The sequence below is a fragment of the Candidatus Thiothrix phosphatis genome (assembly GCF_035668035.1).
Classification (GTDB): domain Bacteria; phylum Pseudomonadota; class Gammaproteobacteria; order Thiotrichales; family Thiotrichaceae; genus Thiothrix; species Thiothrix phosphatis.
In genome coordinates this window covers 1-41,669 of sequence record NZ_JAYMYJ010000146.1, presented here as the reverse complement: position 1 = coordinate 41,669, position 41,669 = coordinate 1, and the positions used below count along the sequence as shown (strand labels likewise).

The 41,669-nt window shown below is 56.5% G+C and carries 38 protein-coding genes; 19 read left to right on the top strand and 19 right to left on the bottom strand.

Annotated elements, in window-relative coordinates; translation table 11 throughout:
* Both VSS37_RS18725 and VSS37_RS18720 read left to right on the top strand, forming a co-directional pair.
* On the top strand, positions 1-957 hold a 957-nt coding region (locus tag VSS37_RS18725), incomplete at its 5' end, for a zonular occludens toxin domain-containing protein (protein ID WP_324697666.1).
* Positions 958-1,918: 961 nt separating this feature from the next.
* Positions 1,919-2,131 (top strand): hypothetical protein, encoded by a 213-nt coding sequence (locus tag VSS37_RS18720; RefSeq protein ID WP_324697665.1) that lies wholly within the window; start codon positions 1,919-1,921, stop codon positions 2,129-2,131.
* A 425-nt stretch (positions 2,132-2,556) separates the two neighbouring features.
* On the opposite strand, the gene VSS37_RS18715 is transcribed toward VSS37_RS18720, so the two are convergent.
* On the bottom strand, positions 2,557-2,817 hold the full coding sequence (locus tag VSS37_RS18715) for a hypothetical protein (RefSeq protein WP_324697663.1): 261 nt from the start codon (positions 2,815-2,817) through the stop codon (positions 2,557-2,559).
* A 160-nt stretch (positions 2,818-2,977) separates the two neighbouring features.
* On the opposite strand from VSS37_RS18715, the gene VSS37_RS18710 reads away from it, so the two are divergent.
* Complete coding sequence (locus tag VSS37_RS18710) at positions 2,978-3,364, top strand: hypothetical protein (protein WP_324697661.1); 387 nt, start codon at positions 2,978-2,980, stop codon at positions 3,362-3,364.
* 587 nt (positions 3,365-3,951) lie between these two features.
* On the opposite strand, the gene VSS37_RS18705 is transcribed toward VSS37_RS18710, so the two are convergent.
* On the bottom strand, positions 3,952-4,386 hold the full coding sequence (locus tag VSS37_RS18705) for a hypothetical protein (protein WP_324697660.1): 435 nt from the start codon (positions 4,384-4,386) through the stop codon (positions 3,952-3,954).
* 13 nt (positions 4,387-4,399) lie between these two features.
* On the bottom strand, positions 4,400-5,239 hold the full coding sequence (locus VSS37_RS18700; protein ID WP_324697659.1) for an SDR family NAD(P)-dependent oxidoreductase: 840 nt from the start codon (positions 5,237-5,239) through the stop codon (positions 4,400-4,402).
* A 111-nt stretch (positions 5,240-5,350) separates the two neighbouring features.
* Here VSS37_RS18700 and VSS37_RS18695 point away from each other — a divergent pair, with 111 nt between their 5' ends.
* The 4 genes from VSS37_RS18695 (at position 5,351) to aspS (ending at position 8,929) form a co-directional block, all read left to right on the top strand.
* Positions 5,351-5,614, top strand: coding sequence for an FmdB family zinc ribbon protein (locus VSS37_RS18695; RefSeq protein ID WP_324697658.1), 264 nt, complete (start codon positions 5,351-5,353; stop codon positions 5,612-5,614).
* A gap of 146 nt (positions 5,615-5,760) precedes the next feature.
* Positions 5,761-6,423 carry an outer membrane beta-barrel protein gene (locus tag VSS37_RS18690; RefSeq protein WP_324697656.1) on the top strand — a complete coding sequence of 221 codons (663 nt, stop codon included), beginning with the start codon at positions 5,761-5,763 and terminating at the stop codon, positions 6,421-6,423.
* 68 nt (positions 6,424-6,491) lie between these two features.
* Positions 6,492-7,055 carry a porin family protein gene (locus VSS37_RS18685; protein WP_324697654.1) on the top strand — a complete coding sequence of 188 codons (564 nt, stop codon included), beginning with the start codon at positions 6,492-6,494 and terminating at the stop codon, positions 7,053-7,055.
* Positions 7,056-7,159: 104 nt separating this feature from the next.
* A complete protein-coding gene (gene aspS, locus VSS37_RS18680; RefSeq protein WP_324697652.1) occupies positions 7,160-8,929 on the top strand; it encodes an aspartate--tRNA ligase in 1,770 nt (589 codons plus the stop codon).
* Between the two features lie 51 nt (positions 8,930-8,980).
* On the opposite strand, the gene VSS37_RS18675 is transcribed toward aspS, so the two are convergent.
* The 4 genes from VSS37_RS18675 to VSS37_RS18660 all read right to left on the bottom strand — a co-directional run bounded on the left by VSS37_RS18675 (position 8,981) and on the right by VSS37_RS18660 (position 13,268).
* Complete coding sequence (locus VSS37_RS18675; RefSeq protein ID WP_324697651.1) at positions 8,981-9,610, bottom strand: Lcl domain-containing protein; 630 nt, start codon at positions 9,608-9,610, stop codon at positions 8,981-8,983.
* Positions 9,607-9,852, bottom strand: a complete 246-nt coding sequence (locus VSS37_RS18670; RefSeq protein ID WP_324697650.1) for a hypothetical protein — start codon at positions 9,850-9,852, stop codon at positions 9,607-9,609. The genes VSS37_RS18675 and VSS37_RS18670 overlap by 4 nt, the downstream gene beginning before the upstream one ends.
* A 71-nt stretch (positions 9,853-9,923) precedes the next feature.
* Entirely contained in the window at positions 9,924-12,068 is a 2,145-nt protein-coding gene (gene rlmKL / locus VSS37_RS18665) for a bifunctional 23S rRNA (guanine(2069)-N(7))-methyltransferase RlmK/23S rRNA (guanine(2445)-N(2))-methyltransferase RlmL (RefSeq protein ID WP_324697648.1), read from the bottom strand.
* Positions 12,069-12,140: 72 nt separating this feature from the next.
* On the bottom strand, positions 12,141-13,268 hold the full coding sequence (locus tag VSS37_RS18660) for an acyltransferase family protein (protein WP_324697646.1): 1,128 nt from the start codon (positions 13,266-13,268) through the stop codon (positions 12,141-12,143).
* A 64-nt stretch (positions 13,269-13,332) separates the two neighbouring features.
* On the opposite strand from VSS37_RS18660, the gene VSS37_RS18655 reads away from it, so the two are divergent.
* Positions 13,333-14,034 carry an amidohydrolase family protein gene (locus VSS37_RS18655; protein WP_324697643.1) on the top strand — a complete coding sequence of 234 codons (702 nt, stop codon included), beginning with the start codon at positions 13,333-13,335 and terminating at the stop codon, positions 14,032-14,034.
* Positions 14,035-14,087: 53 nt separating this feature from the next.
* Here the strand turns inward: VSS37_RS18655 and VSS37_RS18650 are convergent, their stop codons facing one another.
* On the bottom strand, positions 14,088-15,038 hold the full coding sequence (locus VSS37_RS18650) for an AEC family transporter (protein ID WP_324697642.1): 951 nt from the start codon (positions 15,036-15,038) through the stop codon (positions 14,088-14,090).
* Between the two features lie 119 nt (positions 15,039-15,157).
* Positions 15,158-16,084, bottom strand: coding sequence for a phosphoribulokinase (locus tag VSS37_RS18645; RefSeq protein ID WP_324697641.1), 927 nt, complete (start codon positions 16,082-16,084; stop codon positions 15,158-15,160).
* 140 nt (positions 16,085-16,224) lie between these two features.
* Here VSS37_RS18645 and metH point away from each other — a divergent pair, with 140 nt between their 5' ends.
* Entirely contained in the window at positions 16,225-20,082 is a 3,858-nt protein-coding gene (gene metH / locus VSS37_RS18640) for a methionine synthase (protein WP_324697639.1), read from the top strand.
* Positions 20,083-20,160: 78 nt separating this feature from the next.
* Here the strand turns inward: metH and VSS37_RS18635 are convergent, their stop codons facing one another.
* Positions 20,161-21,129 carry an MBL fold metallo-hydrolase gene (locus VSS37_RS18635; RefSeq protein WP_324697637.1) on the bottom strand — a complete coding sequence of 323 codons (969 nt, stop codon included), beginning with the start codon at positions 21,127-21,129 and terminating at the stop codon, positions 20,161-20,163.
* A 133-nt stretch (positions 21,130-21,262) separates the two neighbouring features.
* Here VSS37_RS18635 and rfbA point away from each other — a divergent pair, with 133 nt between their 5' ends.
* From rfbA to VSS37_RS18590, 9 genes are all read left to right on the top strand, one after another.
* Complete coding sequence (gene rfbA, locus VSS37_RS18630; protein WP_324697635.1) at positions 21,263-22,147, top strand: glucose-1-phosphate thymidylyltransferase RfbA; 885 nt, start codon at positions 21,263-21,265, stop codon at positions 22,145-22,147.
* Complete coding sequence (gene rfbC / locus VSS37_RS18625; RefSeq protein ID WP_324697633.1) at positions 22,144-22,692, top strand: dTDP-4-dehydrorhamnose 3,5-epimerase; 549 nt, start codon at positions 22,144-22,146, stop codon at positions 22,690-22,692. Before rfbA ends, rfbC begins: the two co-directional genes overlap by 4 nt.
* Positions 22,689-23,552: a dTDP-4-dehydrorhamnose reductase gene (gene rfbD / locus VSS37_RS18620; RefSeq protein ID WP_324697631.1), complete on the top strand. Its 864-nt coding sequence runs from the start codon at positions 22,689-22,691 to the stop codon at positions 23,550-23,552. Before rfbC ends, rfbD begins: the two co-directional genes overlap by 4 nt.
* A 189-nt stretch (positions 23,553-23,741) precedes the next feature.
* Positions 23,742-26,138: a glycoside hydrolase family 15 protein gene (locus VSS37_RS18615; RefSeq protein WP_324697629.1), complete on the top strand. Its 2,397-nt coding sequence runs from the start codon at positions 23,742-23,744 to the stop codon at positions 26,136-26,138.
* A gap of 229 nt (positions 26,139-26,367) precedes the next feature.
* Positions 26,368-27,435: a phosphate ABC transporter substrate-binding protein PstS gene (pstS, locus tag VSS37_RS18610; protein WP_324697627.1), complete on the top strand. Its 1,068-nt coding sequence runs from the start codon at positions 26,368-26,370 to the stop codon at positions 27,433-27,435.
* Between the two features lie 90 nt (positions 27,436-27,525).
* Positions 27,526-28,503, top strand: a complete 978-nt coding sequence (gene pstC / locus VSS37_RS18605) for a phosphate ABC transporter permease subunit PstC (protein ID WP_324697626.1) — start codon at positions 27,526-27,528, stop codon at positions 28,501-28,503.
* Entirely contained in the window at positions 28,500-29,396 is an 897-nt protein-coding gene (pstA, locus tag VSS37_RS18600; RefSeq protein WP_324697624.1) for a phosphate ABC transporter permease PstA, read from the top strand. The genes pstC and pstA overlap by 4 nt, the downstream gene beginning before the upstream one ends.
* Positions 29,397-29,415: 19 nt before the next feature.
* On the top strand, positions 29,416-30,243 hold the full coding sequence (gene pstB, locus VSS37_RS18595) for a phosphate ABC transporter ATP-binding protein PstB (protein ID WP_324697622.1): 828 nt from the start codon (positions 29,416-29,418) through the stop codon (positions 30,241-30,243).
* A 48-nt stretch (positions 30,244-30,291) separates the two neighbouring features.
* On the top strand, positions 30,292-30,996 hold the full coding sequence (locus VSS37_RS18590) for a hypothetical protein (protein WP_324697620.1): 705 nt from the start codon (positions 30,292-30,294) through the stop codon (positions 30,994-30,996).
* On the opposite strand, the gene VSS37_RS18585 is transcribed toward VSS37_RS18590, so the two are convergent.
* From VSS37_RS18585 to VSS37_RS18565, 5 genes are all read right to left on the bottom strand, one after another.
* Positions 30,993-31,262 (bottom strand): hypothetical protein, encoded by a 270-nt coding sequence (locus VSS37_RS18585; protein WP_324697618.1) that lies wholly within the window; start codon positions 31,260-31,262, stop codon positions 30,993-30,995. The genes VSS37_RS18590 and VSS37_RS18585 overlap by 4 nt on opposite strands.
* Positions 31,263-31,395: 133 nt before the next feature.
* Positions 31,396-32,910 carry a glucose-6-phosphate dehydrogenase gene (gene zwf / locus VSS37_RS18580; RefSeq protein ID WP_324697616.1) on the bottom strand — a complete coding sequence of 505 codons (1,515 nt, stop codon included), beginning with the start codon at positions 32,908-32,910 and terminating at the stop codon, positions 31,396-31,398.
* Positions 32,907-33,986 (bottom strand): transaldolase, encoded by a 1,080-nt coding sequence (gene tal, locus VSS37_RS18575; RefSeq protein ID WP_324697614.1) that lies wholly within the window; start codon positions 33,984-33,986, stop codon positions 32,907-32,909. Before tal ends, zwf begins: the two co-directional genes overlap by 4 nt.
* Complete coding sequence (gene gnd, locus VSS37_RS18570) at positions 33,986-35,008, bottom strand: phosphogluconate dehydrogenase (NAD(+)-dependent, decarboxylating) (protein WP_324697612.1); 1,023 nt, start codon at positions 35,006-35,008, stop codon at positions 33,986-33,988. The genes tal and gnd overlap by 1 nt, the downstream gene beginning before the upstream one ends.
* Positions 35,009-35,303: 295 nt before the next feature.
* On the bottom strand, positions 35,304-36,275 hold the full coding sequence (locus tag VSS37_RS18565) for a bifunctional methionine sulfoxide reductase B/A protein (protein ID WP_324697611.1): 972 nt from the start codon (positions 36,273-36,275) through the stop codon (positions 35,304-35,306).
* A gap of 104 nt (positions 36,276-36,379) precedes the next feature.
* On the opposite strand from VSS37_RS18565, the gene VSS37_RS18560 reads away from it, so the two are divergent.
* The gene (locus tag VSS37_RS18560) at positions 36,380-37,411 is read left to right on the top strand and encodes an NAD(P)-dependent oxidoreductase (protein WP_324697609.1); all 1,032 of its coding nucleotides are present in this window, start codon (positions 36,380-36,382) and stop codon (positions 37,409-37,411) included.
* Here VSS37_RS18560 and VSS37_RS18555 read toward each other — a convergent pair.
* From VSS37_RS18555 to VSS37_RS18540, 4 genes are all read right to left on the bottom strand, one after another.
* A complete protein-coding gene (locus VSS37_RS18555) occupies positions 37,401-37,898 on the bottom strand; it encodes an LPS-assembly lipoprotein LptE (protein WP_324697607.1) in 498 nt (165 codons plus the stop codon). The two genes, VSS37_RS18560 and VSS37_RS18555, sit on opposite strands and share 11 nt — an antisense overlap.
* Positions 37,898-40,492, bottom strand: coding sequence for a leucine--tRNA ligase (leuS, locus tag VSS37_RS18550; protein WP_324697668.1), 2,595 nt, complete (start codon positions 40,490-40,492; stop codon positions 37,898-37,900). Before leuS ends, VSS37_RS18555 begins: the two co-directional genes overlap by 1 nt.
* Before the next feature lie 134 nt (positions 40,493-40,626).
* Positions 40,627-41,340: an NADH-quinone oxidoreductase subunit E gene (locus VSS37_RS18545; protein ID WP_324697605.1), complete on the bottom strand. Its 714-nt coding sequence runs from the start codon at positions 41,338-41,340 to the stop codon at positions 40,627-40,629.
* A gap of 107 nt (positions 41,341-41,447) precedes the next feature.
* On the bottom strand, positions 41,448-41,669 hold a 222-nt coding region (locus tag VSS37_RS18540; RefSeq protein WP_324697602.1), incomplete at its 5' end, for a hypothetical protein.

Below are 41,669 nucleotides of genomic sequence, written 5' to 3'. Positions count from 1 at the left end.
AACTATGCACGTCTCCCCGGCAAAGCCGGGGGATTTCCCAATAGATTAAAAAAATTGGATTATCCCGAAGGGCAAGATCAGGCCAACTTTGACGGGCGCTTTCTGACAATTGCCTTGGCATTTGAAAAGCACCGGCACAAGAATTGGGATTTTGTCGTCACATCCCCCAACATTTCCAAAGTCCATCCGGTAGTCCGTTCTTGTTCTGAATCGGCTTACAAGCATAAAAACTTGGCCACCCTTGGCCGTTTCTTCAAAGGCCGTTACGTTGAGGGCTATCACTCTGCCGACACTAACGGCAAGCCATCCGATTTCTATTCCATCCTGCGCAAAAGGATTCCGGCTTATGTTTTCGATCTTTACCAGTCAACTGCTACCGGCCAGCATTCAGACACGATTGCGGGCCAGTCGCTATTTAAGGACCCTAAAATATTGGGGCTGCTTGTTTTCCTGGTACTTGTCATTATTGCTGCCATCAGTATGGGCACTCCTAAAATCGTCGATAAGACTTTGCACAACACACATACTGAAACCGTCCCTGCATCTGGTGCTGTGGATTCTAAAAAGGCTGGGTCTGCTCCTGGTGCGTCTCCTGGTTTTCGTCCTGCTGTTGTGGGGTCTGGCGCTGTCCCTGCGCTTCCTCCTCGTCTCCGCTTCTTGACGGCCTCTCAGAAAATCCTCATCACTGGCACTTACTCAGTGGGTAGCCGCAAGCATTTCTTCTTGCGTGTGTTCCTCAATGGTGGCCAGTATTTCGAACTGTCCGACTCCCAAGCTGCTGGGCTTGGCCTCTCCGTCTCCCAATTGACGCCCTGTTACTTTATCTTGTCAGCGGGGGGCGTAACCTCCTATGCGTTCTGTGAAGAAGAACTGCCGCCCGATAGCAAGGCAGATGCCTCGCCAGCGAATTCAACGCAAGTTGCATCCAGTCAGCCAGAGGGGGCTGCCCCGCCCTAGCGGGCGCAGCCTGCGAAGCCCGCGCCGGGCGGGGCAGCCCTGATTGTGTTGTTGATCTGTGTGGGTTTGCGAGGAGGGGGCAGGGGGGCAACTGGTGGGTTTTAGGTGTTCTGGATCCCAGTGTGGGTTATGGGCTTTCTGGTCTTTTCCAGCTTTCCACCACCACCTGTATAAAAAATATTCTAATTTCTCAATCTCAATTCTGATTAACAACTGTTCAGGTCAATAACGCAATAAACATGCCATCGATGAACGGTATATTTTCATGCTGGGGTTTACCCTAATTCCGCCTAAATTGAGATGCACAAATAAGGTGCACTCATGAAATATGACTGGTTTTGTGGGTATTGGATGCGGTTCTCGTTTGAATGCTTGAGCTGGGGACTTTCCTTTTTGCCTTAGCCTGCGGCGGCGGGCGATGGCTGGCATGTGGCCAAGTGTGTTGGCATTCTTGAAAGTAGCGGCGGGGAGTATCTGAAATGTGTAACAGTTTCCAACCCGCGTAATCCGGCGTAGCCGCTTCGGCATCGCCAGAATCTGGCACTACCGCGCTCCGTAAGCCTTCGTAGTTAATCCTTTGTCCGTGGCTTGCCGTTTGTTGTCCAGGGAATCCCTGCCAGCCCGCCACCCTGAAAGCCTCTTGCGCTGGTAAGCGCATCTTTTTGGGTGTTTCCTGGTCGCGGTTTTTACCGGTCGAATAGACACAGGCAAGTCGATCTTGTGTTCTTCCTGGTCCGGTCGCTTTTGGGGCGGTGGCTGCCCCTGTTGTTTGCCCCTGGCCGCCCGCTTGCGGGCGGCCTCTCTTCGACGGCGGCCAGCGGCCGCCGTCTCTTCTTCGGTGGTTGTTCGGAGTTGGGTTGGGGCGGGGCAGGCCGCCAGCATAACCACGTTGTGGGGAGGGTGTCCCGGATCGCTGGCGATGCCTGCGAGTGCCAGCCTTGTCCTGCGTGCAGGGCAAAATATGGATTGGCACCGATGGCAGCGCAAGCGTGGACGGTGCAACAGTGGCACAACGCGCGTGGGCTTGTGGGCGCTTGTGGTTCTGCTGGTGGCTTGGCCTCCCGGTTTTCCTGGCTGTGGGGTGCGGGGAAACCCCGCCCGGCTGGAAGCCGGAAGGGCAAGGGATGTGCAGGGCTTGGCCGCCATGGCGGCTGGAGCGCAGCGCAACCCGTAGCAGCCCGGTTGCGCAGCAATGCCCCCTCTTTGAATTGCCTTTTCAGCAGCACAGGAAAAAAAATGTGTTTGTGCCGGTGTCTTGTAACACCGGCACTTTGTCCCATGAGTGGGAAAACATGGGAAAAACGGGCATTTTCTGTTAGATTTTTATACTCAAATTAGGGTTAACCCTAGGTTTTTCGTTAAGTGTGCGTTCATATTTCTATATAATATTTGATCACTGCACCAAATAAGTGCAAAAACTAGCTTAAAAACTGAACATTTTGGGTGTATTTTTGGGACAAACAGGCCATTGCGGGCTTGAAAACAAGCCCGCAATGGCATTGTCCACGAAGTTTTTTTGTTCAAAGTGGGGTGGGGAGTTTGGAAGCTGGAATTTCAGTATCCGCATCCTATCCCGTGAACACCAGTTCAAGGCAAAGCCTATTTCCTAGGCTTGCAGTTGAATGCCTTGTCCTTGAAGTATTTCCGTTTCTCCTCCAGTTGGTCATATTCACTGGCGGCATATCCGGCGCGCATCCTGCTTTCATAATAATCTGCTTGCCTTGTGTAGCATTGGCAACGTGTTTCATTCCTGTTGTCGTTTTCGTCACTCAGATATTGGCACTGGTCGTTAATGTTTGCATAGCCATTGCCTGCGCTGAAGGCAACCATGACGGCAACGAATGGGATGCATTTTTTCATGGGGGGTTTACTTGTCTTTTATTGGTTGTGGGGCAGGCTGATTATCCGTTTCAGTTCCTGGCAAGGTAAATCCGTAGGCAATACCGTCCGCCTATTGGCAATTTTCCATCTTGGCTTTGTTGGTATGATGAACCTGACATGAACAATTACAAGCAACCGTATGGAAAGCAAACCTCAAACTTCTGATCCTGATTACCAGCGCCGCCTTGCTTATGGTTATTGTGGGGGCGTTCCCATGTCGCATGATTTGCGTAATGATGAATGCGAACAAAAACCGAAAGAGGGCAAGGGCAGGGAAGAGGTTGAAATCCTCCTGGATGAAAGCCAATTGCAGGAATTGCCCAAAGTTTCGGTGATGTCTTGGGAAGTTAAGTTTTTAGCTTCCACCCTGGTGGTGAAACTCTGGTTTCTTGACCCGCCCAACGGATTACAATCTCAGGTGGTGGTGTTGCCAGCCGCCGCTGCAACTCAGCCTTTAGTGAAAATACTTGAAGTGGTGAGCCGGAAAGTTGGTGTGCAAGTTCCATTGCCCAAGGTGAGCACTTGATCATGTCCTGGCTGTAACGTGTTCCATCCGGGTCGACCAGGTACAATTCATCGTACCAAGCCCAACCTTTCCAAGGTGTGATAAGCCTTCTTGTGTCCATTAGAAATTCCCCTGATCAAAAGGGATGGCATAGTCCATTGCCGCAGTGTTTTGGAATGGAAATTTCCACTCTGGGTGACAAGCAGTAAGCTTGCTACAAAGATAATCGCCAATTTCGCATAATGTGTATTATGTTAAATAAACATAATATGTATGTTATGAACTAAGATGAAATGATCTTGTCTAAATAGTTTACATGGGGCGTTCACGTTGACATGGTCTATACTGTAAAGGGTCTAGTCAAAGCTAAGTGGTGTTGCCCCAATGAATGGAGAAACTTTCAATATGGAATTGTCAGGTTGTTTCGTTACATATCAGCATCAGGCGCACCATCAAAGCAAACCGTTTCATAAACATGACACCCTATCCTGCCCGGTCTGTTCGAGCGCCACTGCTTTGGTCAAAAGCCGTCTTCCCCGCTTCCGCAAACTATTTACCCACAAGAAGCTTTATTTTTGCCGACAATGTAAAACCCAATTCTGGGCAAACTAGGTTTTGCAAAAGCGTTCGCAGATCGGTGAATCGTCGGGGTTTTCCACACTCCGCACGATTGTGTCCACAAACGCGTTAAGCTCGTCCATGCTGATGACGCTGAGGATACGGTTCATCACATCAGGGCTTACCTGTGCGAGGGTTTGTTTCCCTCCGGATAATTGCAGGTAAATACCTGCGGCGCTTTTGGAGCTTTCATCTTCAAGCCCTGCTTCCAACACAGCCTGATCCTCTGTGCTCAACTCATCGTAGAGTGCGTCCAATTCATCCCAAAGCCCATCATCAATAACGCCTTCGGAAATTTTCAGGATTATGGCTTTCTGCACAGGCTCAATGTCTTGTTCGTAGTCAAGATTGTGCTCACGCAATACCTGGATAAATTTGTCAGCGACCTTAGAAGTAAAAAAAAGATATTCCAACACATCATTCATATAATGTCATAACCTATTGATTTTCACTGTTTGCAACCTGTAGCAATATTTTATCCATCCACCGCTCAGGCAAAAACCGCCGCAATGCCCAAAATAAATGCGCAGGCATGGTTACCGGGTAACGCGCTTTAGGATTTGGGCTTTCCAATGCGCAAATGACCTTTTTCAACACGGCTTCCGGCGGTAAGGTGAATGGCGCTGCCGGCCCCTCTTTTTCCAAACGGCGAATGGCACCCTGATACTTGAGGCGGTGTACGCTCTGGTCGATATTGACGTGTTCTTTCAGGGACTGCAAGGCATTGATGCGGAAAGAACTTTCGATAGGCCCCGGTTCAATCAGGCAAACCTTGATGTCGGTGTCCGCCAATTCCAGCCGCAAAGTATCCGCTATGCCTTCAATCGCATATTTGCTGGCGTTGTAGGCACCACGGAACGGCAACGCGATATAGCCAAGAATAGAGCTATTGTAAATGATGCGCCCTTCGTTACGCTGGCGCAGGATTGGCATCAGCATGTTCGTCAACTGGTGCCAACCAAACACATTGACGGCAAACTGCCTTTCCAAGGCTTCGCGGGAAATGTCTTCCAGCGCGCCAGCCTGGCCGTAAGCCCCATTATGGAATACAGCATACAGTTCGCTGTTGGTGCGCAACATCAGCTCATAAACCGCATCCTGCACGCTTTCCGGATCAGCAAGATCCAACTGTAGGGTTTTAAAACCCTCCCCTTCCAAACGCTCGACATCTTTTTCCTGGCGGGCAGAGGCAAAAACCTGGTAACCGCGCTCGCGCAAGCCTTTCGCCACACAGTAGCCGATGCCGCTGGAACAGCCGGTAATCAGTACGTTACGCATGTTTCCTTTAATCCTTGCTTATGAAGGGAGGAATGTAGCGTGATTCATTGAATTCAAGCAATGCCACCTCTATTATTACCATGTTCTAATATACAGTAATGGGATAAAAATATGCCTATCTATGCTTATCAATGCAACTCATGTGGCCACGAATTGGAAGCCCTGCAGAAAATGTCGGATGCCCCCCTAACTGATTGCCCATCCTGCAATACGGCATCACTGACAAAAAAAGTGACCGCGGCTGCGTTTCGTTTGGGTGGGGGCGGCTGGTATGAAACAGACTTTAAAAGCGGAGGCAAAAAAAATCTTGCCACCAATGATGCGCCATCGGCAGCTTGTGGGACAGGGGCCTGCCCCGCCTGCAAGGCCGACTAACCCTGCCTGTTTTGCCGGGTTTTTACCCGGCACTCCGCTTTCCGGCCACTCATCGGAAAAAATAAGGCGCTGATTGCGTCTTTCATATCGACCAGAATAAAATAATGGGGGTTGCTTAATTACAACAATAAAAGGTCACAAGCATTATGAAAAAATCCATTCTGTTCGCAGCCATGTTGGCTGCCTTCACAAGTTCTTCCGTGTTTGCTGGTGGTGGTTCACTGTTTGGGGGTTCTAGCGAAGAAGGTGCAGGCACTATGTATGGTGGTGCCAGTATTGGCAAAACCAGCGACGGCACCTGTAATTCCGTAAAAGACGAAGCGGGTGCGTTATTAGGTAATATTGATTGCCCTACCCCTAGCGGCTGGAAGGTTTTTGGTGGTTACAAAGTTACACCAAACTTGGCCGTGGAAGGCGCTTATGTCGATTTTGGCGATGGCGGCTCAAGCGGAATCATCCCTGTCATTGCTGGCGTCAATAATGTCGCCAATGGGGCTTCCATTTCCACGCAAGCAACGGGTTTTAACGTATCTGGCGTCGCCAGCACTGCCGCCACTGATGAAATCAGCCTGTTCGGCAAAGCGGGTTTAATGGCATGGAATAAGGACACGACTGCCACAGTCCAGCAGGTTGGCGTCAAAAATGCGACAGTTACCCAAGAATCCAGCACTGATGGCGTTGATCTTTCTCTCGGGGCAGGCGCTGAATATAAAATCAATGATAACTGGGGTGTTCGTGGTGAAGTTGAGCACTTCGATGGCCTGAACGCCAACCTGTACTCTGTTGGCGCAACTTTCTCAACTTTCTAAACCCTGGAATCCCGCATCCACCCCCCTTTCCATCTGGTCAAGGGGGGGCATAAAAGAGGATACCCCCAATGAAACGATCACTCTTGTTAGGCTTGTTTAGCCTAGCGATGGCTCCCCATATTGTGCTGGCTGAGGATTTGTTTGCTTCCGACCAAGAAGAACCCGGACAATTTTATGCGGGCTATAGCCTGCTTAAATCCGAAGCTGGATGTAACTTCCAAGGCGTGGAGTGCGACAGCAGCGGCTGGAAATTGCTGGGCGGCTACAAGTTCAATGACAACATTGCCGTCGAAGGTGGTTATTACAACATCTTTAACAATGATGGGACGGATGCAACCACAGGAAAAGAAGCCGTGGTGAAAGGAACTGGCATTGCAATGTCGACAATAGGTTCTTATTCCATTAACGATACCACCTCCCTGACCGGCAAAGTCGGCCTGATGGCTTGGCGGGCGGAAGCTGACCTCGCAGGCACGAGGACTTCTGCCATGGATGGGACTGATGTCCTTTCCGGCGTAGGGGTAGGATACAAACTGAATGACAACTGGCAAGTACGCGGCGAATACGAACATGTCGGCGGTGATTTGGACGCCAATATGTATTCCGCTGGCGCAACACTTTCGACTTTGTGACCTTAAGCACACCCTCCTGAATCCGGCTTGCGTATAATGCTGTCAGGGCTTAACATCTCCGCCTTTACAGAATAAGCAACCGGATTTTCAGGAACTAATCAACAATGCGTAGCCATTATTGCGGGCAGGTGGACGAAGCCCTGCTGGATCAGCAAGTTACTTTGTGTGGATGGGTAAACCGCCGCCGTGACCACGGTGGTGTCATTTTCATTGACCTGCGTGACCGTGAAGGTTTGGTGCAGGTAGTTTTCGACCCTGACCGCGCCGATGTTTTCAGTACCGCAGAACGCGTCCGCAATGAATACGTGTTGCAAGTTGTCGGCAAGGTGCGCCGCCGTCCTACCGGCACTGAAAACGCCAATTTGCGTAGCGGGCAGGTGGAAATCCTCGGCTTGGAACTGAATGTCCTCAATGCCGCCGAAACCCCACCATTCCAGCTGGACGAAGAAGGCGTCAACGAAGAAACCCGCCTGACCTACCGTTACATTGACTTGCGCCGCCCGGAAATGCAAAAGCGCATGCAGACCCGCGCCAAAGTGACCGGCTTCCTGCGCCGTTTCCTCGAAGACCATGGTTTTCTCGACATTGAAACGCCGATGCTGACCAAGGCGACGCCAGAAGGTGCCCGCGATTATTTGGTGCCTAGCCGTACCTATCCGGGTTCCTTTTTCGCATTGCCACAATCGCCGCAGCTCTTCAAACAGTTGCTGATGATGTCCGGTATGGACCGTTACTACCAGTTTGCCCGCTGCTTCCGTGATGAGGACTTACGCGCTGACCGCCAGCCAGAATTTACCCAGTTGGATATTGAGACATCCTTTATGGATGACAACGCCATCATGAACCTGATGGAAGCCATGATGCGCGCCACTTTCAAGGAAACGCTCGGGGTTGAATTGCCTGATCCGCTCCCACGCATGCCCTACTCCGAAGCCATGCGCCGTTTTGGTTCTGACAAACCGGATTTGCGCATCCCACTGGAGTTCATCGAAGTTTCCGACTTGATGCAGGATGTCGAATTCAAGGTTTTCTCCGGCCCGGCCAAAGACCCGCAAGGCCGCGTGGTGGCCATGCGCCTACCTAACGGCAGTGAGCTGTCCCGTAAGGAAATTGATGATTACACCACATTTGTCGGTCGCTACGGTGCGAAAGGCCTGGCCTATATCAAGGTCAATGACGCCACCGCAGGCCGCGAAGGCCTGCAATCCCCGATCCTGAAATTCCTGCCGGATGAAACCGTCACGGGCATTATGGAGCGCACCGGCGCACAAACTGGCGACCTGATTTTCTTTGGTGCTGACAAGGCGCGCATCGTCAACGACGCGATCGGCGCGCTGCGTGTCAAACTGGGTCAGGATCGCGGCCTGATGCAGGGCGAATGGGCCGCACTGTGGGTGGTCGACTTCCCGATGTTCGAGTGGGATGAAAAGGAAAATCGTTGGGTTGCCCTGCACCACCCGTTCACCTCTCCCAAAGGCTCGGCGGAAGCATTGCTGGCCAATCCAGGCGAAGCGCTTTCCATCGCCTATGATATGGTGCTGAACGGTACGGAAGTCGGGGGCGGCTCTGTGCGTATCCACAATATGGAAATGCAGAAAACCGTCTTCAAGCTGTTAGGCATCTCCGATGAGGAAGCGCAAGAAAAATTCGGCTTCCTGCTGAATGCGCTGAAATACGGCTGCCCTCCGCACGGCGGCTTGGCCTTTGGCCTCGACCGTTTGATCATGTTGATGACCGGCAGCCAATCCATCAGGGACGTCATGGCCTTCCCCAAAACCCAGACAGCGGCTTGCCCATTGACCAATGCGCCTGCGGAAGTCAGCCCCAAACAATTGCGCGAACTCAGCATCCGGGTTCAATTGGCGCAAAAGTAAGACATTACCGCGATTCAATTAAAAGGGCGGCTTGAATATAGCCGCCCTTTTTTATTGGGGACTGCTGACCAGACGGGTATAACAAATCCAATTGGCATTAGGGTAAACAGGTTTGCCATCCTGGACTTCACCGTAATAGCGTAAAGCCACCATGCTGTCGCCACGGGGATTATCCGCCCGGATGGCCAAGCCATAATCGACACCCTGGTAATTGCATTCCGTGCGGGCGTTGGGGTCGACGCCATCCGGAATCACATACCCTTCCCCGCAGGTGCTGTAGGTATTCATGTTTTCGGAACAATAAGCCGCCTTGCCAGGAAGGTTGGCGGTTTCCGGAAAATAGCTCAGGTCAATATTCGGGCGTTGTTCATTGGCATTGATCTGCACCAGCCCCAGCAGTTCCTCCATCAAAGGCAACCGCCAGTTGTTTCTGCCGCAGGGTGCCGCGCCTTTCAATGCATTCACGTAGGTGTAGGCGTCACAGGATGAGGAGCCTAGGTTTTGGCACAGGACATTGCCATTGTAATCCACGGAAGAAGCGTAACCACCGTAGTTGTGGAAATGCCGGTAACGCCAATCCTTGTCACGCAAGCCACCGTCATCGGTTTTTTCCTCCCATACCAACCCTGTGTCTTTATCCTTGACACAATCCCATGAAGTGGCGGTGGCGGGCAAATTCATTCCCCTGTGCATCCAGCTTGGCATAACGTGCCGACGGCGTTGGGGCTGGGGTTGAAGGGGTTGCCGGTGTATCCGTGGTGGATGGGGAAGTGGTCGTTGTGGTCGTGGTTGTGCCGTTGTTCGTGCTGTTGGATGTCGACGCAGTAGTTGAAGAGCCCCCGGTTGTCGTACCAACCGAAGCCGTGCTGCTTGAACTGGAGCCACCGCCACAAGCGTTGAGCGCCAATGATAACGCTGTGCACACGGCGGCTATTCCGAGTTTGTTTTTCATTTCCATAAGAGCTATTTCCCCTGCTGATTGTTTGAAAAGCCTTCACTTGTGCCGAATCAGCCAGCAGCCGTGAATTTTCGGGTCACGCTGAAAATCCTCCGGCAATGACTGCAACCGATAATCCTGCACCCGATAATTGGCCTCAAGTGACAGATCAAGCCTAAATTTGCGGAAGTTGTTGGAAAACACCAAGGTTCCGTCCTGTTCCAAAATGCGCATGGCGTAACGGATCAAGCGGACATGATCACGCTGCACATCAAACACATCCTCCATCCGCTTGGAATTGCTGAAAGTTGGCGGGTCCAGAAAAATCAGGTCGTAACGGTTCCGGCAGCGCTCCAGCCATTCCACGGCATCAGCCTGGATGAAACGGTATTTGTAGGGTTCCGCCCGTAAGCCATTCAAGGCAAAGTTGTCTTCCGCCCATTTGAGGTAAGTGGCCGACATATCCACGCTATCGACCTGTTTGGCTCCACCGACCGCCGCATGGGCGCTGACAGCACCAGTATAGCAAAACAGATTAAGCACGCTTTTTCTGAGGGAATGCTGCTGCATCCAGTGACGCATTGGCCGATGGTCCAGGAACAGGCCGGTGTCAAGATAATCGGTCAGGTTCACCTTGAGCCTGACGCCATGTTCCGTGACAACCAGGGATTGCTCCACCCTGCCCTGTTTTTCATATTGGCTGTGGCCTTTCTGCTGTTTGCGCTGTTTGAGGACAATGTGTCCGGGAGGCGTCCCCAACACCTCCGGCAAGGTCATCAACGCCTGCTCCAGGCGCTGTTTCGCCACCTTTTCCTCAATGGTTTTGGGCGGGGCATATTCCTGCACATGCAGCCAATCGGCGTAACGGTCGACAGCGATGGCGTATTCGGGGATGTCGGCGTCGTAAACCCGGTAAGCGTTGCTGTCGGCGCGCTTGATAAAGGGCTTTAACTTGCGCAGGTTCTTTTTGATCCGATTGGCCAAATCTTCGGAGAAATAATGGGTTGTACGTTCTTTTTGTAACAGGTTATCAAATGTATAGACTTTGCATTCCGTTTCGCCGTTAAGCAGACGGTATTCCTTGCTGTAGAACAAATTGGTCAGGGCTATTGGCGATTTGGCGTCCGTAAAGACTGCCCCGCGAAAACCTGCTGGCAAACTGGCGAAACGTTCCCCCAAATTGGCATACACCGGTTGCAAGGCCACGGCGGGGCTGGTTTCATCATAAGGCAGGTGGGTAATTACCAAGCCGTTGGCAAGATCCTCCTCTCCATTTCCCGACCCTGTGTTCTCAGGAGGAAAAGTGTTCAGTAGCTGCATCGGCAAATCCGCTGCCTGCCAGTCAGTGCGGAGATTCAGGATGGCGGCGGGGTTGCCGGTGGCACTGAAAGCGTAGCGGCTGGCGCGGCTGATCCCCTCCGCCTGACGCTGCCGGGCGGCTGTGCGCAGGGTTTCCCACAAAGCGGCGTCATGACCCACCCAGCGGCTAGCGACAGTCCTGCCACGCAACAGGCCGGGGGCGATGTCAAACGCCATCAGCGCGCCTTCGATCAGGATGGCGTTGGCGCTGCAAAGCGGGTCAAACAGCTTGATAGGTTCAGCGCCACCCGCCAGCAGGACAGGCCATCCGGCGCGGATCAGGATGGCGGCGGCAAGGTTTTCGCGCAGGGCTTGATGCGTGTCCGGATCAAGGTAACCATGCTGGCTCAGGCTTTGCTGGTTGAGTTCAATGCCGACGCTGGCATTGCCCTTGTGTAAGTTGACCACGATGACAATGTCGGGATTGTCGCTGACACTGGGGCGTTCGCCATGATTGCGGCGGAACTGGTCAACAATCTGGTCTTTGACCCATTGTGAACCGAACTGGGTATTGCGGATGTCATCATTGCGCCCGAAAAAGCGCACTTTCAGGCTTCCATCCGGGCGTACATGCTCATGCCAAGGGATGGATTGGATCAGAAGCTCCAATTCCGCCTGATCCTTGCCAAAACCCTGCGCCAGTTGCAGCGTGGCGCGGGAGGCAAGGCGGCTCCATAGCATTGCGTTGTAGCCGAACCGCAAGTCGCCTGCCGCCTGTACGCCAGCATGGCCGATTTTCACCTGTTCCGCGCCGAGGCTAACCAGCTCATCGGCCAGCAGCGGTTCAATGAATTGGGGGCAAGCAAAAAACCATTGCAAAGAGGAGTTGTTGTCAGGTTGCATAGCAGGCGCCAAGTTTGGGGATGAAACGGAAGTCTAGCACCAAACCCCCACGGGGTTTCCGGCTGCAAGCCCTCATTCGGCAAACCGGCCAGGGACGCCCTGCGCCCACACCAGCCAGCCACCAATCGCCAGGAACAACAAACTGCCGATCATCGCGCCGGTAAAAATCTGCTGGCGGGTAAAACGGCGGCGGTCGCGGAACGGTTTTTCCACCCAGCGCCAGCTAAACCAGGCCAGTAGCAACGACAACAGGCTCAAACCCGCCATCACCCCTACCCCCAACTCATCCAGGCTTTGCATGCGCGCAAACACAAACACCGGCTGGTGCCACAAATAAGCGCTGTAGGAAATCAACCCAACCCCAACCAGCACCCGATTGCCAAGCATCTGCCCAACCCAGGTGGAGGCTGAAGCAAACAGGATCAGCAGCACGCTCCCCGCCACCGGAACCAGCGCATACAGGCTGGGGAACGGGACACCTGCATCAAAAAACAGTACGGCATACCCCAACAAGAGCAGCCCTGCCAAGCTGGCGGCTTGCGCTGCCCTTCCCTGTCCTGGCGAATTTCTTTGCAGGTAAAACGCCGCCAGCGCCCCACTCATCAATTCCCAGGCACGGCTGGGGATCAAGTAGAAATTGGCTTCCAGCGATTGCCGCCACAACCATTCCGAAAAACCCAGGCTCAACAAGGCGACCAACGCGATCATCCCCGCCAGCCAGCCCTTGCCCAACCGCCACTCCAGCAGCATAAAGGGCGGAAACAGCAGGTAATATTGCTCCTCCACCGCCAAGCTCCAGGTATGCAGCAACGGAATCTGCTCCGCTGTCGGGCCGAAATAATCGGTTTGCAACCAGAACAAAATATTGGAGACAAACGCCGCCACCGCCATGATGCTGTCACCGAAACCCTCCAGCTCTTCCGGCAGCAGCAGCCACCAAGCGAACGGCAGGCAGGCCAGCAGGATAAAAAACAGCGCGGGCAGGATGCGGCGGGCGCGACGTTCGTAGAACCCGGCCAGCGTGAAACGCCCGGCTTCCAGTTCTTCCAGAATGATGGAGGTGATCAGATAGCCGCTAATGACAAAGAACACATCCACCCCCACATAACCACCGGGAAACCAGGCAAATCCAGCATGAAAGCAGATGACGGGAAGGACGGCGACGGCGCGCAGCCCATCAATTTCCTTGCGATAAATCACGGTGGGGTCCGCTTATTGTGTAAAATGGGCGGAATCTTAGCCCATCTGCCTGCGAATGGAAAACATGAAACTGTTCGACGCCCACTTTCACATTATTGACCCACGCTTTCCGCTGATCCCCAACCATGGCTATCTGCCGCCCGCCTTTACCTGCGAGGATTATTTGCAGCGGATGCAGGGGTATTCACTGGCGGGAGGGGCTGTGGTGTCCGGGTCTTTCCAGGCGTTCGACCAGGCTTACCTGCTGGCGGCGCTGCGACGGCTTGGCCCGACGTTCGTCGGCGTCACCCAATTGCCTGCCAGCGTGGGCGATGCGGAATTGCTGGGACTGGGTGCGGCTGGTGTGCGCGCCGTGCGCTTCAACCTCAAGCGCGGCGGTTCAGAAGATAGCCGCCATCTGGAACATTTCGCCCGCCGGGTTCATGAGCTGGTCGGCTGGCATGTGGAGCTGTATGTGGATGCGCGTGAATTGCCGGATCTGTATCCAACCCTGCTTAAGTTGCCCGCTGTCAGCATCGATCACCTGGGCTTGTCGGCAGCGGGCTTGCCAACCTTGCTGAAATTGGTGGAACGGGGCGTCTGCGTCAAGGCGACCGGCTTTGGGCGGGTAGATTTTGATGTGCGCAAAGCGCTGCCAACCTTGTTCGCGGCCAATCCGGACGCTTTGCTGTTCGGCACCGACCTGCCCTCCACCCGCGCGCCCGGTTCCCTATCAGGACACGGACTTTGCCTTGGTGGTGGACGTATTGGGGAAAGGCAATGCTGACAAGGTGCTGTGGGAAAATGCGCTGCGCCTGTACCGGCCAGCCTCGGCCAATATCACATCAACCCCAGCCCCCGCAAAACCGTAATGCCGATGCTGGTGGTGACAACCGACCCGAGCGTCGTCAAGGCGATGATATTGGCCGCCAGCGGCGCATTGCCCCCCATCGCCCGCACCATAATGTAACTGGCCGCCGCCGTCGGTGCTGATGACATCAGCAGCAGGATTCCCATGTCAACGCCCCGGAACCCCATCCATAAGCCGCCCAGCACAAACAGCAACGGCGTCAACACCAGTTTGCTGACGCTGGCGAACAGCGTCTTGCCCATTTCCTGCCGCAGGCTATGGAAATCCAGCGAAGCGCCCGTGCACAGCAAAGCCAGCGGCAGGGTCATTTTGGAAAAGTATTCGCCGGATTCCAGCAAAACCGTCGGCAGTTTTATGCCCGCATACGACACCGGCAGGGCCAGCAAAATGCCAATGATGAGGGGGTTCGTCGCAATGCCCCTGACCACCTTGCCCACTCCCTGGCTTTTGTGCAGGGAGCGGCTCAGGGTGATGACCGCCAGCACATTGAACAGGATGGTGATCAGGCCGAGATACAGCGAAGCGGCCACCAGCCCGTTGTCGCCATAGGCGTTCACGCAATAGGCCAGCCCGATGATGCCCATATTGGAGCGGAACGCCCCCTGCACCACCACGCCCCGGTCTTCGGCGGGCATTATCAGGTAATGCGTGGCTGCTTCCAGCAGCACCACGCTCAGGACAGTGGCGATTGCCGCGAAAATAATCAGGTCAAAATTGGCGGCTGCTGAAAAGTGCGTCTTGCTGATGCTGACAAACAACAGGGCTGGCAAGGCGACGGTAAACACCAGCCGTGAACCGGTTTCAATGAATGCCTCATTCAGGATGCCGATGCGCATGAACCATACGCCCAGCAGCAGAATGATGAATATCGGCCCGGTGACTGAAAAAGAAAAGCTTAAGACACCCAGAAACTCAGACATGACAGCGCTTTATTTACATGCAATAAAGCGCCTCACTTTACGTCGCCGCCGTATCTGCCTGCAATAACCAATGGGAATGGCTTCCATAGCAATGCTTTACCGGCACCAGCGACAGCCGTTTATTCCACCAAACCCAGCACACCCGCGCCACGGTCTTCCGGAACACTGGCGATGCCGCGCAACGTGCGGCTTTTGGTGATCATGTCGTGAATGATCGGCATCAGGATCAGCTCAATGGCTGTGCCCATTTTACTGCCCTGCACCACCAGGGTGTTGCGGCGCGACATAAAGGCACCGGGAATATCACGCAACAGCGGCACAAAATTCGGCAAAAATGGCGGCGTGAACCGCATCACCAGGAAACATTCCTGCGCTTCCGGCGCTTCCTCATCGCCAAACGGGTCAGACGTGTCCACGATCGGCACCATCTGGAAATTGATGTGGGTGCGGGAAAATTGTGGCGTGATGTAGTGCACATAGTCGTGCAGGCGTTCCAAGATGGATTCCTGCACTTCAGCCCGGCTGTAGCCGCGCATGCTGCTGTCGCGTTGGATTTTCCGTATCCACTCCAGGTTCGCATTCGGTGCCATGCCAATGCCAAGGTCGGGGTATTGGGCAATATCAATGTCGCCAATGACCGCCGCGCCATGCAGCCCCCGGTAGAGCAACAGGTCGGTGTCAGGGTCCATCTGCCGCCAAGGCGTGAGCGTCCCCGGCTCCTGCCCATGCCGATCGGCCTGCTCCTGGGTATGCAGGTAGTGGCGATAAACGCCCCTGCCTACCGCCGCATATTCAAAAAACAAGGATTCCAGTTTGTCCAGGCAGTTGCCTGCCGGGCTGAAATGGCTCAACACCTGCCCCTCTTCCTTGGCTTGCCGCACCTTTTCACGCATGGTCTTGCGGTCATACAGGTGAAAAGCGCTGCCGTCGATATAGGCTGCCTTGATGCGTTCACGATAAAAAATGCGCTCCAACGCTTTGATAACTGCGCTGGAACCCGCTCCGGAAGCTCCTGTGATGGCGATAATCGGATGTTCTGCTGACATGCCTTCCCTCTCTCCTCAGTGATCCTGAAATACGCAGCATAAACCATCACTGAAAAAAGCTTAACTGCCCATTACGGATAGGGAACTATGCGGGTTTCTGCTACCATACCCTCCCTTTTGATCAGATTTCAGTGTCGACCATGAACCGTACAGCCCAACTCCAGCATGCCATTTCCCAGCGTATCCTGATCCTTGATGGTGCCATGGGAACCATGATCCAGCGCTATAAGTTGCAGGAAGCCGATTATCGCGGTGAACGCTTCCACGACTGGCATACGGATGTGAAGGGCAACAACGACCTGCTGGTGTTGACCCAGCCGCAAGTCATCCGCGAAATCCACGGCCAATACCTTGCAGCGGGCGCGGACATCCTCGAAACCTGTAGCTTCAACGCCACGCGCATTTCCATGCACGACTACGATATGGCGGAACTGGCCTACGAAATCAATGTGGCGGCGGCACAGGTGGCTCGCTCCATGGCTGACGAATACAGCACGCCGGACAAACCGCGTTTCGTTGCGGGCGTGCTCGGCCCCACCAGCCGCACCTGCTCCATTTCCCCGGATGTGAACGACCCCGGTTTCCGTAACGTCACTTTCGACGAACTGGTGACAAATTACATGGAATCCACCCGTGGCCTGATCGCGGGCGGCGCGGACATCATCCTGATCGAAACCATTTTCGACACGCTCAACGCCAAAGCCGCTGTGTTCGCGGTCAAGCAGGTGTTCGACGAAGACGGGCTGGAACTGCCGGTCATGATTTCTGGCACCATTACTGACCAGTCCGGGCGCACCTTGTCCGGCCAGACCACTGAAGCGTTCTATAACTCGCTGTCCCACGCCGATGCGCTGTCCTTCGGCCTCAACTGCGCGCTCGGGCCAGATTTGTTGCGCCAATACGTTGAGGAAATGTCCCGCGTCAGCGCCACCTACGTTTCCGCGCACCCCAACGCCGGATTGCCGAATGAAATGGGTGAATACGACATGGGGCCGGATGAAGTCGCCGGGCATATCAAGGAATGGGCGCAAAGCGGCTTCCTGAACATCGTCGGCGGCTGTTGCGGCACTACCCCGCCGCATATCGCCGCCATTGCCAAGGCCGTGGATGGGATTGCACCGCGCCAGATTCCCGACCTGCCGCATGAAATGCGCCTGTCCGGGCTGGAGCCATTCAACATCGGCAAGGACAGCCTGTTCGTCAACGTCGGCGAACGCACCAATGTCACCGGCTCCGCCAAGTTCAAGCGCCTGATCAAGGAAGGCAGTTACAGCGAAGCGCTGGAGGTGGCGCTGGATCAGGTGCAGAACGGCGCGCAAGTCATCGACGTGAATATGGACGAAGGCTTGCTCGACGCCGAGAAGGAAATGACCCGCTTCCTCAATCTGGTGGCCTCTGAACCTGACATCGCGCGGGTGCCAGTGATGGTCGACTCATCCAAGTGGGAAGTCATCGAAGCTGGCCTGAAATGCATCCAGGGCAAGGGCATCGTCAACTCGATTTCGATGAAGGAAGGCGAGGAAAAATTCATCCATCAGGCCAAGCTGGTGCGCCGTTATGGAGCCGCAGTGATCGTGATGGCCTTCGATGAAAAAGGTCAGGCGGACACCGAAGCCCGCAAGGTCGAAATTTGTTCCCGCGCTTACAAAATCCTCACCGAACAGGTCGGCTTCCCGCCGGAAGACATCATCTTCGACCCGAATATTTTCGCGGTCGCCACCGGCATCGACGAGCACAACAACTATGCGGTGGATTTCATCGAGGCGACCCGCTGGATCAGGCAGAACCTGCCGTATGCCAGCATTTCCGGCGGCGTTTCCAATGTGTCGTTCTCGTTCCGGGGCAATAACCCGGTGCGCGAAGCCATCCACAGCGTGTTCCTCTACCACGCCATCCAGGCCGGGATGAACATGGGCATCGTCAACGCCGGGCAGATGGCGATTTACGACGACCTGCCTGCCGAGCTGCGCGATGCGGTCGAAGATGTGATCCAGAACAAGGATGCGGGCGCAACCGAGCGTCTGCTCGACATTGCCCCCAACTACAAGGGCGACGGCGCGGCGGAAACCAAAAAAGAAGACCTTGAATGGCGTAGCTGGCCAGTGGAAAAACGTCTGGAACATGCGCTGGTCAAGGGCATCGATGCCTACGTGGACACAGACACCGAGGAAGCCCGTGTGAAACTGGGCCGCCCGCTGTTGGTCATCGAAGGCCCGCTGATGGACGGCATGAACGTGGTCGGCGACCTGTTCGGCGCAGGCAAGATGTTCCTGCCGCAGGTGGTCAAATCCGCGCGCGTGATGAAAAAGGCAGTGGCTTACCTCGACCCGTTCATGGCTGCCGAAAAGGAAGGCTGCGACGTGCAGGCCAATGGCAAAATCCTGATGGCGACCGTCAAGGGCGACGTGCATGACATCGGCAAGAATATCGTCGGCGTGGTGCTGCAATGCAACAGCTACGAAGTCATTGACCTTGGCGTGATGGTTCCAGCAGAAAAGATTTTGCAAGTTGCCCGCGAGGAAAAGGTGGACATTATTGGCCTTTCCGGCCTGATCACGCCATCGCTGGATGAAATGGTGCATGTGGCCAAGGAAATGCAGCGGCAAGGTTTCCATATCCCACTGCTGATTGGTGGGGCAACCACGTCCAAAATTCATACAGCGGTCAAGATCGAGCCGCAATACCAGAACGACATTGTGGTGTATGTGCAGGATGCATCCCGCGCGGTTGGCGTCGCCAGTGCGCTGCTTTCCAAAGAGCAGAAGCCGGATTATGTGGCCAATATCCGCACCGAATATGAGCAGGTGCGGGTGAAGCGCGCCGCCAACCAGACCGAACGCAAACTGGTGGGCATTGCGGATGCGCGGGCGAATGCGTTCAAGGCCGACTGGAAAGCATACACGCCGCCGAAGCCGGTGTTGCTGAACGCTTGTCTCCCCCCCACCCCTAGCCCCTCCCCCGCAGGGGGGGAGGGGAAAAAGACGTACTGCTGCGTTGCCCACGAATTGCAGGCAAAAATTGCCGAGCAGAAGGCAGCCAAGCAGCAACAACAGGCTGTCATCCCTGACGGCGCGGAGCTGCTGCATTCCGGCGCTGGCTGCATCCTCAAGTTCGACGATTATCCGCTGGCAGAACTGGTGGAGCGCATCGATTGGACGCCATTTTTCCGTAGTTGGGAACTGGCGGGCAGGTTCCCGGCAATCCTCAACGACGACGTGGTGGGCGAAGAAGCGACCAAACTGTATGCCGATGCGCAAGCCATGCTGAAGCAACTGGTTGAGGAAAAATGGGTGCAGGCGAAAGCGCTGGTCGGTTTCTTCCCCGCCAATGCTGAGGGTGATGACATCGTGGTGTATGCCGATGAAGCCCGTACCCAGCCGCGCGCCACCCTGCACAACCTGCGGATGCAGATGGACCGTAACGGGCAGCAACCGAATTACTCACTGGGCGATTTCGTCGCGCCAAAAGGTTCCGGCAAGGCGGACTGGATGGGTGTGTTTGCGGTCAGCACCGGGTTCGGCATCGAGCCGCATCTGGAGGCTTTCCGCGCCAAACACGATGATTTCAGCGCCATCATGCTGGAAGCGCTGTGTGACCGCTTGGCCGAAGCATTGGCGGAACGTATCCATGAGCGTGTACGCAAGGAATTCTGGGCGTATGCCACTGACGAAACGCTGGATAACAACGCGCTGATTGCCGAAAAATACCAAGGCATCCGCCCTGCCCCCGGCTACCCAGCTTGCCCAGACCACACCGAAAAGGCCACGCTATGGGAACTGCTGGAAGTGGAAGCGAATACCGGCATGACGCTGACCAGCTCGTTTGCAATGTACCCGGCCTCGTCCGTCTCCGGCTGGTATTTCAGCCACCCGGATTCGCGCTACTTCGGCATTGGCCGGATTGCGCGGGATCAAGTGGAGGATTACGCCAAGCGTAAGGGTATGCGCATGGAGGAAATGGAACGGTGGCTGGCTCCGGTGTTGGGGTATGAGGCGTGATTTCCCCACTAAACATTTGACGGAACAAAGGGGATACAACTGATCCCCTTTTCGTTGGCTTTGCCGTTTCAGCCCTTGTCAGAAATCTTCCTGCTCCGCCTCCAGCGCCGACAGGCTGATGTGCTTGCCGAGTTCCTCCTGATAGCCGGGCCACCCCTTGTAATCCGTGAGTTCGGCTTCAATCTTCGGCTTCATCTCGAATGGCTCCATGTCTTCACGCATCTTTTTGACCGAGTTGTACACCTTGCTCAAATAATCGCGGTAATAGGCCAGCATGTTCTTGCCACCGCTGTGCCCATGCCCAGGGACAACCTTGTCCACATCCAGCCCCATCGCATAATCCGCCGCCTTGACGCCACCGGCGAAACTGCCGTCGTCCATGCGCACAATACGTTTGTTGTTGATGGTGTCGCCGGTGAACAGCACTTTTTCCTCGGGGATCTCAAACATCACGTCCGTATCCGTATGCGCCTTGCCGGTGATCAGGTGCACCTTGAGCGTCAGCCCTCCCAGGTCGAAGCTGTCGCCATCCGTCAGGGCTTCGGTGGGAATCACGGCTTCGGTTCCCGCCGTGGCGTTTTCCGTCATGCTGTCCATGGTGCTGACCCATTCGGCGGCGGCACCATTTTTCGCCTCTTCTATCATATTCGGATGGGCATAAAATTTGACCTCCGGGTTTTCTTCCTGGAACGCCTGGTTCCCCAACCAATGATCGCCGTGCACATGGGTGGTGAAGACCTTATTGACCGGCTTGTCCGTGATTTTGCGGATCTGCGCCAGCACCGCCCGCCCGATGGCCGAACTGGAGCCTGGGTCAATCACCGTCACCTCCTTATCCGTCACGATGAACGCGGGGTTGTTCATAAAACCCTGATTCTGCTTGTTGGGGTAAGCCGTTGGGCCATGAATGACGTAGACATGCTCAGCAACTTGTTCGGGTTGGTAATTGTCCAGCAGACCCTGGTCAATTTTTCTGTCTTCCGCCCAAACACTGGCACTCAGGGCCGACAACAGCGGACAGGCAAGCAGTAATACGGTTTTGTTCATCTCCTCTCTCCTTTTTGCGGTTTGTTTGTATGATGCCAAATGGTTCTGACCACCATGGAATAAGCTGACATTTCTGTGGGTTTGTCTACAATTGACAACTTTACAGAGAAACACGCGGACAAGCGCACCCTTCATGCAAAATAATTATCCAACCCGCAAAGGCGTTATCCTTGCTGGCGGCAGCGGCACCCGCCTGTACCCACTGACCCAGGCCGTCAGTAAGCAACTGATGCCGGTATATGACAAACCGATGATCTATTACCCGCTGACCGTGCTGATGCTGGCGGGGATACGTGACATCCTGATCATCACCACGCCGGAAGACGCCAGCCAATTCCAGCATCTGCTGGCGGATGGCTCCCAATGGGGACTGAATATCCACTACGCCGTCCAGCCCAAGCCGGAAGGCCTGGCGCAGGCGTTCCTGATCGGCGCGGAATTCCTCAGCGATTCACCCGCCACCCTAATCCTTGGTGACAATATTTACTATGGCGAAGGCTTGTCCGTCCGTTTGCAGGCAGCCAGCCGCCAGACCGATGGGGCCACCGTTTTTGCCTATTATGTCAGGGATCCGGAGCGTTACGGTGTCGTCGAATTTGACCAGAATGGCAAGGCACTCAGCATCGAAGAGAAGCCTGCCAAACCACGTTCCAATTACGCGGTAACCGGCCTGTATTTCTACGATAACCAGATTGTGGACATTGCCCGCGAAGTGCGCCCTTCCGCGCGCGGCGAACTGGAGATCACCACCGTCAACCAGATGTACCTGGAACGTGGCCAGTTGCAGGTGGAAATGCTCAAACGCGGCACCGCTTGGCTGGACACCGGCACGCATGCGTCGTTGCTGGACGCCTCCAACTACATCCGGGTCATTGAGGAACGGCAAGGTTTGAAGATTGCCTGTCCGGAAGAAGTTGCTTGGCGCATGGGCTACATTGACAGCAACCAACTCCTGCAATTGGCGGAGCCTTTGAAAAAAAGCGGTTACGGCGTTTACCTGACGGAATTGCTGAAATGAAGATCACCCCAACCGCCATTCCCGAGGTGCTGATCCTGGAGCCACAAGTTTACGGCGATGCGCGCGGCTTTTTCATGGAAACCTGGAACGCCAAAGCCTTTGCTGAAGCCGGGCTTGACCTGAACTTTGTGCAGGACAACCACAGCCGTTCCAGACAGGGCATCCTGCGCGGCCTGCATTACCAGATCCAACATCCGCAGGGCAAACTGGTGCGCGTCACACAGGGCAAAGTGTTCGATGTGGCGGTGGATCTGCGGCAATCCTCCCCCACGTTTGGCCAATGGGAAGGTGTCGAGCTATCGGAAGAAAACCGCCGTATGCTGTGGGTCCCCCCCGGTTTTGCGCATGGTTTCTACGTCATGAGCGAGTCGGCGGATTTCCTCTACAAATGCACTGATTTCTACGCCCCTGAATATGACCGCAGCCTGCGCTGGGATGACCCGGCCGTGGGCATTGAGTGGCCGCTGGTGAATGGCACCGCACCCATGGTGTCCGCCAAGGACGAAGCGGGCAAAAGCTGGCTGGAGGCGGACAAATTCGCATGAAAGTATTATTGACCGGAGCCAATGGCCAGTTGGGTTCAGAATTGCAGGCGACCTGCCCTGCCGACATTACCCTGCTGCCGACTGACCATGACACGTTGGACATTACCCAGCCGCAGCATGTGGCGGCGTGGCTGACGGAACACCAACCCGCCGCCATCATCAACGCCGCCGCCTACACCGCTGTCGACAAGGCGGAAAGCGATGTGGGGCGCGCCTACGCCATCAACCATCTGGCCGCTGCGGCACTGGCGCGGGAAGCGGCGCAACGTGGCATTTACCTGTTGCAGGTTTCCACCGATTTCGTGTTTGACGGCCTGCAATCCAGCCCTTATTTGCCTGATGCGCTTGCCAATCCTTTGGGTGTTTACGGTGCCAGCAAGCTGGCGGGCGAACAGGCCGTGCTGGAACATTGCCCACAAGCCTGCGTGATGCGCACTTCCTGGCTGTACTCCGCTTATGGCAACAATTTCGTCAAGACCATGCTGCGCCTGATGCGGGAACGGGATGCGCTCGGCGTGGTGGCGGATCAGGTCGGCGCGCCAACCTGGACCCGTACCCTGGCTGACACCCTATGGTCTTTTATCGCACAAAAGCCGCACGGCATTTTCCACTGTTCCGATAATGGCGTGGCAAGCTGGTATGATTTCGCCGTCGCCATCCAGGAAGAGGCGCTGGCTATCGGGTTGTTGGATAAAGCCATTCCTGTCAGGCCGTTACGCACTGAGGAATACCCGACCCCTGCCCGCCGCCCGGCCTTCAGCGTGATGGACAAGCGCGCCACCGAACACTTGCTGGGTTATGCCCTGCCACATTGGCGGGCGGGCTTGCGGCGGATGCTTGTCCAATTGCAAGCACAGTAATACGGAAATCTCCCGATGAATGCAGGATTGGGATGCTCCCGCCGTCCCTGCTGGTAATGCCTTCCTAAAAATAACCCCCCGCCAAACAAGTGAACATCACCTAGAATTCACCAATCACATAAAATCACGCCATAGTTCCCTGCACTACACAGCCTGACCAGCATGCACTGCCACAGGAGAGAATGATAAATGGATGAATCTTTCACAGCTGACCAAGCCCCTGGAATGCCCGGCATGCAGCCCAATTGGTGCGACGGTGCCAAACAGATGGTGGGGACTAGCCTCGGCCCTTCGCGGGTGTGGTTCACCATCGGCCAAGGCATTCTCAATGAAATCTACTACCCACGCGTGGACATCCCGCAAGTCCGCGACCTTGGCTTCATTATCAGCGACGGGCACGGCTTCTGGCAGGAACTCAAACGGCTGGAAGGCCAGATGGAATGTGTCGAGGCAGGCATTCCAGCCGTCACCATCACCCACCGCCACCGCCATTTCACGTTTACCCAGCGCATTGCCCTGGAGCCTAACCGCGATGCCCTGTTGGTGGAAATCAAGCTACAGGGCGACGCCAACCTGCGCCCCTACGTGCTGCTCGCCCCGCACCTTGGCGGTACAGGCCGGGACAATTACGCCGAAGCCGCCCACTTCCACAGCCGCAAGGTGTTATGGGCATGGCAAGGGCCGTTCGGGCTGGCGCTGGCGGCGGTGGATGCGCAACAGCAGGATGCATTCGGCCAATGCAGCGCCGGGTTTTCAGGGGATTCCGACGGCTGGCAGACCTTTAACCGCCATGGACGCTTGGACGAATGCTACCGCGCCGCCGGCCCCGGCACGGTGGCACTGACCGGCGAACTGCCGCGCCAGGCCGTGCTTGCGCTAGGTTTCGGCAGCAGCTGTGAAGCGGCGGCGACACTGGCTATCTCTTCCCTGCTGCAACCATTTGAAACCGTCTGGCAGCAATATATCGGGCAGTGGATCAATTGGCGGCAAACTTGCCATCTGCCTGTCCCGGTGGGCACCGCCAGCTTGCCCGAGCGTCTGGTCAATTTGCTGAAAACCAGCGCCATGGTGCTGCGCACCCATCACGACCAGACGTTTCAAGGCGCGCTGATCGCCAGCCTCAGCATTCCCTGGGGAGAGTCGCAGGAAGAACGCCCCGGTTACCATCTGGTCTGGCCGCGCGATCTGGTTGAATGCGCAGGGGCGCTGCTGGCGCTGGGCTGTGACGCCGAGGCCCGTGAAATCTTGCGCTACCTGATGGCCACGCAACTGGCGGATGGCAGTTGGTTCCAGAACCAATGGTTGGGCGGCAAGCCCTACTGGACTGGTGTCCAACTTGACCAAGTGGCGTTCCCAGTATTGCTGGCCGGAACGCTGGCCGACCGTGACGCGCTGGATGGCCTCGAAGTCGGGCCGATGGCGCAGCGGGCGCTGGGCTTCATCGCCACGCATGGCCCCATCAGCCCGCAAGACCGCTGGGAAGAGGACAGCGGCGTCAATACGTTCACCCTGACGGTATGCATCGCCGCGCTGGTGTCCGGCGCGCGCTTCCTGCCGGTGGCGGATGAAGGCTTTGCGCTGGAGCTGGCGGATTTCTGGAATGCGCAATTGGACAACTGGGCGGCGGTGCGCAACACCGAATTTGCCCATGCGCACGGCGTAGACGCCTATTACCCGCGCATCATTCCCGCCGAAGTGCTCACGGATGATTCCGCCCTGGTGCGGGCAATGCCGATCAAGAACCACTTGATTGACCCTGGCCTGCCGCCAACTGAGCAGATCGGGGTGGATTTCCTGCAACTGGTGCGTTATGGGCTGCGTGACCCGGATGACCCTTTGATCCGCAACACTGTCAAGCTGGTGGACAAATTGCTGGCGGCCGACCTGCCGCAGGGTTCCTGCTGGCGCCGCTACACCAGCGACGGTTATGGCGAGCATGCCGATGGCCAGGCTTACGACGGCAATGGCATTGGCCGCCTGTGGCCGCTGCTGACCGGCGAACGTGGGCATTATGAACTGATCCGGGGGATGGACGCCCTGCCCTATTTGTATGCGATGGCGGGCATGAGCGACGGCTGTGGCATGCTGCCAGAACAGGTCTGGGACGCGGCGGACATTCCGGAGCGCAACTTGAAACTCGGGCGGGCAACCGGTTCCGCCATGCCACTGGCGTGGGCGCACGCCGAGTACATCAAACTGGCCTGCTCCATTCTCAGGGGGTATCCGGTGGACAGGCCAGAGCCAGTATGGGCGCGTTACCACGGCGTCCGCCCTGACCCCGAGGCCTGGTTCTGGTCGCCACAAGCACCGTTGCGCACCCTATCGGTAGGCAAACGGCTGGGGTTCTGCCTGCCGGTCAACACCATCATCCATTGGCGTACTGACACCATCGCTGAACAAACCATCACCACCCGCCCACTGGCAATGGGCATACACATGGCGCTGTTGCCAGAGCTTGAAACGGGGCGGCAAATCATTTTCCGCCTCGATGGCGAGGGGCTATCTGGGCAAGATCACACCATCACCCTCACCACAGTTGAAGACCAGGCGCATAATGTGGCCGTTTTTAACGGTTATCCCCATTGAGTTTAACGCAAAGCCTCACATGCGTGGCTAAAGCCGCGCATGCTTGGCGACGATATTCGTCCCTTTAATTCAGGCGCGTTTTTTTCCTATCTCCGACCATTTCCTTCGGTCGTTTAACATATTCGTCATATTCCTTTCATATAATTGTCACGCTCGAAGACGATGATGCGGCCTGTCATGCACATTCCTGTGTGATGCCACATCGTTTTAATCAATCAGGAGTTCAGTTATGAAATTTTTGCCGTCGTTGAAGGTTGCAGCCATCGCCGCCTGTTTATCCGCCGCCATGGTCACTTCTTCAACCGCGTTCGCTGATGAAGTCAAACTGACAGGTTCAGGCGCAAGCTTCCCGTTCCCTATCTACTCCAAGTGGTTCAAGGATTTCAGCGCTGCCCATTCAGACATTCGTGTTGACTATCAGTCCAAAGGCAGCGGTGCAGGTATCCAGGATTTCACCAACAAAACTGTCGACTTCGCTGCCAGTGACGCTGCCATGAGCGACGAAGAACTGGCCAAAGCGGGCAATAAAGCCATCCTGCTGCCAATGACCGCCGGTGAAGTCGTGTTGGTTTACAACCTGGACGGCGTCAGCGACCTGAAGTTGCCGCGTGATGTGTATCCTGAAATCTTCGCTGGCAAAATCACCAAATGGAATGATCCGAAAATTGCCGCCGCCAACCCTGACGCCAAACTGCCGGATCAGGCGATCACGGTCGTGACCCGCGCAGACTCCAGCGGCACCAGCTTTGTGTTCACCAGCCATCTGGCAGCTATCAGCGACGATTTCAAAAAGGCTGTTGGCGAAGGCAACAAGTCCCCAAGCTGGCCTGCCACTGACAAATTTGTCAAAGCGCCCAAAAATGACGGCATCGCCGCCACCATCAAACAGACCCCTGGCTCAATTGGTTACGTCGAATACGGTTTCGCCAAGTTAAGCGGCTGGAAAAGCATTGCCCAACTGGAAAACAAAGCTGGCAAATACGTTCCCGCTGGCGCTGAATCCGGCGCTGCCGCACTGGCCAGCACTGACTTCCCGACCGGAAAACTGCCAAGCAGCGAAGTGCCTGACCTGCGCGCTTGGGCAACCGACCCTGCCGGTGAAGCTGCTTACCCAATCGCCAGCTACACCTGGATGATTTTCTACCCAGAACAGGATGCAGCCAAAGCCAAAGCACTGCGTGAAGTGGTTGAATACGGCCTGACCACCGGCCAGAAAAGCGCCGATGAACTGGGTTATATCCCTCTGCCGGAAAAGGTAGTGGCCAAAGTTCGTGAAGTTTCGCAAATGATCAAATAATGTCCTTATTGTTTGATTGCTTACCAGGAGGCCGGGCCATACAGCCCGGGCTTCTCCCCACTGTCGAATCTGTTGTTTAGGTGTCATCACATGGCTTCGAATCCATTCCAGCAGGCGGTTTCTGCTGGCAGCGTTACCAAACCCCCATCACGTGGCGATTACTCCAGCGATACACTTTTCCGCAGCGTCGCTTATGGGTCAGCCTTTCTGATTATCATCCTGATGGCCTATATCCTGTGGGAAATAGGTGGTCAGGCGTTGCCAGCCATGCAGAAATATGGCTTTGGCTTCATTACCGGCATTGGCTGGAATCCTGGCAAGGAAGAATTCGGCATCCTGCCGGAAATCTGGGGCACGCTGTACAGCTCCCTGCTGGCCTTGTTGATCGGCGGCGTATTTGGCATTTCCATCGCCATCTTTCTGACCCAGGACTTCATTGAAGCGCGGCTGGCCGTTGTTTTCCGCACCATCGTTGAATTGCTGGCGGCCATCCCATCGGTTGTATACGGCCTGTGGGGCATTTACATCCTGATCCCAGCCCTGCGCCCAATCGCCAATTTCCTGCATGAGCATTTGGGGTTCATCCCTTTCTTTGGCAGCGAATTGAGCGGGCCGGGCATGGCTCCCGCCGCACTGGTGCTGGCAATCATGATTTTGCCAACCGTGGCGGCGATTTCGGTGGATGCCTTCCGCCGCATTCCCTATAAGGTCAAGGAAGCCGCTTTTGGCATGGGCACCACCCGCTGGGAAGCCATCCTGAAAGTGATGCTGCCAACCGCTTCTTCCGGCATCTTGGCCGCCCTGGTGTTGGGCTTTGGCCGTGCGCTGGGCGAAACCATGGCGTTGGCCATGCTGATCGGCAACGTCGACCAGATCAGCCTGTCAATCTTTTCCCCAGCCAATACCTTGGCTTCATTGCTGGCTTCCAACTTCCCTGAGGCCGGAACCCTGGAAGTGCAAAGCCTGATGTATGCAGCCATGGCGCTGTTGGTGATTACCCTGCTGGTCAACGTGGCGGGCCTTGCCATCCAGCAATACACCGTCCGCAAGTTTGAGGGCAAGAAATGAGCACTACGAATCCACCTCTGTCCTCCGCCACTACGCTGGTGAAAGACTACAACCTGCAACGCCAGCCGCTGGAATACCGCGCCATGAAGAGCATCTTCCTGACGGGGATGACCTGGGCGATGGCGATACTCGCCAGCGTGCCGTTGTTTTCCGTCATCTACATGCTGGTCATCAAAGGCGGCACCCGGATCAACTGGGAAACGCTGACTGCACTGCCTCCCGCCGGTTTTGAAATGGGTGGCGGTTTCGGCAACGCCATCATCGGCACTTTGGTCATGGTGGTCATCGCCAGCGCCATCAGTGTCCCATTCGGCACGCTGGCCGCCGTTTACCTCGGCGTGTTTGACCCGAACAGCCGCACAGCAACCCTCTCACGTTTTCTGGCCAAAACCCTGACAGGTTTTCCGTCCATTTTGGCGGGCGTATTCGTCTATTCCATTTTGGTCATCAAATTCGGCTACTCAGCGCTGGCCGGGGGCATTTCCTTGGCTGTGCTGATGCTGCCAACCGTGGTGCTGGCCGCCGAAGAGGCCATGCGTCAGGTTCCGCAACGCATGAAGGACGCCGCTTATGGCATGGGCTGCACCCGCAGTCAGGTCATCTGGAAAGTGGTGCTGCCAACCGGCATGCCCGGCATCCTCACCGGAGTCATGTTGGCTGTCGCTGGTGCCGCTGGTGAATCAGCGCCGTTGCTGTTCACCGCACTGTTCAGCAACTACTACATTTCCGAAGTGATGGAGCCAACGGCCTCGCTGTCCATCCTGATCTATAACTTCTCGGCGATGCCATTCGATAACCAGATCGAGCTTGCCTGGACAGCATCGTTAGTTCTGGTGCTTATCGTCCTTATTTTCAACATTCTTGCCCGACTGCTGGGCAGGGCCAAGGTATAAACTTTTCAGGAGTCACCTCATGACTGCTCCCATTGAACAAACCGTTTCCAACGCAGCCAGCTACACGCCTACCAGCCCTGTAGTCATTAACTGCGACATCGACAAAATCTACTACGGCGATTTCCTCGCTGTGCGCAAGAGTGTCGTGCCGATTGAAAAGAACAAGATCACCGGCTTCATCGGCCCTTCCGGTTGTGGCAAGAGCACCGTGCTGCGCAGCCTGAACCGCATGAACGACCTGATCAGCGTGTTCCGCCTGGAAGGCCAAGTGACCTACCACGGCCAGAACATCTACGCCCGCAACGTTGACCCGGTGGTGGTGCGCCGTTACATCGGCATGGTGTTCCAGCAGCCGAACCCGTTCTCCATGAGCATTTACGACAACGTGGCTTTCGGCCTGCGCCTGAACCGCTTCAAAGGCAATATGGATGAGCGTGTACAGAAAGCACTGGAAGGTGCCGCCCTGTGGAAAGAAGTCAAAGACAAGCTTAAAAACAGCGGCCTGTCACTGTCTGGCGGCCAACAACAGCGCCTGTGCATCGCCCGTGCGATTGCCACTGAACCTGATGTGCTGCTGATGGATGAGCCTTGTTCCGCACTGGACCCGATCGCCACCCGTCAGGTCGAAGAACTGATGCTGGAGCTAAAAGAACATTACACGCTCGCGCTTGTCACGCATAATATGCAACAGGCGATGCGTGTGGCCGACAACACTTGTTTCTTCGGCGTTGACATTTCCCAAGGTGGCCGCACGGGCTATTTGGTGGAAATGGGCAAAACCAAACAGGTATTCGAAGATCCACAAGCACAGCTGACCAAGGAATACGTTGCCGGTGAATTCAGTTAAACCTGCTGCCTGCCAGTAGCGTCCATAACAAATAACAAGGGGGTTGCGATGCACTGGAATATTTTTGCACAGGAAGATGCTAGCCAACCCAGCCGTTACCGGCTGGATTTGGCGGCCATTGAACGGTCATTACGGGAAGTGCAGGCTGACTTTGAAAAAATCAACGCCCGCCTGGATTCACCCCATGATGCGCTGTCGGATGAAGTCGTCAGCAATATGCTGGCGGGTTACCGCTGCATCGATGAAGCGCTACGGTTGAATATCGACCTTTTCATGTTGGGCAATTCCGCCCGCATCCTTGAACTCAATATCCTGACTTTGTGCGGCGACGACTTGGCCAAGCGCAAACAACACGTAGCGCATATCCAGGCGACTGAACAACGTTTCTACCAGCAAAAAGATGGGTTCGGTGACCTGAAAGAGTGGCTGGAGCGGAATAAACATGAACCGGTATGGGAGCGCGCCGCAGGCGTTTACCTGCATATCCTCAGCACACCCCAACTGTTTATCGAAGGCAATCACCGGACTGGTGTCTTGATTGTCAGCTACCTGCTGGCGCGGGAAGGGCAGCCGCCGTTTGTGTTGACCAAGGATAACGCCCGCGCTTACTTTGACCCATCCAAACATGCGCATGACCGCAACCGCCACAGCCTGCCGATGATTTGGCAATGGCCACGCTTACAACGCGATATTGCTGAGTTGTTGCGCAATCAAGTCCGTCAGGAATTCTTGACTGTCGACAACACCTATTAGTGGAGGGTGGTGTTGGCACTGCCGCGCTTGAATTCCCCCCGGTTGGCGTCCAACATATTGTGGAAGCGCTCAGGGTCATTTTTCAGCATGATCACGTATTCCTCGATCAGGCCTTGCCAAGCGAACCCGCCATGCTCTTTCAAGTGGACAAGCGCAACCATCAGCAGTTTTGTGGCCGCCCGGATTTCACGTTTGTCGCCTTCGTGGTAGGAAACGACAAGTTCCCGGTATAAGGCTTCGACTTTTTCCAACGGGGTCATACTCATTTTGGGCATCCGGGCAAAACAATAAAGGGTGGCGTGATTGTACACCTGTTTATTGCCAGGAGGGGGAAGGCCAAACCATTTTCACCCAAATTTTATGGGTGGCCTGAAACCCCGCCAAATCTTGGTTCCCCCCTCATTCCAACGGAAACGCTGGCTCCAGCCAACTGCGCCCATCCTGTGCAATCAGCCTTTCAGAGCTTTCTGGCCCCCAGGTTCCCGCCGGGTAATTGGGGAAATCGCTCGGCGCGGATTGCCAGGCATCCAACACCGGCTGCACCACACCCCAAGCCACTTCCACCTGATCGGCGCGCATGAACAGCGTGGCATCGCCCTCCATCGCATCCAGCAGCAAGGTTTCGTAGGCTTCCGGCGGTGAGGATTGGTGAAAAGCGTCAGCGTAGCGGAAACGCATTTCCTGTGTGCACAAGCGCATGGAAACGCCCGGCTGCTTGACCTGGAAGCGCAACACAATACCTTCGTCAGGCTGGATGTCGATTTCGATGCGGTTGGGCCGCCAGTCAGGATTGGCGGCGGTCGGAAACGAGTTATGCGGAACTGGTCTGAAATTAATCACCGCCTGGGAAGCCTTTTGCGACAAACGCTTGCCAGTGCGCAGGTAGAACGGCACATCCTGCCAGCGCCAGTTGTCGACAAACAGCTTAAGGGCGGCGAACGTTTCCGTGGGGGAATCCTCGGCCACGTCTGGTTCGCGCCGGTAACTGGCCACCTTTTCCCCTTCCAACCAACCAGCCGCATACTGCCCGCGCGCCGCAAACCGATGCAGGTCATCCGTCGGCAACGGGCGAATGGCACGCAACACGTCAACCTTGCGGGCGCGGATTTCATCAGCCTCGAACGCCACCGGCGGCTCCATCGCAATCAGCGACAACACCTGCAACAGGTGGTTCTGGATCATGTCGCGCAGCGCGCCGGAATGTTCGTAATAACCGCCCCTGTGCCCTACGCCCACCTGTTCGGCCACCGTGATCTGCACATGGTCGATATAGTTGCGGTTCCACACCGGTTCGAACAAGGCGTTGGCAAAACGGAAGGCGAGGAGATTTTGCACCGTTTCTTTGCCCAAATAATGGTCTATCCGGTAAATCTGGTTCTCATCCAGCACGGCAAGCAGCGCCTGGTTGAGGCTGCGGGCAGAATCCAGGTCATGGCCAAACGGTTTTTCCACCACCACGCGGCTGCGCTGCGGGTCGCTGACCAGACCCGCCTGACCCAGGTTCTGCACGATGTCGCCCATAATGACCGGCGGGGTGGCAAGGTAAAAAATGCGGCAGGCGGCCTGCCCCCAGGCGGCTTCCTGTTCCGTCAGGGTCTGCGCCAACCCGGCATAGGTGGCCTGATCCTTGAAATCACCGGAACGGTAAGCGGTCAAGCGGGCAACAAACGCTTGCCATTGCGCATCATCGGTTTTGCCGCGCCGTGAAAACTGGTCAACGCCGTCATGCATCCGTACCCGCCAGTCCTCCAGCTCCGCATGTTTGCCGTCCATACCGACAATGGCGAATTGCCCTGGCAGAAAGCCGTCCAGATATAGGTTGTAGAGGGCTGGCACCAGTTTTCGCCATGCCAGATCGCCGCCAGCGCCGAAAATAATCACCGCAGTGGGCGGAAGCCTGATTTCTGCTTTCATGCGCGCTGAGTCCCTTTGGCAGCCAGCGTTTTCAACAAACCATGCCAGGATTTCACGAAAGCGTCAGCGCCTTCGTGTTGCAGGTCGTCAGCCAGTTGAGGGTAGCTGATCCCGGCCTGTTCATGCGCGGCGATGACCGCATCAGCGTCGCCGCCGTCTGCGCCCAACAATTCGCCGGGCGTCCCGCCTTGCGCATACGCCAACAGGGTTTTCTCCGGTAGGGTGTTGATGGTGTACGGGGCAACCAGCGAATCGGCGTAAAAGGTGGGGGAAAGCGCCGCATCCTTGACGCCGGTGCTGGCCCACAGCAGCCGTTGCGGTTGCGCGCCGAAATTCATCGCCCGTTGCAAACGGCTGGAGTTCAGGAACTCACTGTAGGCGTGGTATGTGCGCTTGCCGACTGCCACACCCAACTGGTTGCGCATGGAGGCCGGAACCTTGTCGGCGGCGGCTTTGTCCCAACGGCTGATGAACACTGAAGCGACCGAACGCACATCCGGATTCAGCCCCGCCTCAATGCGCCGCTCAACCCCGCGCAACCAAGCGTCAGCCGCCGCCTGATACTGCTCGGAGGAAAACAGCAAGGTCACGTTGACCGGCACACCCGCAAATATCGCTTCCTCAATGGCGGGCAAGCCTTCCGGCGTACCTGGAATCTTAATCAGCAGGTTGGGCCTGTCCGCCAGTGCATGCAGCCGTTTCGCCTCCGCCAAGGTACTGGCGGCGTCATAAGCCAGCAAGGGTGAAACTTCCAGCGACACCCAGCCATCCAGCCCATTGGTGCGGGCGCATACCGGGAGGAACAGGTCGGCGGCGCGGCGCAGGTCTTCCAGCGCCAGATCAAAAAATATTTCCTCGCCGTTGCCGCCAGCCTGCGCCTTTTGCTGGATGGCGGCATCGTAAGCCGAACTGTCGCCGATGGCTTGGTCGAAAATGGTTGGGTTGGAAGTCAGGCCGGTGACGTTGCACTCATTGATATAACGTTGCAGCGTACCGTCATCCAGCAGCGTGCGGGTGATATTGTCCAGCCACAAGCTGACGCCTGCCTGGTGCAATTGGTGGGTATGGGCTGGCATTACGGGTTACCTCCGGTTTTTTCATAATGGCCGCCAAAGCTGTAACGCATGGCGGATAACACTTTATCGGCAAATTCGCTTTCACCGCGCGAACTGAAACGGTCGAACAGCGCGGCGCTGATCACGGGCGCGGGCACGCCTTCGTCCACTGCCGCCTGCACCGTCCAGCGGCCTTCGCCGGAGTCGGACACGCGCCCGGCGAATCCGGCCAGTTGTGGGTCATGCTGCAAGGCGGCGGCGGTCAAGTCCAGCAGCCACGAGCCGACCACGCTGCCGCGCCGCCAGACTTCAGCGATTTCCATGAGGTTGAAATCATATTGGTAGAGTTCCGGATGGCGCATGGGCGCCGTTTCGGCGTCAGCAGCGTGTTCCCGTTTGCCTGCGTTGGCACCATGCAGGATGTTCAACCCCTCGGCCAACGCCGCCATCAGGCCGTACTCAATGCCGTTGTGGACCATCTTGACGAAATGGCCCGCGCCATGTTGCCCGCAATGCAGGAAGCCCTGTTCTGAGGTCGACGCCTCCCCTTGCCTGCCCGCTGTCCGTGGGGCGCTGCCCACACCGGGGGCCAACGCCGCGAAAATGGGGCTGAGGTGTTGCACCGGTTCAGCTTCACCGCCGATCATCAGGCAATAACCGCGCCCCAGCCCCCACACACCGCCGCTGACGCCCACGTCAATGTAATGCAGGTTGCTGGCCTGTAACGCCTCCGCCCGGCGGATGTCGTCATGGTAGTAGGAGTTGCCGCCGTCAACGATGATGTCCCCGGCCTGCAACAGCGGTTTGAGGTCTTCCAGCACCCGGTCGGTCACGGCCACCGGCAGCATCAGCCACAGGGCGCGCGGTGCCTCAAGCATGGCCACCAGTTCCTGTAAGGAGGCCGCCCCGGCCGCGCCTTCCTGGACGAGGGTGGCGACCGCCTCAGGACTGCGGTCATAAACAGCACAGGTATGGCCTGCGCGCAATAGGCGGCGAACCATATTGGAACCCATGCGCCCAAGTCCGATCATTCCGATTTGCATGCTTTGTCTCCTTTGGCGCCCGGGCATTCATCCGCTCGGATGGGGGTGCTGGCGCAGTGGTTTGTTCCGGCCATTTAACGGTATGAGGTTTGTCACTTGCATCGCTAATTCTAATCATTGTGCAGGGTGACTATGGAAATTGGGGATAGCGCCAGGAATCCACCGGCCTGTTCCGGTTTAGTGTTCTTCAGCCATCCTTGTCAGGACTAGGATAGCTTCAGAATATGCAGGGCGCCACTGCAAAATAAAACGGGCGTCATGAAGACGCCCGCTGCCAAAAGGGGTGGCAGGCCACTTAACCCGCCAGCCTATCCTTGTACTTGTCCCGGAACTTGCGCAGTTTCGGGCTGATGACAACTTGGCAATAGCCCTGCCCCGCATTCAGGTTGAAGTAATCCTGATGGTAGTCCTCCGCCTTGTAGAAGGTTTCGAACGGGACGATTTCCGTCACAATCGGGTCGCGGTATTCGCTTTGCAGGGCTTTTAGCACCTCTTCCGCCACCTGCCGTTGCTGATCATTATGGACAAGAATGATGCTGCGGTACTGGGTTCCCTTATCCGCGCCCTGACGGTTGAGCGTGGTCGGGTCGTGGGTTTCCAAGTGGATTTCCAGCAGGTCGCGGTAGCTGATGACATTGGGGTCGAACAGCACTTGGATGACTTCCGCATGGCCGGTGGTGCCTGCGCATACCTGGCGGTAACTGGGGTTGTCGGCATGCCCGCCGCTGTAGCCACTCGCCACCGAATAGACGCCCGCCAGTTCACAGAAAATCGCTTCGGTGCACCAGAAACAGCCACCGCCAAACGTGGCCGTTTCCAGTTGCGCCGTCACTTTTTTCAACGCAAGCGCATTCATGCAATAGCGCAAGCCGCTGGGCGGCGGGCCATCCGGAAAGACATGCCCCAAGTGCGCTTCACAGGTATTGCAGGTGGTTTCAACCCGGGTCATGCCGTGGGAATGGTCGGCATGGTAGGCGACCGCATTGCTGCTGACCGGCTGCGTAAACGAAGGCCAGCCGGTGCCGGATTCAAACTTGTTGCTGGCGTCAAACAGCAGGGTCCCGCAACAGACGCAACTGTACAGCCCCGGCTCGAACAGGCTGCACATCGCCGAACTGAACGGGCGCTCCGTACCCTGCTGACGGGTGACCCGATATTGTTCTTCCGTGAGTTGCGCGCGCCATTCCGCTGCGGTTTTCCTGACCATGCGGTCTGGCGCAGGGTTGCCGTCTTTGGCAAAGCGGAGAACATCATTCCAGTTAAGCATGTCCACAACTCCTTGACGTGCCGGTTCAGGCAGTCCATTTCAGGTTAAAGCAAAATATCCGTGCAAAGGTATACGGTTAGGCAACGATTGTAGATGCAGCGATTATGCCTGCTCCAATGCCATTGGTTTTCCCGCTGATTTTCCCACCTGTTGTGGAAATGGCCGCATTCCCACGGTTCTTGACGGACATTTTCCTGCCCGCCATTATGGTGCGGCGTTATTTTTACCCTGAACAAGAAGGCAAACCCATGCAAACCACCAAACCCGTCATCGGCTGGATCGGCCCCGGCATTATGGGCAAACCCATGTGCAAAAACTTGCTGAAGGCCGGTTTCCCACTGGCCGTATACGCCCGCCGCCCGGAATCCGCGCAGGAACTCACCGCTCTGGGTGCCAGCTTCCACACCAGCCCGGCGGCGCTGGCCGCCAACGCCGACATTGTCATTTCGATGGTGTCCGACACGCCCGATGTGGAGGCCGTACTGCTGGGCAAACAGGGTGTGGGCGAAGGCGCAAAACCTGGGTTGCTGGTGATCGACATGAGCACCATTTCCCCGGTTGCCACCCGTGACATCGCAGCCCGGCTGGCGGAAAAAGGCGTCCGCTTCCTGGATGCGCCCGTCTCCGGCGGCGATGTCGGCGCGATTGCCGGAACCCTCACCATCATGGTCGGCGGTAGTGCGGAAGACCTGGAATACGCCCGCCCTGCCCTCGCCGCCATGGGCAAAACCATTACCCACATTGGCGGGCATGGCGCAGGCCAGTTGGCCAAAGCGTGTAACCAACTGGTCGCGGCGCAAACGGTCATTGCGATTACGGAAGCGATGGAAATGGCCAAAGCCGCTGATGTCGACCCGGCCAAGGTGCGCGCCGCCTTGCTGGGCGGTTTCGCCTATTCGCGGGTGCTGGAATTGCATGGGCAGCGGATTCTGGATGAAAACTACCAACCCGGCTTCATGGCCAAATTGCACAACAAAGATATGCGCATTGTCACCAGCACCATCGCGGCTTTGGGGCTGAACATGCCGGGTGCGCAACGCGCCGCCGAATACATGCAGGCGCTGGTGGATCAGGGGGATGGGGATTTGGATTCGTCAGCGCTGGCGAAAATCGTCCAGCAACGGGTCAAGGCTTGACCGCCTGCAAGCGCAACAACAGCAGCCGCACGGCTTCACGGCGCAAATCTTCCTTGATGACTGCCTCCTCTTCCGCCGTGCCCAGCACATACTGGCCATCATAAACCTGGGAGCGTTCCGCACTGACGGTGCGCTCCACCCCTTCCGGCATCTCCCGGGTCTTGACCCTGAAGTCGACATTGACGAAATGGTTGAACTCCCGCACCTGCCGGGTGGAGGAGTAGCCGGACACGGAACGGCTTTCCTGCAAGTTGAGGATGGTAAGCGTGGTGGCGGCGTCCTGCTCATCCTGTTTGATGCTTGCCCCGGCGTCTTCCAGGCCGTCACGCAAGGCAATGCCGAAATCACTGCGCGGATCGATGCCCGCCAGATACACGCCATGGCCCAGGATGGCCGGTAGCGGTTTTTCCCCGCGCAGGTGGAAAGGCTCGCCGCCACAGGCAGCCAGCCATACCAACAGGTTCAGGATGAGCAGCAGTCTTTTCATCAGTTCGCCACAATGTTGACCAAACGGCCCTTGACGACAATGACTTTCTGCACGGTCACGCCTTCCAGGAATTTCTGCACATTTTCATTCATCAGCGCCGCTGCCTTGACGCCCTCTTCGCTGGCGTTGGCGCTGACCTGCACTTTGCCGCGCACTTTGCCGTTGACCTGCACAATCAGTTCCAGCGTATTCTGCACCAAGGCGCTGTCATCAACCTCCGGCCAAACGGCGTCGATAATGGCGTCCTCATGACCCAGCGCCCGCCACAATTCATGGCAGATATGCGGCGTGATCGGTGCCAGCATCAGCACCGCCATTTCCAACGCCTCCTGCCGGACTGCCCTGCCCTGCGCACTTTCATCGGTGAAACGGCCAATCTCATTCAGCAGCTCCATATTGGCGGCGACCGCCGTATTGAAGGTATGGCGGCGCGCCATGTCATCGCTGACTTTCTGTACGGTCTGGTGCACTTTACGACGCAGCGCCTGTTGGGCATCATCCAGCTTACCCGTTGCAGAAGCTTCGGCAACGCCTGAAGAAACGTGGTCAAACACCTGTTTCCACAAACGGCGCAGGAAACGTTGCGCGCCTTCCACGCCGGAATCCGACCATTCCATGCTCTGGTCTGGCGGGGCGGCGAACATGGAAAACAGGCGCAGGGTGTCGGCACCATAACGCTCAATCATTTCCTGCGGGTCAACGCCGTTGTTTTTGGACTTGGACATCTTGGTGACGCCACCGGGCAACACCGGCTGGCCATCCGCCAATAGAGCCGCGCTACTGACCCGACCCTTGTCGTCGCGCTCCACGCTGACCGCATTGGGCGGAAACCATTCCTGCCCGCCTTCCGGCTTGTCACGGTAGAACGTTTCTGCCAGCACCATGCCCTGGGTCAGCAGGTTGGTGAAGGGTTCATCCGACTCCACCAGGCCACTGTCACGCATCAGCTTGTGGAAGAACCGCGAATACAGCAGGTGCAGGATGGCGTGTTCAATGCCGCCGATATACTGGTCAACCGGTAACCAGTAATTGGCCGCCTGCGGGTTCAACATGCCCTCCCCATAACCGGGGCAGGTGTAACGGGCGTAATACCAGGACGATTCGAAGAAAGTGTCAAACGTATCAGTTTCACGGGTGGCGGGCTTGCCGCAGCAGGGGCAAACCGTCTGGTAGAATTCCGGCATCCTTTTGATGGGCGACCCGCCTGTTTCATCAAAAGTGACCGCTTCCGGCAATACGACCGGCAAATCCTTTTCCGGGACTGGCACGACGCCACAGTCATCGCAGTAGATGACCGGGATCGGGCAACCCCAGTAACGCTGGCGGGAAACGCCCCAGTCGCGCAGGCGGAAATTCACCCGGCGGCGGCCTTTGCCCTTTTCCGTCAGCCAGTTGGCGATCGCTTCAAATGCATCGGTTGAATTCAGGCCGGTAAATTCACCGGAATTCACCAGCACGCCCTTGTCAGTGAAGGCGGCGGCGCTTAGGTCGGGGCTGCTGCCGTCTTCTGGCGCAATCACCTGGACAATTGGCAAACCGTAAACCTGCGCAAATTCCCAATCACGTTGGTCATGCGCCGGAACCGCCATGACCGCGCCGGAGCCGTAGGACATCAGCACGAAATTGGCGGCCATGACCGGCACGCTCTCGCCTGTGACTGGGTGGATGGCCACTTCGCCGGTCGCCACGCCTTTCTTTTCCAAGGTGGCCATATCGGCCTCGGCGACCTTGACCTGCTTGCATTCCTCAATGAACGCCGCCAACTGCGGATTGGCTTCCGCCGCTTTCAGCGCCAGTGGGTGCTGGGCGGCGACGGCGATGTAGGTCACCCCCATCAGGGTGTCGGGACGGGTGGTGAAAACCGTCAGTTTGCTGTTGGAACCGGCCAGGGCAAATTCAAGCTCCACCCCTTCGGAACGCCCGATCCAGTTTTCCTGCATGGTGCGCACTTGTTGCGGCCAACCCGGCAGGTTACGGATTTCTTCCAGCAATTCATCGGCATAGGCCGTGATCTTCAGGAACCACTGGTCGATTTCCCGCTGTTCAATCAAGGCACCGGAACGCCAGCCGCGCCCATCAATGACCTGTTCATTGGCCAGCACGGTTTGGTCGACCGGATCCCAGTTGACGGTGGACTTCTTGCGGTACACCAGACCCTTTTCGTACAGCTGGATGAAAAACCATTGCTCCCAGCGGTAATACTCGGGTTTGCAGGTGGCGATTTCACGCGACCAGTCCAAGCCAAGGCCCATGGACTTGAGCTGCCCGCGCATGTAGTCGATATTTTTATACGTCCAGGCGGCAGGGGCCGTATGGTTTTTGATGGCGGCGTTTTCCGCTGGCAGGCCGAACGCATCCCACCCCATCGGTTGCAGCACATTCTTGCCACGCATCCGCTGAAAACGCGCGATCACATCGCCGATGGTGTAATTGCGCACATGCCCCATGTGCAGGACGCCGCTGGGATACGGGAACATGGACAGGCAGTAATACTTTTCCTTGTCCGGGTTTTCGGTCACTGCAAATGTGCGGTTTTGTTCCCAGAACTGCTGGATTTCAGGCTCCAGCGCTTTGTGGTTGTACTGTTCCTGCATGATACTCACGGGCTAGCTGATTGATTGTCAAAAGTGCGAAGCATACAAAGCCTGCTGACAGATTACCAGCAACCGGCTCAAGTAAGCGCAGGATTATAGTGGCGGGAACCGTACCGCAGAGTACGCCAGTGAGTTTAGTCCTTGGTCTCGCCGTTGGCTTTTCCCTTATTCTTGTCAGGTTCCGCAGGCTTGGTTTTATCCGCCGCCTTGGCAGCTTTTGCCTTGTCCTGGCCTTGCGGTTTAAGGGCGGCCTTTTCGGCAGGAGCCTTGTCCGGGTTGGCGGCCTTGCCCTGCCCGCTTTTGTCCGCCGGGGTGGGTTTGGCGGCAGGCTTAACGGGAACTGGCGCTATTGCAGCGCTTTGGCCAAGGCTGGCGGGCGGCGTCAGCGCAGGCATTGCCTTGAACAATTCCTGGAAAAACTGCTCATCAAAGAGGGAGCCATTGGCGGGGGCAGCCGTCGTCGGAGGATTTTTGAGGAAATGCTCGCCAAATGGTTTGCCATCGGGCATCGCCTGGTTAAAGAGCGCGCCCTGCATATTCAGCGATTGCAGCAATGCCTGTTTTTTTTCCTTGGGCAAAGCGTTGCTTGCCTGGATCTGAGCGCGGATTTCTGCGGGCGAGCCTTCAAAGGAAAAACTCTGGCTGTCGCTGCTGCCATCGCCGCCGCTGTCCTGGTAATTGATTTCCGCATGGTAACGCCCATCAGGCAGCGTATAAACCTGCATGCCTTCGGATTGGCTGCTCCAAGCCATCGGCGTGGGGGTGGCGGGGCTGGCATTGGCCGCCAATGACACGGGCACCACGAATACGGCAGGCAGGATAAATAGGGCAAGGTATTTTGCTGGCATGGCTGAACTCCCTCTATGGCTCGCGTTGATTCCGGAAGCAGCCTTCTGTCCCCGCCCATACCAAGAACAGGGAGACGCCCATCAAGGATGTCTCCCTGTTCCCAACCTTATTGGGCTGGCGCAGGCGCTGCAGGTGGTGGAGCCGCCACGGCTGGCGCGGGTTGCGGAACCGCTGGGGCAGGCGCTGCTCCCGGCGCAACCAACGCTGGCGCAGGTTGTGCTGGGGCTATAGCCGGTGGTGGAGCCACGCTTTCCAGCAGTTTGTCATTGCCGCCGCCATCCAGCAAGGGTTTGACGGCAAACCCTGCAAGTTGGAAAAATTCTGGCCG

What these genes read in the sequence shown, in the direction of transcription:
- VSS37_RS18720 (WP_324697665.1), top strand. Translation starts at nt 1,919, where the DNA reads ATGGATTGGCACCGATGGCAGCGCAAGCGTGGACGGTGCAACAGTGGC.
- VSS37_RS18715 (WP_324697663.1), bottom strand. Translation starts at nt 2,817, where the DNA reads ATGAAAAAATGCATCCCATTCGTTGCCGTCATGGTTGCCTTCAGCGCA.
- VSS37_RS18710 (WP_324697661.1), top strand. Translation starts at nt 2,978, where the DNA reads ATGGAAAGCAAACCTCAAACTTCTGATCCTGATTACCAGCGCCGCCTT.
- VSS37_RS18705 (WP_324697660.1), bottom strand. Translation starts at nt 4,386, where the DNA reads ATGAATGATGTGTTGGAATATCTTTTTTTTACTTCTAAGGTCGCTGAC.
- VSS37_RS18700 (WP_324697659.1), bottom strand. Translation starts at nt 5,239, where the DNA reads ATGCGTAACGTACTGATTACCGGCTGTTCCAGCGGCATCGGCTACTGT.
- VSS37_RS18695 (WP_324697658.1), top strand. Translation starts at nt 5,351, where the DNA reads ATGCCTATCTATGCTTATCAATGCAACTCATGTGGCCACGAATTGGAA.
- VSS37_RS18690 (WP_324697656.1), top strand. Translation starts at nt 5,761, where the DNA reads ATGAAAAAATCCATTCTGTTCGCAGCCATGTTGGCTGCCTTCACAAGT.
- VSS37_RS18685 (WP_324697654.1), top strand. Translation starts at nt 6,492, where the DNA reads ATGAAACGATCACTCTTGTTAGGCTTGTTTAGCCTAGCGATGGCTCCC.
- aspS (WP_324697652.1), top strand. Translation starts at nt 7,160, where the DNA reads ATGCGTAGCCATTATTGCGGGCAGGTGGACGAAGCCCTGCTGGATCAG.
- VSS37_RS18675 (WP_324697651.1), bottom strand. Translation starts at nt 9,610, where the DNA reads ATGAATTTGCCCGCCACCGCCACTTCATGGGATTGTGTCAAGGATAAA.
- rlmKL (WP_324697648.1), bottom strand. Translation starts at nt 12,068, where the DNA reads ATGCAACCTGACAACAACTCCTCTTTGCAATGGTTTTTTGCTTGCCCC.
- VSS37_RS18655 (WP_324697643.1), top strand. Translation starts at nt 13,333, where the DNA reads ATGAAACTGTTCGACGCCCACTTTCACATTATTGACCCACGCTTTCCG.
- VSS37_RS18650 (WP_324697642.1), bottom strand. Translation starts at nt 15,038, where the DNA reads ATGTCTGAGTTTCTGGGTGTCTTAAGCTTTTCTTTTTCAGTCACCGGG.
- VSS37_RS18645 (WP_324697641.1), bottom strand. Translation starts at nt 16,084, where the DNA reads ATGTCAGCAGAACATCCGATTATCGCCATCACAGGAGCTTCCGGAGCG.
- metH (WP_324697639.1), top strand. Translation starts at nt 16,225, where the DNA reads ATGAACCGTACAGCCCAACTCCAGCATGCCATTTCCCAGCGTATCCTG.
- VSS37_RS18635 (WP_324697637.1), bottom strand. Translation starts at nt 21,129, where the DNA reads ATGAACAAAACCGTATTACTGCTTGCCTGTCCGCTGTTGTCGGCCCTG.
- rfbA (WP_324697635.1), top strand. Translation starts at nt 21,263, where the DNA reads ATGCAAAATAATTATCCAACCCGCAAAGGCGTTATCCTTGCTGGCGGC.
- rfbC (WP_324697633.1), top strand. Translation starts at nt 22,144, where the DNA reads ATGAAGATCACCCCAACCGCCATTCCCGAGGTGCTGATCCTGGAGCCA.
- rfbD (WP_324697631.1), top strand. Translation starts at nt 22,689, where the DNA reads ATGAAAGTATTATTGACCGGAGCCAATGGCCAGTTGGGTTCAGAATTG.
- VSS37_RS18615 (WP_324697629.1), top strand. Translation starts at nt 23,742, where the DNA reads ATGGATGAATCTTTCACAGCTGACCAAGCCCCTGGAATGCCCGGCATG.
- pstS (WP_324697627.1), top strand. Translation starts at nt 26,368, where the DNA reads ATGAAATTTTTGCCGTCGTTGAAGGTTGCAGCCATCGCCGCCTGTTTA.
- pstC (WP_324697626.1), top strand. Translation starts at nt 27,526, where the DNA reads ATGGCTTCGAATCCATTCCAGCAGGCGGTTTCTGCTGGCAGCGTTACC.
- pstA (WP_324697624.1), top strand. Translation starts at nt 28,500, where the DNA reads ATGAGCACTACGAATCCACCTCTGTCCTCCGCCACTACGCTGGTGAAA.
- pstB (WP_324697622.1), top strand. Translation starts at nt 29,416, where the DNA reads ATGACTGCTCCCATTGAACAAACCGTTTCCAACGCAGCCAGCTACACG.
- VSS37_RS18590 (WP_324697620.1), top strand. Translation starts at nt 30,292, where the DNA reads ATGCACTGGAATATTTTTGCACAGGAAGATGCTAGCCAACCCAGCCGT.
- VSS37_RS18585 (WP_324697618.1), bottom strand. Translation starts at nt 31,262, where the DNA reads ATGAGTATGACCCCGTTGGAAAAAGTCGAAGCCTTATACCGGGAACTT.
- zwf (WP_324697616.1), bottom strand. Translation starts at nt 32,910, where the DNA reads ATGAAAGCAGAAATCAGGCTTCCGCCCACTGCGGTGATTATTTTCGGC.
- tal (WP_324697614.1), bottom strand. Translation starts at nt 33,986, where the DNA reads ATGCCAGCCCATACCCACCAATTGCACCAGGCAGGCGTCAGCTTGTGG.
- gnd (WP_324697612.1), bottom strand. Translation starts at nt 35,008, where the DNA reads ATGCAAATCGGAATGATCGGACTTGGGCGCATGGGTTCCAATATGGTT.
- VSS37_RS18565 (WP_324697611.1), bottom strand. Translation starts at nt 36,275, where the DNA reads ATGCTTAACTGGAATGATGTTCTCCGCTTTGCCAAAGACGGCAACCCT.
- VSS37_RS18560 (WP_324697609.1), top strand. Translation starts at nt 36,380, where the DNA reads ATGCCTGCTCCAATGCCATTGGTTTTCCCGCTGATTTTCCCACCTGTT.
- VSS37_RS18555 (WP_324697607.1), bottom strand. Translation starts at nt 37,898, where the DNA reads ATGAAAAGACTGCTGCTCATCCTGAACCTGTTGGTATGGCTGGCTGCC.
- leuS (WP_324697668.1), bottom strand. Translation starts at nt 40,492, where the DNA reads ATGCAGGAACAGTACAACCACAAAGCGCTGGAGCCTGAAATCCAGCAG.
- VSS37_RS18545 (WP_324697605.1), bottom strand. Translation starts at nt 41,340, where the DNA reads ATGCCAGCAAAATACCTTGCCCTATTTATCCTGCCTGCCGTATTCGTG.